Raw genomic sequence first — 56,814 nt, 5'->3', positions numbered from 1 at the left:
ACCTCTTCATCTACCTCGTTCCTTTGTAACTCCGTACAGAGTGTCCTACAACCCCAAGAGGCAAGCCTCTTGGTTTGGGCTGATCCCGTTTCGCTCGCCGCTACTCAGGGAATCGCATTTGCTTTCTCTTCCTCCGGGTACTTAGATGTTTCAGTTCCCCGGGTCTGCCTTCTCATATCCTATGTATTCAGATATGGATACCACTCCATTACGAGTGGTGGGTTTCCCCATTCGGAAATCTCCGGATCAAAGCTTGCTTACAGCTCCCCGAAGCATATCGGTGTTCGTCCCGTCCTTCATCGGCTCCTAGTGCCAAGGCATCCACCGTGCGCCCTTTCTAACTTAACCGTTAAAAAGAATCACTACGTGATATCTTGCATTACTAATTGAATGTGAATTACTTCTGTTATCTAGTTTTCAAAGAACAACGCATAGGACATGCTAACACATGCGTTGCCACAGGAAGTGGCGCATTTAGCAGGTGTTCCTATGTTTTGAAGGAATGATCCTTCAAAACTAAACAAGACAGGGAACGTTCTGTTTATAAGACCCAAGGTCTTATATTCCGTTAAAATCCTTAGAAAGGAGGTGATCCAGCCGCACCTTCCGATACGGCTACCTTGTTACGACTTCACCCCAATCATCTGTCCCACCTTCGGCGGCTGGCTCCATAAAGGTTACCTCACCGACTTCGGGTGTTACAAACTCTCGTGGTGTGACGGGCGGTGTGTACAAGGCCCGGGAACGTATTCACCGCGGCATGCTGATCCGCGATTACTAGCGATTCCAGCTTCACGCAGTCGAGTTGCAGACTGCGATCCGAACTGAGAACAGATTTGTGGGATTGGCTTAACCTCGCGGTTTCGCTGCCCTTTGTTCTGTCCATTGTAGCACGTGTGTAGCCCAGGTCATAAGGGGCATGATGATTTGACGTCATCCCCACCTTCCTCCGGTTTGTCACCGGCAGTCACCTTAGAGTGCCCAACTGAATGCTGGCAACTAAGATCAAGGGTTGCGCTCGTTGCGGGACTTAACCCAACATCTCACGACACGAGCTGACGACAACCATGCACCACCTGTCACTCTGCCCCCGAAGGGGACGTCCTATCTCTAGGATTGTCAGAGGATGTCAAGACCTGGTAAGGTTCTTCGCGTTGCTTCGAATTAAACCACATGCTCCACCGCTTGTGCGGGCCCCCGTCAATTCCTTTGAGTTTCAGTCTTGCGACCGTACTCCCCAGGCGGAGTGCTTAATGCGTTAGCTGCAGCACTAAGGGGCGGAAACCCCCTAACACTTAGCACTCATCGTTTACGGCGTGGACTACCAGGGTATCTAATCCTGTTCGCTCCCCACGCTTTCGCTCCTCAGCGTCAGTTACAGACCAGAGAGTCGCCTTCGCCACTGGTGTTCCTCCACATCTCTACGCATTTCACCGCTACACGTGGAATTCCACTCTCCTCTTCTGCACTCAAGTTCCCCAGTTTCCAATGACCCTCCCCGGTTGAGCCGGGGGCTTTCACATCAGACTTAAGAAACCGCCTGCGAGCCCTTTACGCCCAATAATTCCGGACAACGCTTGCCACCTACGTATTACCGCGGCTGCTGGCACGTAGTTAGCCGTGGCTTTCTGGTTAGGTACCGTCAAGGTGCCGCCCTATTTGAACGGCACTTGTTCTTCCCTAACAACAGAGCTTTACGATCCGAAAACCTTCATCACTCACGCGGCGTTGCTCCGTCAGACTTTCGTCCATTGCGGAAGATTCCCTACTGCTGCCTCCCGTAGGAGTCTGGGCCGTGTCTCAGTCCCAGTGTGGCCGATCACCCTCTCAGGTCGGCTACGCATCGTCGCCTTGGTGAGCCGTTACCTCACCAACTAGCTAATGCGCCGCGGGTCCATCTGTAAGTGGTAGCCGAAGCCACCTTTTATGTCTGAACCATGCGGTTCAGACAACCATCCGGTATTAGCCCCGGTTTCCCGGAGTTATCCCAGTCTTACAGGCAGGTTACCCACGTGTTACTCACCCGTCCGCCGCTAACATCAGGGAGCAAGCTCCCATCTGTCCGCTCGACTTGCATGTATTAGGCACGCCGCCAGCGTTCGTCCTGAGCCAGGATCAAACTCTCCGATAAAGTAGTTTGACTGACTACGCACATCACTGTGCGATTTATTTAAAACTTTGAATTAACAGGTACGTTTTGTCTTGTTTAGTTTTCAAAGATCATTTCAACCTCATCTCGAGGCGACTTTTTCAGTATAACATTTCAGCGAGTTGCTGTCAAATGTTTTTTTGTTTTTATTTCTCCGCCGCTGTGAGCTTTTTGTTGAAGCGCATCAGCGACGTTTAATAATATACCATGCCTATGATTCAGCGTCAACACTTTTTTTGAAAGAATATCCTCGATGATATACTTCCTGCCCTTTGGTCTCTATTTGAGATACTTCAACAAAGCCTTTTTCCGTCAGATAATCAAGCATGACACCGAGATCTTGGGTGAAGTGCAGCAGTTCAGGGTGCTGAAGCAATTCTCCAAACTGCCACATTTCTTTTTCTTTCATCACTTGAAAAAGGTGGGCAGAACCGATTTCAGCTTTTGAATGGATGAGAAAATCATTTGCTAAGAATAATAATTCGAGCCTTTTCTCCAAACTTTCGTGACTCTCGACAAGTTCGGAGTATAGCTTATATACCTGCGGCTCAATGTGACGGACCTGGTTCCAGACTGTCGTTTCGGGATAAAATCCCCGGTCAATCACTTCTATGCGGGCCAAGTGGTGAAGAGCATGCACTACCGCATAATATGCATCCAGAAAATGATCAGCTTCAAAAAACGCTTTTCCTTCTACAAATCTTCTGATCAGCTTGCCGTATTCCATTCCGATCTTTAATTTCCGCTCGGCGAAAGGAAAAGTGCTGAGCCGGTCATTGAGTTCAGATATATATTCATTGCGGTCAAACAGTACTTTGCCGTTGATGATCCAATCTATGACTCTTCTATTGGTCCCAAGCAGAATCCATTCCTGAAGCAGAGCATCCGTTACAATATGTAAAGAAGCGGTTTTTTGTTCGAATTCATAATGCTTTATAAAAAGAGGTTCATCAGCCTGTTTGACAATGACAAGCATGACCGCATCAAAGTTATCCGTGATGGATGATGCTTTACTCCTTCTCTCAATCATAAGGACGGCCAGCGTATCGGGATGACTTGCTCTTTCTTGGTAAATTGGACGGAGAAGATTGTCCATTACGATTCCTCCAATGCGATTGTTTCACTAGCTATTGTTTCTACATTTCTATGATAAAACATGAAAGTCCTTTTTTCTAAACACATTGCACTATTATAACAAATTTCCTTTCAGGTGCCATATTTATTCTTCCCTTTTCTTACGAAAACATGAAGAATATGCCATCTGTTTTGTGCTATAGTTAAACGGGAGGGGGATGGACATGGCGAAATACTCAAGCAAAATTAATAAGATCAGAACGTTTGCGTTAAGTTTGGTTTTCGTTGGGTTTATCATTATGTACATCGGGCTGTTCTTTAAGCAGTCTGTTTTGCTTGCCAGCTTGTTTATGATTCTCGGCCTGCTGTCGATCGGGCTCAGCACCGCCGTTTATTTTTGGATCGGCATGCTGTCCACAAAAGCGGTCCGGGTGATGTGCCCCGCTTGCGAGAAAGAAACGAAGATTCTGGGCAGAGTGGATATGTGCATGCATTGCAGAGAGCCGCTTACATTGGATAAAGGATTGGAAGGCAAAGCGTTCGATGAGTCTTATAACAGAAAAAACAGTGTAAAATAAACGAAGCTGACCGTATCAAAGCGGTCAGCTTCGTTTAGTGGTTTTCTTTTTTGGAACATTCTTGGCAGACGCCGTAAATCTCCAAACGGTGGTGGCTTACCTTAAACCCCGTGACGTGAGCCGCAAGCTGTTCCACTTCGTCAAGCCCGGGATAGTGGAAGTCTACGATTTTTCCGCAGCTTTCACAAATGGCGTGATAATGGTCAGAGGTGACAAAGTCAAATCTGCTGGACGCATCTCCGTACGTCAGTTCCTTTACAAGCCCCGCTTCCCGGAATACACGCAAATTGTTATACACTGTCGCAACACTCATATTAGGGAATTTCCCTTCCAAGGCTTTATATATATCGTCCGCTGTCGGATGTGCCATAGAATCCACGAGATATTCCAGAATGGCATGACGTTGAGGAGTAATCCGGACTCCCGTATCCTTCAACGTGTCTAAGGCTTCTTTTAATTCATGTGCAGCCATCCGTCATGCACCTCTCTTCTAAAAAAGATTCTTACTTTATAATGTTTATAATTAGTGTACATCTTTTTCCGGTCTCCTGTCAAATGTAATCTGAAGAAAACCCCGTGAGTTCAGCATTTGTCCATTAATTAGACGCAATTTGTTCCAATTCGCGAAGCGCCTCGGCAACGTGATCTTTCACTTTTACCTTTCTCCACTCCTTCACAAGACGGCCTTCTTTGTCTAACAAAAAAGTGGATCGCTCGATACCCATATATTCTTTCCCAAAATTCTTCTTCAGCTTCCACACATCAAAAGCTTCCGCCAATTTGTGCTCATCATCAACGAGGAGCTGGAAAGGAAGATCGTGTTTTTGCTTAAATTTTTCATGTTTATCACGGCTGTCAGGGCTTACTCCGATGATAACGGCATCAAGTCCCGCGAAACTTTCGTGCTGATCACGGAAATCACATGCTTCCGTCGTGCATCCGGGTGTCATGTCTTTCGGATAAAAATAGAGAACGACGTACTTCCCTTTAAAATCCGTCAATGCTACTTCTTCACCGCTGTCATTCACTAATTTCATATCCGGTGCTGTTTGTCCGATTTCAATCGTCATTTCTTATACCTCCGGGTTTTTTATTAAGCGTATCCAATTCACGTTAAGATTACAACCGTTATCCCCCCGCTCTTTTCTGGAAGCATGAACCGTTGTGCTCGCAATGAAGCATGCTACAATAGAACATGATGTAAGGAGATATTAGGAGGGTCATTTTTTGTATACAAAATCAGTTGAACTTCATAAGGAAGCGTTAGAGCATATCGTCGGAGGCGTGAACAGCCCGTCCAGATCCTATAAAGCGGTAGGCGGCGGTTCACCCGTTGCGATGGAAAAAGCGAACGGCGCTTATTTCTGGGATGTAGACGGGAATCAGTATATCGATTATTTAGCGGCTTACGGCCCGATTATTACCGGACATGCCCATCCGCATATTACTGAAGCGATTAAAACAGCGGCTGAAAACGGCGTGCTGTACGGGACGCCGACCAAACATGAGGTCACTTTCGCCAAAATGCTGAAGGAGGCCATTCCTTCACTTGATAAAGTACGATTCGTAAACTCAGGCACTGAAGCGGTAATGACAACGATCCGAGTTGCACGCGCTTATACAGGCCGGACAAAAATCATTAAATTCGCCGGCTGCTATCACGGCCATTCTGATCTCGTACTTGTCGCTGCGGGTTCCGGCCCGTCTACGCTCGGCACTCCTGATTCCGCCGGCGTGCCGAAAAGCATCGCCAATGAGGTGATTACCGTTCCTTTCAATGACATTGAAAGCTACAAAGCCGCGCTGGATAAATGGGGTTCAGAAATTGCAGCGGTTCTCGTCGAGCCGATCGTCGGCAACTTCGGCATCGTTGAACCTGAAGAAGGATTTTTAGAACAGGTAAATGAATTGACCCATAAAGCGGGCGCGCTCGTCATTTATGATGAAGTGATCACGGCGTTCCGTTTTATGTACGGAGGCGCGCAGGATCTTCTTCAAGTGAAGCCTGATTTAACGGCGCTCGGTAAAATTATCGGGGGCGGCCTGCCGATCGGCGCTTACGGAGGCAAAAAAGAGATCATGGAGCAGGTTGCTCCGCTCGGCCCGGCATATCAAGCCGGCACGATGGCCGGAAACCCGGCATCTATCCTATCAGGCATCGCCTGTCTGGAAGTGCTGAAGGAAGAAGGCGTTTATGAGCGGCTTGATGAGCTCGGCGCCAGACTTGAGCACGGCATTCTCGCCCATGCGGAGACACACGGCATTACCATCACCGTCAACCGTTTAAAAGGCGCGCTCACGGTTTACTTCACTGATGAAAAGATCGTCAATTACGAGCAGGCGGAAAATACGGACGGAGAAGCATTCGCCAAGTTCTTCAAGCTGATGCTTGAGCGCGGCATCAATCTCGCTCCATCGAAGTATGAAGCTTGGTTTATCACAACCGCACATACTGAAGAGGATATCGACGCCACTTTACAAGCCGTTGAAGATGCGTTCAGACATATGAAAAAATAACTGCTGAAACAAGCGGGAGCCCGGGGCTTCCGCTTTTTCTTTTTGTCCGATTTGTGAGATAATGGTTTTTTCAAAAAAAGACCTTGAATAATCGGTATGATCCCTGTATATTACTTTATTGTTTAGCAAATCAGCCGACAGGGAAATGTAAGTGTCAGCCGTTCGTTCGGCACATAATTTATTAGAGAAAGGAATGCACGCACAAACCAATGAAACTTGGTGCCCGCATTTTTAAAACAGGGATTGCGATTACGCTCGCGCTCTACTTAGCATCATGGATCGGACTTCCGTCGCCGATCTTTGCCGGGATTGCAGCTATATTTGCCATACAGCCCTCTATTTACAGGTCTTTTCTTATCATTATTGATCAGGTTCAGGCAAATATCATCGGCGCTGTCATCGCTACGGCATTCGGACTGATTTTCGGACCGAGTCCGATTATGATCGGATTGACCGCAGTGATTGTCATCACGATCATGTTAAAACTGAAAATTGAACACACCATTTCGATTGCGCTCGTGACGGTTATCGCAATTTTAGAAACACCGGGAAACAGCTTCCTGACGTTCGCTCTGATACGAACAAGCACCGTTATTTTAGGCGTGCTGTCTTCTTTTATTGTGAACCTTGTGTTTCTTCCGCCGAAATACGAAACGAAGCTGACTCATCATACGGTTGAATATACCGATGAGATCATGAAATGGATCAGGCTGACGATGCGTCAGTCCACGGAACACTCGATATTGAAAGAGGATATTGAGAAGCTGAAGGAAAAGATGATGAAGCTTGATCATACGTACCTTCTTTATAAAGAGGAGAGAAGCTACTTTAAGAAAACGACGTATGTAAAGTCGCGCAAGCTTGTATTGTTCAGACAGGCGATTATTACGGCGAATCGGGCGCTTGATACGCTGAAAAAGCTGCACCGCTATGAAAACGAGATTTATCATATGCCGGAGGAATTTCAGGAGACGCTGACAGAAGAAATTGATTATCTGCTTCATTGGCACGAAAGGATTCTGATGCGGACGGTCGGCAAGATCAAACCGCATGATGACGACGCTGAAGAAAGCATAAGATATAAACAGCTTTTGACGAAGTCTTTCTTGAAAAATCAGCAGAACTGCGAGGATGAACTGCTTGATTACAATATGCTCAGCATTATGGCTGCGGTTGCGGAATACCGCGAGCAGCTGGAGCATCTCGATACATTAATTACGAGTTTTCAGACATACCACCCGAAAGACAGCGAATTAGAAACAGACGATGATGAGTAACCCGGTGCTTCCGTAAAACCGGGTTTTTTTGCATTCAAAAAAACGTATGCCGCCCATTCGGACGGCATACGTTTTTGTATCAGTTCAAATTCTGAATCGTAAATAAGTGTCTGTACTGGCCGCCTTGGGCCATTAATTCCTCGTGCGTACCGGTTTCGACGACGGCGCCGTTTTCCATGACGACAATTTTATCCGCGTGCGTAATCGTGGACAGCCTGTGGGCGACGATAAATGTCGTCCTGTTTTTCGCAAGCTTTTCCATCGCTTCCTGAATGTAGTGTTCACTTTCCAGATCAAGAGCCGATGTCGCTTCATCCAAGATTAACAGCGGCGGATTTTTTAAGAATACACGCGCGATGGAAATCCGCTGTTTCTGCCCGCCTGACAATTTGACGCCCCGTTCGCCGACTTTGGTTTCATAGCCTTCGGGGAAATTCATAATAAATTCATGGGCATTTGCCGCTTTCGCAGCCGCAACCACCTCATCCAGAGACGCTCCCGGTTTACCGATGGCGATATTTTCACGAATCGTCTCACTGAACAGAAACGTATCCTGAAGCACCATTCCGACTTGATTGCGGAGGCTTCTCGCTTCATAATCGCGAATATCTGTGCCGTCAATCAGCAGGCTGCCGCCGGATACATCATAAAAACGCGGTATGAGGCTGACAAGCGTCGATTTACCGCCGCCGCTCATCCCGACGAGCGCGACGGTTTCCCCTTTTGTCACCTTTAAGGAAACGTCCTGCAAAATCGTTTCTTTTCCTTCCTCATAACGGAACGAGACATTTCGGAATTCAACTTCGCCCTTAATGCCGTCAGCTTTTACTGCATTCGGTTTATCAGTCAGTTCATACGGCTCGTCGATAAATTCAAATATGCGGTCCATTGAAGCGATCGACTGGGTCAGGGTCGTCGATGAGTTGATCAATCTTCTGACCGGATTGTACATTCTGTCAATATAGCCGACGAACGCAACCATCGTCCCTACCGTCAGCGGACCGTTTATGACAAAATAACCCGCAAACGCGATAACGAGCAGCGGCGCCAAATCCGTAATGGTATTCACGACTGCAAACGTTTTTGCGTTCCAATTCGTATGACGGATCGCTCTGTCCAGAAAATGTCCGTTTTTTTCATCAAAATTGGCTTGTTCATAATCTTCAATGGCAAAACTTCTGATGACGGGCATCCCCTGAACTCGTTCGTGCAAATGTCCCTGAACTTGGGCGAGTGCCTGAGAACGCTCACGTGTCAGTTTTCGGAGACGGCCGTAAAAGTATTTCACTGAAATTCCGTATAACGGAAACAAAATGACAGATATCAATGTCAGCTTGACATCGAGTGTAAACATAATGCAGATGACGATCAGCACCGTCATCATATCAAGCCAGATATTCATCAGTCCGGTTATGACAAAGTCTTTTGTCTGTTCGACATCATTTATCACCCGGGAAATGACTTCGCCCGTTCTCGTGTTGGCATAAAACCTCAGGCTCAATTTTTGAATATGATCAAACAATACTCCCCTGATATCATAGAGCACCCGGCTGCCCGTCCATTGCGCGAAGTATTGCCGATAGTACTCTACCGGGGGACGCAGAATTAAAAACAGCACAAACATGATGCCCATGATCGTGAATAGCGATGATGTTTTAGCGCTTGCCGTTCCGCTCCCTTGAATAATGTCATCGACCACGTATTTTAACAGCAGCGGGAGAGCCAGCGGGATGGAGAATTTTATGATGCCGATTAACACTGTGATAAAAATTTGTTTTTTATAAGGTTTTACAAATTGCATATAGCGTCTGATTACGCCCACACTTTATCCCCCTCTCTCTTTAAGGCGTGTGAGCCCATGTGAAAAACCTGTTGACACCCCAACAGGTTTTTTATTGTATTCTTTATTTTGTATAGCGCAGATACCGTTCATACCACATATCAACAAATTCCGGAGCAAACGGTCCTTTCCGCTGATGAATCCAGTGCAGCAGCGTATTCAGATACTCCTTCAGAATGCTGTCGATCTCTTTAGGGTAATTCATTGATTTGCGGTGGTCATCGTATTCATCCTCGTCAAGAATGTTATACGTCATATCCGGAAACACCTTGACATCCAAATCGTAATCAATATATTTGATGGCCTCTCCGTCATAAGCGAACGGCGAGCTGATGTTGCAATAATAGTGTACTCCGTCATCTCTCAGCATTCCGATGACGTTAAACCACTGACGGGCATGAAAGTAGCAGATCGCCGGTTCTCTCGTCACCCACGTCCGTCCGTCGGATTCCGTCACCATTGTCCGGTCGTTGGCTCCGATGATACACAATTCCGTACTTTTTAAAATCGTCGTTTCATTCCAAATTCGATGAAGCAGCCCGTTATGCTTATAGCTGTGAATTTGAATGGTTTCTCCTTCCTTGGGATATCCCATATTTCTCCCCTACTTTCTGTAAAGCCCTGCAGTCAATGCAGCCGCAATTGCTTTCCGACAAGTCTTTTCACTATTATAACGTTACGAATTAAAAAATGAAAATAAAAGAACCACTCCGCTTCCGGAATGGCACATTCATTTCTGCACATAGGAAGACGGCTTTTCCGTGCTGCGATAAGACTGGATGACTTGCTCTGTCTGCCTTTGGAATAACTCCTGTATGCCGGCCAGGTCTTTTCGCTTTGTCGCAATTTCGTCCTGTACATTGTCCAGCTTTGCATCTCTTTCCAGACTGATGAGTTCCGCTTCCACCTGCCGGCAGCGGTCAAGTTCTGACTGCAGCTCGAGAAGCTGATCCATGATTTTCATCTGTTCACTTACAAGCTTTTCAAACTCTGACATCGGGTTCCTCCTTAGGCTTTTAGGTTGATACTCCTTACCATTTCGATTTTACGCCGGAAAACCCTTTGACTCATTCTGTAGAGGAATCACAAGTTTTGTCGTTTTGGCAACAGAAAAAAGCACTTCCATCCGAAGATGAAGTGCTTTTTCGTTTCAGTGATTAGCTGTTTTGCTGTTTGTTTTGTTCAGCAGATTGGTTTTGCTTTCTAACCTGCTGCGCATCAGTTTCACTGCCGAATTCAGTGCCGTATTGACCCTGACCGGAAGCTGATTGCTGGTTTTGTCTTTTCACCTGCTGAACGTCTGTTTTGCTGTATTTTGAGTTTGCCATTGTTATCACCTCCACGCACTTTAGAATGCGCAGGAGATGATAAGGCTATTCATCTTTTTTTAAAACTTATACGAGCAGAGAACGTCCGCCGTCAATAATGATGGTCTGGCCGCGGATCATGTCCGCTTTTGAAGAAACTAAAAACTCCACCGTATCGATCATATCTTTAATTTCGACCATTCTGCCGGCCGGCGTATTTTGGCGGGCATCTTCCAGCAGTTCATCTCTGTTAGGGAAATGCTTCAGCGCGTCCGTATCAATCGCTCCGCCTGACACCGCGTTTACGATGATATTTTTCGGAGACAGCTCAACCGCCAGATAACGGGTTAACGATTCTAAAGCGGCTTTTGAGACTCCGACCGTCGTATAGTTTTCAAGATAGCGGATGCTGCCGAGCGAGCTGATGCTGACGATGTGGCCGCCTCCGTTTTTCTCCATCATCTTTGCCGCTTCCTGGGCGCAGAAAAGCAATGCTTTCGCATTGATATTCATTGTCCAGTCCCAGTGTGTTTCTTCGAGTTCCATGACCGGTCTCAGCACGCCTGAAGCCGCATTATTGACGAACACGTCCAGTCTGCCGAATGTTTCGTCAATCTGGCGGAACATGTCTTTGATTTTTGCCGGCTGGCCGACATTGGCTTTAATGACGAGCGTTTTAACGCCGAGTTTTTCAATTTCTTCGGCGGTTTCTAATGCCGCTTTTTTACTGCGGGCGTAATTGATGACGATGTTGTATCCTTTTTCCGCGAGTCTGATGGCGGCTGCTTTCCCGACGCCGCGGCTGCTTCCCGTGATCAGTGCGCATTTATTTTGTTCCATTTTTCCTCAGCTCCTTGCTGTGTATAGTTCTTTTCATTCAACAAACAATAAAAGCAATATGTGTTGAAAGGGGTCTTTTATATGTATGTCGGACGTGATATGGGCGAATTGGCCATGATGCCCAAAAAAGATTGGAGAGATTCAGAGCTCGCCTATTTCCATCATGCCTTCCAGCAAATTATGCCGTATTTAAACGAAGAAGGCCAGTCCAAATACCGGGAACTGATTCAGGAAATCGAAGCCCGCGGCGGACTGAAACGGAATGAAGCGGATTACGGCCACGGCACTCGCGTCAGCTATGACTGACGTTTTTTACAGGCGGCCGCTTTCTTCCGCCATTTTCCATATCTTTTGATGGGAAACGGGAAATGCGTATTCCTCGAGCTCCTCTTTTGTGACCCGTATGAATTCCGTTGTATCCGACACTTGTTTTACTTTACCGAAAAAGACCGAAATATTCCAGACGAGATGGGTGAAAACATGTTCTACGATGCCTTCCAGCTCCCCGATTTCAGCGGTTGTTCCCATCTCTTTTTCTAAATAGGCTTCAAGCTGCTCTCTTTCGGTTTTGATTCCTTTCTGGGTTTCGGTATTCGGAAACTCCCACAAGTTGGCGAGCAAGCCTTTTGGCGGCCGTTTATGAATATAGACATCGCCTTGATCGTCTGTCAGCACAACGGCTGCCATTGTTTTTATTCCGGGCTTTTTCTTTTTGCTTTTAACGGGCAGCTCCCGCTCTGTCCCTTCCGCAAATGCCGAACAGTGCTTTTGTACGGGGCAAAGCAGGCAGGACGGCGATTTCGGGGTGCAGATGATCGCGCCGAGCTCCATTAAACCCTGATTGAATTCAGATGGTTTTTCATGAGAAATGAAAGCGGATACCGCCTGTTCGAAAATGGTTCTGGTTTTAGGTTTTGCGATATCGTCCCATATGGAAAGAATTCTCGACATGACACGCATCACATTGCCGTCTACGGCGGGAATCGGTTTGTTGTATGCGATGCTGAGCACGGCGCCTTTTGTATAAGGGCCGACGCCTTTCAGTCCGCCAAATTCCTTTTCCTCGGCAGGGACGACTCCCCCGTACCGCTCATGCACTTCTTTTACGGCGCTTTGCAGATTTCTTACACGGGAGTAATAACCTAGCCCTTCCCAGGCTTTGAGCACTTTTTCCTCATCGGCTTCAGCGAGCGCCGAAACGGTCGGAAATTGCTCAACAAACCGCCGGAAATAAGGGATAACGGTTTCTACGCGCGTCTGCTGCAGCATCACCTCTGACACCCACACCCGATACGGGTCCTGATTTTCTCTCCACGGCAGAATTCTCTGTTCTCTTTCGAACCATGTAATTAAGTCCTCGCGAAATTTGTCTATATCTTTTTGTTTCATTTTTTCTTCAAGTGCGTTCATATCTTCTCCTCAGATGTTTCGGGTTCCGCTTTTCTTGACACCGTATTTTGGTGTAAACTTAGGGCACGTTACGATAATATGTTACATTAAATAGTGATAAAGAAAAAGCGGAAACATATGAGAACGGCGGATAAACGCCATGATTGGGCAAACAGAAAATGGGGAATATCTTATAATGCGAAATATGCGGGCGACTGATTGTTAACGCCTGCTAGGAGGTCAACAATGGATACTGGCACTCACGTTGTCATGGGTATCGCGCTTGGCGGAATCGCAACTCTTGATCCTGCCGTCGGCATGCACACCCCCATGTCTCAGGCAGTTATGATCGCCGCTCTTGCCGGCTCTCAGGCACCTGATATTGATACCATATTGAAGCTGAAAAATAATGCCGTTTATATTCGAAATCATAGAGGGTTCACGCACTCCATTCCCGCCGTTTTATTTTGGTCCGTTCTGATTCCGGGTATTTTGTTTATGTTTTATCCGGAAGCGAACTTTTTGCACTTGTGGCTGTGGACGCTTCTCGCTGTCGTTTTGCATGTGTTTGTTGACATTTTTAACGCGTACGGCACGCAGGCCATCCGCCCGTTTTCGAGAAAATGGATCGCTCTCGGTTTAATCAATACCTTTGATCCGTTTATTTTCGTCAGCCATTTGGCCGCGATTGCCATGTGGTATATCGGAGGTCATCCGGGCGTGACATTTCTGATGCTTTATATCATCCTCGCAGGATATTACGCCGTCCGGTTTTTGATGCAGCTGCGGATAAAGCGAAGGCTGCGCGAAATGATTGAAGAGGAGATTGAAACCATCATTATTTCGCCGACGATGAAATTCAGGCAGTGGCGTATCGCCGTGACGACGGCGCATGCCTTTTATGTCGGCAGAAGCCTTGACGGCCATGTCGTGATATTGGATACATTCAACCGCGTGCCCGTTCCGGAAACCGATGTGATGAAGGCCGCAAAACAGGACGAAAATATTGCAGCCTTTCTTTCATTTTCCCCCGTTTACAGGTGGGAGGTCGATACCTTTAAAGATCATTATGAGGTGCGTTTTATTGATTTACGCTACCGGAGCAAAGGCCACTATCCTTTTGTCGCCATCGTCCACCTCAGTCATGATTTAGAGCTTCTCTCTTCTTACACGGGCTGGATTTTCAGCGAGGAAAAATTGCAGAAAAAATTAAAGCTCGGCTCTGTTTAAGAGCCGGGCTTTTTTTGTCTTCTCACATATATAACCGCAAACACGAGGCTGATCACCGATAGAGCGGCCGCGGGTTTAAAAAACGGCGGGTAATACGTTAATTGAATATCGTTTTTTCCTTTTTGCGCTTTAAATCCGATAAAGGAATAATCCGCTTTTTCAATCTGCTCTTTTCTGCCGTTTATCTTCAGCTCCCAGCCTTTTTCATATGGAATCGGAAGCATGATATACGGCGCGCGGGTTTTGTTATCATACGAGATATGAAGCGTATTTCCGCGCCAGCTGAGATCGGCCCGCGGTTCTTTTTCCGCTTTTCGGTATGCGCTTTTCAGCGTATCGTACCGTTCTTCATAAAGCGCCAGTCCGTCAAGCTGATAAGATCCTTTCGGCAGACGGATTTGGATGTTTTTTGTTTTCGGCACTCTGACAGTAAGATCGTTGATACCTGTTTTGTAAATGGATTGATTCGATTTTCTCGTTGTCGTGTAATCGTTCACTTTTAATGTAAAGCCCTGGTCCTTCGCTTTATTCTTCAAATAAAAGCTGACGTAATAATCGCCGCCGTCCATCTTAGCGGCTTGCGGCGTAATGATCAGGCCGCCGCCGTCTTCGTTTACCGTCAGGATGCCGTTATGATAATCGCCATGTTCGGCCGCTACCTCTGCATGGCGGATCATATTATTCGCCTCAGGCGCTTTTTTCGTGTTGGTTGTGCTTGATTCCGTGACGATCCCGTCAAGCATTGCCCGTTCCCTGGCAAGGGCGGGCGCTTTTTTCAGGCCGCCCTCGTTATATACGCGATCGGCTGTCCGTACGAACGGAAGCATATATTGATTTTGATAAACCGCATAATGGGTTGATTCCATGATTTTTTTGAACCCGTACGGCACGCCGGCCTCGTTTGTTTTTTCCGTCATATAATATTTTCCGTAAAGCAGGCTGTATAAATTAGCCCTGTTTCCTAATGTGGCATAACGGCTGACGCTTTCTCTGCCCATGTCAATCCGGAGGTCGTTCCAGTAAAAGGACAGCAGATTGCGGTTCAGTATGCTTGAGTATACGCTGAATCCGTTGAATCCGTATATGATCGGGGTGTTATTGAAAACACCGTTCATCCAATCTAAACGGGCAAACGGATCAGGGTCTTTTTCTTTCAGACGCTGAATGAGCTCTGATTGTTCTTTGCCTTTATAGTCAGCACCCGTCATAAAGGTATGCGATACCGTATAAATCTTCCCGCCTTCTGATAAAGCATATTTTTCATATGTATTAGCCGTAAGCACAGCCGTAAGCAAAATGACGGCATAGACGGCGGGCACCGCGCCTTTCAGTCTTGTCTTTGCTGCAAAGAAAGCGGCTATGCTCAGCACCAGAAGAAGGATGACGGGCAGGTTGGCGTGATCAGAAATATCCAGACTGTACCGCCTCACCTGGCTCCAATAGAGCAGAACGACGAGTACGGCGGACATCAGCATACTCTTCATGCTGATGTCTGAAAGCTTAGAAAGCCCGGCTGAAACCGTTCCGGCAATCGTGAAGCACAGGACGTATTCAAACCTGTTCTGCGGAGCTGAAAAACCGTTAAAGGCACTTGCCGCGAACGGACTGAAGTGAAACAGAATATACAGCAGACTGATTCCCGCAAACAGCCGGAACAAGCGGTTTTTGTATAAAGTAAATGTAAATAGAAAAAGCAAAAAAGCCGCCGGCAGGATAATAATCCGGCTTGAAAATAAAATGTTGTCGGAAAAATCAAGCCATGCAATATGCTCTGAATACGGCGGCCGCAGATTATGAAGGTATCCGTATACGACAGGAATAAAGGAAACTGCGCTTATGCCGAACCCGAGAAGGCCCGACAGAATAAATATCCTGCATTGAGTGAGCTTTTTCGCCTCATTGCCTTCAAGGGGGATCACCCACCTGAATAAGATATAAATGCCGATGAAAATCAGATTAATATACGCAAAATAAAAGTTGTTGATCAATGTCAGCGCACAGGCGAAGATAAACCACGCCGGCTTTTTTTCCCGGATGATTTTTTCCGCGCCCAACACAAGCAACGGCAGCCACACCATACTGTCAGTGAAAAAGTCCCAATATACCTCATGCCGGAAGTAAATAATCGAGACCCCGTACAACACGGCGCCGGCAAAAGCAGGCACCGTCCGTTTGACGAAATAACGGAACACACACGCCGCCGTGAATATGATAAAACTCTGCTTGGCAATGCTGATAAAAACGGAGGCCTGCGCCCAAAACAGCGCATCAGCCTCACCCGTCAGCTGAATAAGCTGCAAAAAGCGGACAGCGGCGGAGATAAACAGGAATAGAAAAGAAGTAGAGAAATAATAGCCGAGCTGACTGTACACGCCCCCGCCCAGTCCGAACGAATAGCTGTAAAACAGCCTGCCGTTCATATATTGATCAAACAGCAGCTTTTTGAAGACCGCCATTTGGGCGATCCCGTCTCCAGACCCCGTCATATAGCGGCCTGCCGACCACTCTTTTAAGAAAAAAATATGAGCGGCTGCCGCAGCCAGCACACAGGCTGCCGGCAAGATCCATTTATTTTTTTTCATACAACGTCCCCAGACCCTGCGCACAGCGGCGGCTGTTTAATGGTTCCACTTGCGCTTTTTTGTATAATTCGATTCATTTTGTTCTCCGTACGTTATATTCGCTTCTTTAATTAAATAGTGCGGGCGTTTTTTTGTTTCATAGTAAATCCGGCCGATGTATTCTCCGATGATGCCGAGACTCAAAAGCTGGATGCCCCCTAAAAACAGCACGGCGGAAATAATGGTGAAGTATCCGGGTACAGACACGCCGTGTGTCAGAATATGAACAAAGGTCGTTACAATATAAACCATCGACAGAAGCAATATCAGAATACCGGTGAAAAAGCATACCCTAAGGGGCTTGTTGTTGAAGGAGACGACACCGTCCATTCCGTAGTTGAACAGATTGCTGAATGACCATTTGGACGTGCCGTTCTTCCTTTCGACATTTTCATAAAATACGATTTTCTGGTCAAACCCGATCCAGCAGAACAGCCCTTTCGAGAAACGGTTCCCTTCACTCAGCTTCAAAAGGGCATCAACGGCCTGCCGGCTCAGCAGGCGGAAATCTCCGACCCCGTCACGCAGGTCCACTTCGACGGCTTTGTTGATAAATTTATAATACAGGGAAGAAAGCACGGAACGCACGGGGCTGTCCCCTTTTCGGTTGCGCTGCGCGATGACTTGGTCATACCCTTCTTCATAGCCTTGAATGAAGTCTTTCAGCAGATGGGTCGGATGCTGCAGATCGGCGTCCATCACGATTACCGCTTCGCCCTGCACGTGTTCAAATCCTGCCAAAATAGCCGCTTCTTTCCCGAAGTTACGGGAAAAAGATATGTATTTGACGCGATGGTTTCTGGCGGCCAGTTCTTTAATCTGCTGAAGGGTGTCATCCGCGCTTCCGTCATTGATGTAGAAAATTTCATAGTCATAATGAATCGTCTGAAACTCTTTTTTTAAAGATTCATGGATGAGCTTGACGTTGTTCCCTTCATTGTAAGACGGAATAATAATTGAGATTAACCTTTGTTTCATGAAGGCACCTTCTTTGTATTATTCTTTTTTTTAGGACGGCCTTAAAGGAATTGTCCGCAAAACTTCAGTAAGGCTTTTCCTTTTTTTAATGACGTTTAAACCCTTTTTTTGTTACAGGGAAAGAAAATTTTTTCTGCATATGGTTTATATTTTGTCATGTTTTTCGGCAGATATGAGAAAAAAAAGAAAAAGTCTGTACGCGGGACAGACTTTATTGCTGAAGGTATTCATGAATCAAATGGCTGACGATGCGCGGTTTTTCGTGAATGACCCAATGTGAGGCATCATCTATGAAGATTAAGTCGCCGTTTGGAATCATCCGTTTTGTTTCCTTGGCGAGCTTTTTGCTCAGCGCTTGGTCATTGACGCCCCATATTAATCGGTACGGAACGGGCATTTTAAGCGGAACGGCAGGGCCTAAACCGCCGGCTCTGATCGCCCGGTACCAGTTCAGCATCGCCGTGAGCGCTCCTTTTCTGCCCCAAGCTTCTTTGTAGCTGTCGACATCTTCCCGTGAAAAAAGCGCCGGTCGTTCGGATAAGCCGATCGCGTGATCCAATACGCGGTAATTGTCTTCAGACAATCTCCGTTCCGGCTTTTCCGGCAGCTGAAAGAAAGCGATATAAGAGCTTTTCTTCCACTGCGGCGGGTAGAACGGTGTGACCTTCCGCATAACCGCCGGGTGCGGGATATTGACCGTGATCAATTTTTCAACGTATTGCGGCCGCGTGGATGCTAAATGCCAGGCCACGGCTCCTCCCCAATCGTGGCCGATGACGACGGCTTTGTCATCTGTAAAATGCGTGATCAGCCCGATAATGTCGTCTCTGAGCGTATCAATGGTATAGTTTTCAATGCCCTCCGGTTTGTCACTGAGATTATAGCCGCGCTGATCAGGCACGACAACATGGTATCCGGCATCCGCCAGCGGTTTGATCTGACTCTTCCAGCCGTACCAGAATTCCGGAAACCCGTGCAGCAGCACCGCCAAAGGACCGTCTTTCGGACCGGCTGAAGCCGTGTGCAGCGTCACTCCGTTTGTTTCGATCATGTGAAACGTAATGTCATTCATCGATTCTCCTCCCCGTTTGATTCAATCTTCTTTCTGTTAAGACGATGATCAGTACGCTGATCACAATCAACAATACGGCCTGAACGATCAGGGCGAACGGCTGAGTCAGCCGGATAAGCAGGCTGCCCGCAAATCCAGCTGCCGCCGAAATAAGGCCGAACAAAATCATGAGGAGCGCACTGAATCGATTGCCTTCTTTCCACTGCGACTCATCCGCCATAGAGCGCTTCGTCCGATATCCGTACAGGCTGTTGATCGACTTCGGCGGAAAAAATGTGACTAAAATGCCGGCCGCAGCCATCAGAAGGCCGCCGATTACCATTATCATATCCCTCACTCTCCTTTTCATCTTTTACGAAAGGAAAGGCGGAAGGTTTCAGAAAAAAAGCAGGCTCATTCGCCTGCCTGAATCTTTATTTTTGAGTTAAGTCGGCCGTTTTCACATAACCTGCTTTCCCGCCGTATGTGACGTACGCCCATTTACGGTCAAATCCTCCGTCATGGCTGAACCCCCAGCCGAGCACATTGACGGTTTCACCCGCTTTAACGGACCCTTTTTTGCCGGTTTCCAAAGTCGGCGTATAAAAGGCGGTTTGTTTCGCGGTCACCGCCTTCACCGGCTGCTTCATCAGAAAATGCGTGGAAATATAGGCTTTGTGCCCTTTGTAGTCAATCTCAGCCCAATCTGTTCCTTGAAGCCGTTTAACCTTTACGGAATCCTCTGAACGAAGCGTGCCGATAATCGCCCCCTGTTTATTTGGTTCTTTGCGGACGTTAAGTTCTCCTGCTTTCACGATATATGTATCTGCTGCGGTGTCTATTTTTGTCTGGTGAACTGCTGCGGCATTCGCTGCCGGATCGAAAAAAACGGTGCCTGCGGCTAAAAATAAGCAAAGTCCTGCGGCCGGAATAAATGCGGTTAACCCCTTTTTCATGTTCATTGTGGTTCCTCCCCGCTATTTTATAAGTTATTACACATTTCCACATTCCGCCGGTCGCCAAACATGATTTTCCTATTTCTTTTATAAAAAAAACCGCCGGACGATATCCGGCGGGCGCACTGCTATGTTAATGCAGGAGACCCCTGCTTTGATCCAAATAATGAGAAACGTCTTCCCGAACGCTCTGGAACATATGGAGCTTGCTGCCGTATGATTCGATCCATTCCTTGACGACGCGTTCCGTCATTTGCTCTCCTTGATACGGGCGGCCGGCTTTTGCGTAAGTCGCTTCGAAATCTCCCCATAAAAGCTCAACCCAAGTTCGCGCTTGCAAATAGCTGAGCATGTCATTTTTCTCAAGCAGCAAATTCGTCAGTTTGTCGATATATGTATTCATGTCTCTGTCTCCTTTCCTTGGGAAAACCTGCTACTTTTACGCAGCTTGTCACAGGCATATACTAACTTTACGTCTTCAGTCCAGAAGGCGCAACCTTTTGATATTGGCCGAGGGGGAAAACAAATGGTCCGGAACAAGGCAAAAGGATTTCCTAATCAGAACAATAATAAGTTTGAAGGCGAACCGCGGGCAAAGGATGACTACGCTTCTAAACGGGCGGACGGTTCAATTAATTCGCACCCGCAAGAACGCATGAGAGCTTCAGGCAGACGATAACACACACCGTAAGAGACCGGGAATGACCCGGTCTTTTTTTTGCGGAGAAAAACATTCTTTTGCGGTCATAACGCTAAATAAATTCCATAATATGTTAAATGTTCAACCGAAAGCCGGTAGACAAAAAAGGAGGGGTTTTATAAAATGAAGACAGTTTCAAAACGATTGCTGAGCCTTACCGCATTCTTACTGTCAGTTTCATTATTTGCTGTTTCAGCTGAAGCAGCGGGCAGCCCGCAGACATCTGTATCAAACAGCGGTGAGGAGTTTGACGCACATCTGAATCAGCCTGTACAAACAACACAGACATCCCCCGCTTATGAAGGAACGGGTCTCACCAAAAGACAGCTTGCACAAAACAGCAAAGCTGACATCAAGTCATTAAAGCCTTCCAGTATTATTGGGACAGACGAACGAATCAGAATTTCTCCTACAACATCATTTCCATATCGCGCGACAGCACAGCTGACCGTCACATACAGCGGCAGCACAAGCACCTACGGATGCACCGGTTTTTTTGTCAATGCCGACACGATCGTTACGGCGGGACATTGCGTGTATGACCAGAAAAACGGCTGGGCATCGAAAATTACGGCAGCTCCCGGCCGCAACGGGTCATCGTACCCGTACGGCTCTTATTCAGGAAAGACATTCTACAGTGTCAAAGGGTGGACAGAAAACGGTGACACAAACTATGACTACGGCGCAATCAAAGTAAACGGGTCGCCCGGGAATACTGTCGGCTGGTACGGCTACCGGACGACCAACAGTTCCAGTCCGGCCGGGCTTTCCTCAACCGTGACAGGATATCCGTGCGACAAAGTGTCCGGTTCCATGTGGTCGGACAGCAAGCCGATACGTTCTGCCGAGACATATAAACTTACTTACACGACAGATACGTTCGGCTGCCAGAGCGGATCGCCCGTTTACCGCAATTACAGCGACACCGGCCAGACCGCCATTGCCATTCATACAAACGGCGGGTCGTCTTACAATTTGGGAACAAGGGTGACAAACAGTGTATTCGACAACATTCAATATTGGTCAAATCAATAAAGCTTTTGTTTTCTTTCTCGCGGCGGCCGTTTTATGCGGATGCGGCAAAGCGGATGATTCCGCCGCCAAAAAAGCACTGCCTGTTACGCTCCATGTTGAGGATGCAGACGGCTCACCGGCGGCCGGTGTGACGGTCACCGTGATGAAAGCGGCGGAGTCAGATCATCAGCCGAATATAGACCGCGGAGAGATAATAGGCAAGACTGATCACCACGGCGAGATTGCATGGAAAAGCGGCGCGAAAGGAACCTATGCCGTCGTTTTTGAAAAAGACGGAGTACCGGAAACCCGGAATATTTCCTTAGCTGAGAATGATAAACATACGGTGATCAGCATTACATTGAAACACTGAAAAAAGCTTGCAGGCGGAATATCCCCTGCAAGCTTTTTGTTATCCTTTATGCACTTGGTATTCATAGATATCTTTCTTCTCAGACAGATGAGCGAACGTGGAAAGCACAAGGCCGAGAGCCGTCATCAGCGCACCGCCGGCAAACAGCCATGAGTAAGATCCCGTTCCCCCGAGAATCAATCCGCCGATCCAGGCGCCGAGCGCGTTTGCCAGGTTAAAGGCAGAAACGCTCACCGCAGCGGCGATTGTCGTGCCGTTTTCAGAGGAAGAAATAACCTTGGTCTGCAAAAGCGGCGGCGTGCCGAACGCACATGCGCCGAACAAAAATGTCGCTGAAACGGCGGCGGCGGGAAAAACAGCGATATAAGGGAAAATCGCCAAGACGCCGATCAAGCCGATCATCACACCGATCATCGTGCGTGTCAGCAGTTTGAGCGGCACTTTCCCCGCGAAGAAATTCCCCGCCACTCCGCCGAGACCGTAGGCAAATAATGCGCCTGTAATGCCGACTGTGCCGAACCCCGCTGAATCTCTTAAAATCGGCTCAATAAACGTGTAAGCGATAAATACGCCTGAGTAGCCGAGAATGGTGATCGCAAAGGAAAAAATCACTTGTTTATGCTTAAAGACACTCCATTCATTCATCAGCATCGGAATCACTTTCGGTTTTCGGTTCGGTACGACCAGCATCAGTCCGATCAGCCCGATCATGCCTAAAACGGAAATAATGAAAAAGACGGCCCGCCAGTTAAGGGCATCCCCTAAATAAGAGCCGAACGGGACACCGAGCATCAGCGCCACGGTTAATCCGCCGTTCATGGAAGCGGCGGCGGCGGAACGTTTTTCAGGCGGCACCATTTCACTCGCAAACACCATGGCGATCGCAAAAAAAGCTCCGTGGATGGATGCGGATAAAATTCTGGAAATCGCCAGCACGGCGAAGTTTGGCGCAAAGACGCTCATCAGGTTGGCAAGGACGAAGATGCCCATCAATCCTAGCAGCACCGGCTTTCTCGGCAGCTTAACCGCGATAATGGTTACGATCGGGCCCGTCAGGCAGACGCTTGCCGCGTACGCCGTAACAAGCATGCCCGCTGAAGATACATGTATATGAAAGTCATCGGCAATCGACGTCAGAATACCCATGACAGCATATTCCGTATACCCGATGGAAAATGTGCAAATCATTAAAACAAAAATCATTAATTTCACAGATGGCTGTTTCATTTTGATATTCAACGCAAATCGCCTCCTTTTTATTTAAAAAACAACGAATTCCATCTTAAAAGATATCAAAAATGAATTCAATCATTTTTTACTGAAAGTATGAAACGAATGTGCCCGAAAAGAAAAAGAGGCCGGAACCGGCCTCTTTTGTTATTTTTTTTCTTTTAAAACGGAAATCGGCAGTGCTTCTTCCCCGTCAGACGGGGAAGATCTGTGTCCCCAGGCGAATACGCCGTTGATGTAATCAATGCGGAAAGTGTCATCAGAACCTTCTATCTGATACACCCCGCCGGGCCGAAAGTCTTCCGGGTTCAGCATGTAAGCTTTGGCCATCGTAATTTTCCGTTCAAGCACGGCCAGTTCATTTACAATGCCCATCTGTTCCGCTTTTCGCGCTTTTTCCGTCAGTCCCGCAATTTCTGTCTGTAGTTCATGAGGCGTCATTTGACTGTATCGTTTGTCCATTTCAGTTTACTCCTCTTCCTGCAAAAATTGATCAATATCGTCAATCGAGAATCCTTTTCTGAATAAGTACTGTTTAACCTTCATTCCGCTTTCATAGCTGCCGTCATAGCGGTATTTCCTGATCGCTTTTTCCGCATGAGCCTTCAGAGCTTCCATCTCGGCTTCATCATCATTTTCATACTCCGTCTGCTCCAGAGCGGCATTGATGACGTCGAAAGGGAAACCTTTTCGCTGAAGCTGCATCTGCGCCCGCTGTCTGATCTCTTTTGTGGACAGCTTTTTGTCTTTTTTGAGGATTTTGCCGATATGTTTCAGCGCTTCTTGTATCTGCTCATCAAATGTAAACGCACTGAGCGTCTCCTTGATGGTATCGTCGTCTATTCCTTTCGCTTTCAGCTCGCGGAACAGGACGTCAGGGCCTTTGCCGTTTGTTTTTTTGTGGGTGCTCGCATAGGCTTCGGCAAATTCTTTGTCATTTAAGTAGCGGTAATCGTACAGTTTATGGATGACTTCAGAAATGACGATGTCCGGTGTTTCTTTTTTCTTCAGATGATCCCGGACTTCTTTTTCAGAGCGCATCCGGTATGATAAAAATTCTACGGCGCGGTTAAAGGCTTTTTTCACGTCATCGCCGTACTGGATTTCAAGAATGTCAAGCTCGTCCAGTTCTTTCCCTTTTTTCAGGTCAAAACGCACAAGCACGTCGGCGTCGACGCTGAATGCATATTTCTCATCAAGAAAGATGTTGAAGCGCTCGGTATTTTTCTTTTGGGTCGATATTTTTGTAATAAACGGCATCCCGGTCTCCTTTCCCGCCCCGATGTTCAGGCGTTTTTCTTTTTGGCAAATGAGGTACAGTATATGTATCAACGTGTAAGGAGAGATGGATATGAATATCGCGATGACAGGCGGCACTGGTTTTCTGGGCCGGCATCTGACAGGTGTGTTTACCCGCCGGGGACATCATGTCTATATTTTATCAAGAAAACAGAGAGAAACCGAACAAAAAAATGTGACATATGTTCAATGGCTGGCCGAAAACGCGGCGCCTGAGCGCGAGCTTCCCCCTATTGATGTATGGGTGAACCTCGCCGGCAAATCCATCTTTGACCGCTGGACGGACACAACGAAGGAACAAATCATCTCAAGCCGGGTAGAAGCGACGAGAGAAGTCAGACGGATTATGAAGCAGCAGCCGAAAAAACCCCGGGCTTTAATTCAGGCAAGCGCCGTCGGCATTTACGGCACAAGTACAGAGAAAACGTTCACCGAACAGTCCGATACGTCAAATGAAGACTTTCTCAGTCATACGGCTCATATATGGGAACGTGAAGGCCAGAAAATTGAAGCGCTCGGCATCCGGACGGTATATGCCAGATTCGGGGTGATGCTCGGTGAAAAAGGCGCCCTGCCGCTCATGGTTCTCCCTTATAAGCTGTTAGCCGGCGGCACCATCGGCTCTGGACGGCAGTGGCTGTCATGGGTTCATGTCGATGATGCCGCGGAACTTATCGCTTATGCGGCGGAGCATGATGACTTGTCCGGTCCCATGAATGTAACATCGCCGAACCCCGTGGAAATGAAGCAATTCGGAAAAACGATCGCAGGCGTCCTGCACCGCCCCCATTGGATTCCCGTACCGGAACTTTTTCTGGAGAAGGTCTTGGGAGAAATGAGCCTGCTGATCGTAAAAGGCCAGCGCGCCCTGCCTAAGCAGGCGCTGACATCCGGTTTTCAATTTGCGTATGAAGAACTTGATTTGGCTTTAAAGGATCTCTTATCTGCATAAAAACGGAAATAAAAGCCAATCCTATTGGTATTCTGTTTTGAAGGAGGGTCTTCTTTTATGGAAAAGAAGCGCGAAAAACATCAGCAGGGAGCCAATCTGAAAAAAATGCAGGAAGTCCTTTATTCCGGTGAATTCAAAAAAGCGGAAAGAGCAGCCAAACGGAAATAAACTGAATAAAGATCGGGATTGGACAGATACTATGTTTGTTTGATATCACTTTTTTCAGGGGGCGATTGATATGGGCAGAAATCATACTCACAAAAACCGTGATAAAAACAAACAAAAACTTCCTCAAGTTCCGGATGCTTTGAAACGCGAAACAGACGGCACATATGAGGAATATTCAAGCGAGCTTGCTGATTCCGCTGACCGTGAAGCGCAGGCGCGGATGAAAGCCGCTGACAACAGAGCTAAAAGCAAAACCCGCTAATACGAAATCCCCGCCTCTGTATAGAGACGGGGATTTTTTTTACAGTTCGGTAAACAGGCTTTTTGCCGGCGTCCGTTCTTTCGCCTTAGGCTGTTCATCAGGATAGCCCGTTTGAATGATGGCGGCAAAGCGCTCATTGTCAGCAAGGCCGAAGTCTTGGTGCACCTGTTTGTCATACATAATGCGGCCGCTTTTCCAGACCATGCCGATGCCGTTTTCATGTGCGAGAAGCTGAAGGTTTTGAATCATGCCGCTCAGCGCCGCGAAATCATCGTTTCTCGTAAATTCATTTTCATCTTCTTTTAAGACGACCAGCAAAAATCCCGGAACGGCGCTGAGGTTTTTTCTCATGTTCCGCTCTTTTTCCTCGTTGAAATCATCTTTTATCTTTTTGAAAAATGAGACGTAGCTGTCCGCAAGCTTTGCTTTTCCCGCTTCGCTTGCTGCGTAGATAAAACGCCATGGCTCCGTCAGTCTGTGGTTCGGTGCGTAAACGGCCGTTTCAAGCATATCTAATATGACTTCAGAAGGTACGGTTTCCGGTTTAAACGACCGGATGGATCTTCTGTTTCTGATTGTATGTGCAAGACTTTCGTTTTGCTGTAATTGTTCGGTTTTCGGCATGCCGATTCACCTTCCTATCCAAATGAAAATGATTATCATTTATAATATAACGGATACGACCGGCTTTTGTAAACCGTTACGGAAGCTGAAAATTGATTGTTTCGGCATACACGGCCGTTCCCGTCATCTTGATGTTCATCTCTCCGTTTTCCTCCGTGATCCTGATTTCCACTTTTCCGTCTTTCCCGATTTCCTGGCCTTGTTCAATCGTGAGGCATTCGGCTTCGGAGCCTCCGTATTGCCGCATATAGGCTGCCATGACGCCTGAAGCGGTTCCCGTGACGGGATCTTCGGTCGTTCCGGAGAAAGGGGAAGAAAAATGGCGTCCGTGCAGATCACTTTCCGGATGAACGGTTTCCAGAGAAAACGGATGAACGCTCGCTTTCGGAAGATCGCGCAAAATAGCGGGGAATTGTGCGTTGTCCGGCACCATATTCCGTGATGCTTTAAGTGATCTCAGCGGAACAATCAGTGTCCAGATCCCCGTTGATCCGTAAACAATCGGCAGCCCGCTGTGAAAATCCTCAGCCGTAATCCCGAGCGAGGCCGCAAGCTTTTCTTTGTCGCCCGTAAACGGCAGAAATTGCGGGGGAGCCTGTTCGAGTGTGATGTATACCCGGCCGTTTCGTTCAGCGGCTTTTGCGGGAAGAATGCCGGCTTTTGTTTCAATTTGATATGCCTGATCAGCCTGAAGCCTTCCCTTTTCAATTAATGCGTAAAGAGAGGCGACGGTAGCATGTCCGCATAAATTCATTTCGTGGCCGGGTGTAAAATAGCGGATGCGCAGATCGGCTTCCCCGCTTTTACAGAGAAATGAGGTTTCATTGTACCCTGCCATTTCGGCGATCATCTGCATCTCTTCATCTGAATAATCATCTCCGTTAAAGACGATTCCCGCGGGATTTCCCAAATCCGGAATATCGGAAAACGCTTCATATTTAAACACGGTTGCCTGTTTCATTCATCAGCCTTCCTTTCACCTTATGATCATGTTATTCAGTATAACAGAGTAAAATTAGAATTTTTAGTTAATTATTCAAAACCAAAAAAAGACGCCTTTTAACGGCGTCTTTTTTTGGTTTTTCCGATCAGGCGGGTGACGAGGATCATCGTGACGGACAGCGATCTGTTTTTGCGGTACGCCAAGTATTTCCCGCGCCACTCCGGTTTGTATTTTTCTTTAAAGGCCCGCAGCCCGCTGAAGCTGTACATATACCGGACGTTGTTGAAGATGACGGCCGCGGCTCTTTCCGACCAGAAAGATGTAAAAGCCGTACCTACGTTTGACAAAGGCGCCATGCCCATATTGAAGGTGGTATAGCCTTTTTCCTGCGCCCAGAGAAACAGACGGATGAAAAGCGCGTCCATAATACCGTTCGGCGCGCTTTTCCGATAACGCATCAAGTCGACGGATATCTCGCCTTCCTGATACATCGGCATCAGGTTGGCAAAAGCGATGATCTCCCCTTCCTCGTCTTTCACGTAAGCAATCGGCGCCTGTTCCAAATAATCCCGGTCGAAGAAACCGAGAGAAAAACCTTTCTCTTTTTTCGGTCCGAGCCATTCGTCCGAAATGTCTTTCAGTTTGGCGATAAACTCGGAGGAAAACGGCGGTTCCCCGACATGAAATGTGTAGCCTTCGCGGTCAAATTTGTTGTTAATCGCCCGCAGCCCCGCTTTTTTCTTACCTGAGAGCGTAAAGGCCTCCATATCCACGAACGCTTCTTCTCCAAGCTTGAAGAAGTTATAGCCGAAGTCATGGTACAGCGCCAGATCTTCACGTTCGATCTGATAAAACATGACACTCAGCCCCTGCTTATGCGCTTCATTCAGAAATTCCTCAATCACAAGCGGAAAAGAGTCTCTCTGTCCTGACGGATCACCGAGCACGACAAGCCTTCTGGAAATCTGGCTGAACAATAAAAGCGCTTTGCCGTCGCTTGAGAAATAAAACCGCTTATCCCCGAGAAAACCGAGATGGCTGAGCGCATTTCCGCCTTCTTCCGCCAAAAAGGACTTCAGCCGTTTAGGATCGGCCTCTTCTCCGATCGGCTTCGATCTTTTATGATAAAAGAACGTAAACAAAAGGAAAAACAGCGGCACAACAATAATGGCCGTCATCGTGGCATATGTAATGTGCGAATTGTTATGAACGAAATAATCGTGGCGCAAGAGCCGATTCATTTTATCCCAGATAAAGCCGGCAATGAGATTGTAGTTAAACAAAGCGATAATAAACAGAGCGGCCGCAAAAATCATCTGGCCGAGCGTATACGAAGCCTGCTCTCTGATAAACTGCCGCTTTAACAGCACAAGCAATACGATGACGACAGGCAGAATAAAGATCGCGCTGATGTTCAATCCTTTTAAGAAACTGAACACAAAACCGCCGACCAGCGCGGCAACCGCCATTGAATAAGAACGTTTCGTCCGTTTGTATAATTCAATCGGCAGGATTAAAAGAATCAAAGCCGCGCTTAACGATAACGCGTTAAACGCAAGGAGCGCCGGGCGCGGAATATGCGGGATGACCGTCTCCCTGTCAATCGGCAGGGCGACGGACGCCAGCACGACGACTCCCGCCATGAAAACCAAAAGCGACAGCGATCCGTAAAGCACCCTGATTAAGATAGCGCGCTGGAATACGAGAAGCACGTTCGTCGTTTCCACGGCGGGCGCCATCTTCGGATTTGATTCCAGCCGTTTAAGCGTATTTTCCGTTAAATCGCCAGCCGCAAAGAACAGCCCGAACACAAACGGAATAAATGAATACACAATCCGGTAGATGACGATGGATGTCACAACCGCCTCCTGCGGAAAGCCCATATTCTGCATGCCGAGCAGAAACAGAAGGTCAAACGAACCGAATCCTCCCGGCACAAGACTGATGATTCCCCCGATAGCGGCAATGGCAAATACACCGAATACATGGCGGACATCCGCGTGAATTCCCATGACATACAAGGAATAATACATGACGACAGCCGCCGCAAACCATTCAGCAAACGATGCCCCGATGTAAGAAAAAACCGGATGCCTCGGTTTTGCTTCACCGTCTTCTGCGCCAGCTTTTTTATTGTTGATCCCAGCGGCGATTAAGGCTGCCGGCACAATAAGCGCCACTCCGGCGATAACAGCCCACAGCCACGGTTTCTCACCTGTAATCTCTCCAACCGGCAGAACCCGGGCGATGGTCAACATACTGAAGACGGACAGCCCGAGCAGCGCTGAGGACGTAAGCCAGGCGATGCCTGCGACAAGGCGTTTTACGTCATTCGTATGCTCTTTGTAAAGCATCGTCCGCAGCCCGACGCCCGCCAGACCGCCGAATCCAAGGACATTGTTAAAGGAATTGGCGATAAAAGAGACCCTGAATACTTTCCAATTCGGAATGTTGAGGCGAAGCGTCCGTTTCAGCACAAAGTCATAAAAGGACATTGCGCTGACGGCAAGAAGGCCGAGCAGAACGAGAATAAATAAATCGTAACGCTCAATCCCGTTAATAATGTACAGCGTTCGTTTAAAAGAAAGGTCTGTCAATTCCTTTTTGGACTGATAAATGACTAAAAGCAAAACTGCAATAGGAAATAATACTTTTAATATCGATAAGGCATTCTTTTTAGTCAGCAATGTTCTCTCCAATCATCATAAAATAGCTTATTTATTATAATTCCCCCAATAATCTCCAACATATTATACACTACCACCTCACATTCAAACAAAACTCGTCTGCAACTTTCTTTCTCTGATTAAAATCAGTAATATGATATGCAGGAGTATAAATGAGGAAGTGAGACGATGGATTATAATCTGCATGATACAACAGTATTAAGCGGCGATATTTTTTCTCCTGAGGAACGGGATATTTGGGTGCTGTACATGAAAGTGATGACATCGGCGGGGCTCGGCGATGTATCGGAGTGGATGAAGCTTGATATGAGCATGCCGCAAATGAAAGTGCTGATGCTTCTGAACAACCACGGGACGCTTAAGGTGAGTGACATAGCGGAGAAAATGGGCGCTTCCCTTTCAAATACGACGGGGCTGCTTGACCGTTTAGAAAAATCATGTTTCATTACACGCGCTCCGTCAGAAGAAGACCGCCGTTCAGTCGTCGTTCAATTAACGGAAAACGCGAAAGATATTTTCCGCAGCCTTTATCAAAAAGGACATGTAAAATTGAAGCGTTCATTGGAAACGCTGACCGCTGAAGAAAAACAAACGGTCAATCAAGGGCTTGCCATTTTGGCAAGAGCGCTTGATTCTTCCAAACAGGGATAGAGGTGAAAAAGGCCTGCCGGTATCGGCGGCCTTTTTTTGTTTGACATTTAATTCACTTGAAGTGAATAATATATTCGAAGTGAATTAAAAACAGGAGGATTGATCAGTATGCCGGAGCCATTGCAAACAGAAAAAAACCAGAGCCGGGCCATCACTCTCTTTACGATCGGTGTGTTCATGGCGGCGCTGGACAACGGAATTATTTCCGCTGCTCTGACGACGATTAACAGCTCTTTTGATGTTTCTCCTTCATGGGGATCGTGGGGAGTGACCCTTTACACATTGGGACTCAGTGTCAGTGTGCCGATTGTCGGCAAGCTGTCGGACCGATACGGGCGGAAAAAGCTGTTTATGATGGAAGTCGGGCTGTTCGGACTCGGCTCTTTGCTTGTCGCACTCAGTCAGAGCTTCCCGATGTTTTTGGCGGCACGGCTCATTCAGGCGCTTGGCGGCGGCGGAATTTTTATTATCGGGAGTTCGCATGTGCTGGCCGTGCTTCCGAAGGAGAAACAGGGGAAAGCTCTCGGGCTTTTAGGGGCGATGAACGGTATGGCGGCCGTCCTCGGACCGAATATCGGGAGCTTTTTGCTTGATGTAACCGGATCGTGGCATTGGCTGTTCTTGATTAATCTGCCGATTGCCGCCGCTTTGGTTGTGTGCGGCGGTTTGTTTATCGCTGAAACGAAAGAGCCTGAGGCGAAACGGCTTGACCTCGCCGGCACAATGCTGCTGTCTCTTGCGATCTTATCTTGCATGATCGGTATCACGAATCTCGATGGGGCGAAGCTGTCAGAAAGCATAATGAACGTAAAGGTGTACGGTTATCTTTTGGGAGCTGCACTTCTCTTTCTGGTGCAGCTTAAGGTCGAAAAGCGGGTTGAAAACCGAGGGGGCGATCCGATTCTCGCCTACTCGCTGCTGCAAAATAAAGTGTTTCAATGGACGCTCGTCATCGGATTTTTATCGGGAGGGCTGCTCGCTGCGGTCATTTTTATTCCTTCTTATGCGGAGCAATATTTGCACGTATCGGCGGAGAAAGCGGGTTATTGGATGACGCCGCTCGCGTTGGCGTCAGGAATCGGAGCGTGGCTCGGCGGGGCGATCACGGATAAAAAAGGTCCGGTCTTTTCCGCGGTTGTATCAGGCGCCATCGCATTTGCAGGCTTCATCCTGTTTCCGTTATGGGTGACGGATAAATGGGAATTTGTCACAGCGAGTGTCATTGCGGGGATCGGTTTCGGATTTCTGCTCGGGGCTCCGCTGAATGTGCTTGTATCAGAAACGGCGGGCCAAAACAAAGGAACAGCGCTCGGCACGCTGTCACTCGTAAGGCAGGTCGGGCTGACCCTCGCTCCGGCTTTATATGCCGGCTTCATTACAGCGGGCTTTGACCGGATCGGAGATGACATCAAAAACCGTTTAGCGAAAAGCGGCATTCCCGCTGGTCAGGCGCAAACGCCGGATATCGGCGGCGGACTTTCTTCGTTGCAGGAGCAGGTAAGCCGAATCCCCGTTCCCGCTGTCAAAAAAGCGGTTTCTGATGCGATTGAAGCGGGCATTGCCAGCGGCTACCACCATCTTTATACGGCAGCCGCCGTCATTTCATTATGCACGATTGTATCTGCGGCTGTTTTGGCGTTTTTCCGAAAGCCGGCATCCTCTAAGACAGATGCCAGCCCATCCGCCGGGAAAGCTCAGTAATATGGGCGATGTGATGTTCAGAGTGCCAGACATATAGTCCTAGCGCTTGTTCCAGCGTAATCGTCTCTTTAGATACAGGATGGAAGTATGTCCGTTTGAATTGGGCTTCCGTCATGGAGCGCAAAAGAGCGGCCCATCTTCTGTGCAGGATCGCTAACAGCTCAAGCGCATTCCCGCAAGCGGCGGTTTTGGAATCATGAAGATCGGCCCAGCCTTTTTCATCATAAGGACGGATTTCCGGTTCATTCTCCGTTAAGCTCAATTTAAACCGGGTATAGCCGTTCATGTGGCTGTCCGCCAGATGGTGAACCACTTGGCGGACAGTCCATCCCCCTTCGCGGTACGGCGTATCAAGCTGACTGTCCGACATCGCTCTGACAGCTTGTTTCAGTTTGGCCGGAGCGTGTTCGAGCGCATTGATCCATTCTTGTTTCTGTCCGGCCGAAATCGATTCAGCCGGCTGATATTCTCCAATCGGATAGCTGAGAGTTTGTTTTTCCATTTTTGTCTCTCTCCCGTTGCTCGTATTATGAAAGTATAATGGTGATGTCACAGCCTTCCGCTTTCGCTTCACGAAAGACCTGAAGCACACTCTCGGCGCCATTTTCTGTAAGCTGCTTGCTTTGTTCAAACTGTCTCCATTCTAAAACGAGGGGGTATTCCACCCAGCCGGTCAGACAATCCCATAAAGCGTCAAGGTTTTCACCGTAGTATTCAGGAAGGGCAAGTTCCTTTTTCAATGTCTGGTGCAGGTCGCTCATACTTCTGATTTGCTCCCCGTTAATAACTGCTTTATTCATACGCGGCTCCTTTCCCATGTTTTTATTCTATCAGTTTACCATTTTCCTCTTCAGAAGTGACCGGAGTCTGCCGCGGTTCCAGCTGGACAATGCCTTGCCCGCCGTCAACGGCCACCCTGTCCCCCGTTTTCAGTTTTGACGTTGCATTTCCGCACCCGACAACGGCAGGAATCCCCAGTTCCCGGGCAACGATCGCCGCGTGGGACAAAGGGGCGCCGACGTCCGTTATGATAGCGGCCGCTCTTGGAAAAAGCGGGGTCCAGCCTACATTGGTTGTCGACGTCACTAAAATTTCCCCCGCCGCAAAAGAATCCCCGTCTTCCGGGACATCAAGGACACGGACAATGCCCTCCACTCTCCCGGCCGCTCCCGCGAAACCTTTTAAAGTGTGCGCATCATCAGTTTCCGCAGGCATAAAAGCATCGTAATAATCCGCTCTTCTGTCAGGATCCTCAGCCCATTTAAACGGATTGAATCTTCCGTTAATAACGGATGGGAACGGCGGCAGTTTTTTATAGGTTTCATAGTTTTGCTTTCTCGCTTGAATCGACGCAACCGCCGGCTCTTTCCCCGCGAGCAGATCGGTTATTTCATGCAGATACAAGAAGAAAATATCGTCCTTCATGCCGGTCATTTCCGCCGCTCTGAGCGCGAATGCTCTGGCTGTCCGGTACACCCTGACAAATTCGGATCTGGTTGTTTCTCTCATATTCGCGTATCCTGACGCTTTTTCCATTTTGGCTTTGAGCCATTTGACCTTATGAGGAAACTTTTCTTCAAATCTTCGGAAGGCCTGTTCATGCGCCCGCTGCTGTTTCAAAAGCAGTTGTTCGGCATCAATACCCGACTCCTTGTGTTCTTTGATCTGCTTCGTCAGCCAATCCCGGTTTTCTCCCGGATGAGGTATGGAAAGTTCGTATTCATGCGGGCCTCGGTGGCCTTGGTTCCTGAGATATTCTTCCTCGCTCATACGGCCTTTCATGACTTGATCAATGCCGATAATCGGCTCCAGGCTTGCCAGTCCGCCTTTTCCCCTTAGATTGGACAGCAGGAGATTCGCATCTTCTATCCCTGCGAGTTTTGTTAATTGAGAGGTTAACGACGAAGAGGATTGCGCAGAATCACGCCCGCCGGATATTAACGCAAACCACGCGTTGCATAAATACGGATAGACCTCATCATTCCATATCGCTAATAATGCCTGCTCCGTTTCGGCACGTTTCAGCTTTTCCTCAATATTCCGGCACCAGTCGGGCGATTCGTCCAAGTAGGAGGCCATGTTTTTTTTCGCTTGCTTCATTTTCGACAGATACGGTTTCAGTTTTTTCGGGATGATCTTCAAAAGTTCATACTTTGAGAACGGATATAAAGGTATCTTCATTTCCGCCGGGATTTCTCCCAATGTATCGCTCATCATTTTTCCTATTTTTCCGCCTTTCGGATTCAGACCGAAAGCGGCGAGCACGGAAAGAGGCTGGCTCATATTGTTATAGGCTCTTCCGCAAATATTGCCGGACCAGACATAATAACCCGGAATGATGCCCGACTCTTCATCCAGATTCCGGAGGAGCGACCATGTCAGCGGCGTCATCACATCGGGAATCGCTTCTCCTATATTTGTGTTTGTCCATAAAAAATCACCGCTGAAAGAATCATTCCATTCATAGGTTTCCAGATTTCCGGCCTGTAAGGTCGTAATCGGGCGGGATTGAAGAATATACAATGTCCCGCCCGCGGCGGCCCATTCAATATCCTGCGGCCCTCCAAGATCTTTTTCCAGCTTTTTCGCCAGTTTATAGAGCTTTGACGCATATTTGCGAAATTCCCCGGGGCCGTCATATTTTTTCTTAGGCCGTGCCAGTTTAAAAGAATAGGCATCGGCTTCCCCGGAAACGAGCTGCTCCCCGAGACCGTAGACGTAATTGCCTGTCATCTCCCGCCTGCTCCCCGTAATCGGATCTGCGGTAAACAGCACTCCGGATATCTCAGACGGTATCATCAGCTGGATGACGATTGCGATTTCATGCTCATCTTCCATTCCCTGAACGGCGCTGTACGCTTTTACCCTTTCTGACTGTGCCGATCGGCGGACTTCATCAATCGCCCTGGACATGTCTTGATCTGTTTTGACATTCAACACCGTATCGAATTCTCCGGCAAAGGAAGCCTGAGCTGAATCCTCGCTCAGCGCGGATGAGCGTACGGCAAACAACGCAGATGCATGGCGGCTGCGGATGGAATTCACATATTGATCAATAGCCTCTCTCGCCTGATGGCGCAGCTGTCCGTCCTGAAAGGCAGGCGGCAAAATCACAAACCCTTCAGGCACAGGATACCCGCTTTGATACATTTTAGAGAGAATGCTCCCTTTTCCTCCCGCAAAGGAATAAAGTTCGGCCGGAAGTTCTCCGAATGTTTTGACACAGTCATTCATAATGTCCCCGCTCCTTTTTAGTCGTTCATCCAAGCTCACAGTTTTTCTCTTTTTCACTTTTTTTGAAAGTATTTCCTATAAGTATACAATATATCGGTCTTCACAAGGGAGAAAATCGATGGCGTTATGTTGTCATAAATGCATCCGTCAAAACGGCCGCAGCGGGGTCTTCAGCCTTACAGTGAAAGCGCTATTAAAATTAGAGATAGGCGGCCCGATACTGCTTGCCTGGCATTCGCTTCCGGCTTGCCGCGGGGGGTTTCGTTTGCAGGTTATGTACAACTTCCGTATCAAAAAAGGCGGCTGAAACGCCGCCTTTTTTTCAGACTGTGCGGCCTTGATGCGCCGCCGTATTTCTTTTGGTCTGCTTCGGCTGATACACTTTCCCGACAAACAGGTATCCGTATCTGAAATGGTTGCACCCCCACGATACGAAAATGGGACCTAGCGTGCAGATCAAAAATAAAAGAAGGATGGCAGCCGCTAAAGGCATTGACCGCAAATAGCCTTCCAGAAGATATCCGCTGATTAAAAAGTAGGAGTGCAGCAGATAGATTGAAAACGAATAGTTGCTGATCATCATCACAATCGCGGGCACTTTTTTGAGCTTTGAAAACAGATGAAAACACAGAAAGATCATACTGACCGCGTAAATCATAATATCCGGACGCTTAGAGGAAATGGAGCCGCCGCTGATATATGAAACGGCCACAATCAATATTGCCGATACGGCCGCACTGAAGTAAACCGCATAACGGTACTGATTGACGAGCGATAAAAAACGCGGATATTCCTTTCCGCAATAAAATGCCAGACAGAAATAAAACACCCAGCCCGGAAACGGAACCCAAAAGAACGGAAAAATAGAATCAAGCCCCGATGATGCCGGCGGATGAAAGATGGAAAAGTAAGCCAGATAGACGGCGTTGATGATAAACGAAACAGACAGCACCCACATGGGAGATTTGTTGTTCAGCCAGCGGTGCAGCAGCATATGGAGAATGTAAAATTGAAAGATCACAAGAATGAAGTAGCCGATGAAGTTTCCTAAAAACACATTTTCTAAAAATTTACCGATCACTGAAACGAATCCGGCTCCTTCTTCCGCCACGCTTTTCATTAAAATGGCATCCACCGCGGCAATAAACAGAAACGGCACGAAAATGACTTTGCCCCTTTTCTTTAAAAAACCCGCGGGAACGCCTCCCGGGTATGACCTGGCAAGCAGAAATTCCGAAATAAAGATAAACGCCGGCGTGCTGAACATCAACAGGGTCCGAAAAGCATCAACCGTATGGGCGGCACTGGCTAAGGACTCTTCCTGAATCATCAGCACCATTGAAACTGCGTGAAGCAGAACCACACTTAAACAGGACAGGCAGCGAATCACGAAAATTTCTTTTATCTGCATGCGGCCGCTCCTTTTTCACAAGCGCGCCGGACTTTAGCGTATGCTTGGCGCAGCCATTTTTCCCGCAGCTCGGGTGTGCTCGTTTTGACGACAGAAAAAAGGTTCCGCTCGGCTTTTTGAATGCCGCAAAATTGCAGAATGCCTTTTTTCAGCGTAATCCAGTCCGAGTTTTTCCGGAACCACTTTAAGTACCAGCCCGGGGAATCCGCCGTATAAAAGACCTGTGCCGTCTCTGCCCGGAGCAGTCCTTTTACGCGGCCGTTTTCATATGTGTAGGCTTCTCCGGAGACAAGCACTCTGTCAAAAAAGCCTTTCATAATCGCCGGAACGCCTCCCCACCACAGCGGGTAGATGAAAATGAGATGATCCGCTTCTCTCATCAGTTTCCGGTATTTCTTCGTTTCAACGTCCCTGTTCATGTCAGAGCGCTTTTTTTCGCCGCCGTACTTCAGCACGGGATCAAATTGGTCGGCGTATAAGTCAATGACCGTATAGCTTTGGCCGCTGTCCTTTAAAGCCATGACGACGTATTTTACGAGAGCCGCATTGAAACTGTTCTCATCCGGGTTTGCATACACAATCACCGTCTTCATATGTCCCTCCTATTATTTCTTAATTTTTACAATGATTATATCATGATGTCATATGAATGAGGCAAAGACACGAGAAAGGCTTTTTCCGTTCTGCTGCCGTTTCGATAACCTCTTTCTGCATATTTTTGCTGATTTTGCCGCCGCGGATTCAATGACAAGCATCCGGCACTTCTGCGTTTTTGAGCGGCCGTATGGTATACTAGCTGTCAAATGAATGGCTTGGAGGACAACATGAGAATTTTAAAGTACGCGATTTTAGGGCTTTTGCGAAAAGGCGAATTGAGCGGATATGATATATCGAGCTATTTTAAGGAAGAGCTCGGCCAGTTTTGGAGCGCAAAGCACAGCCAGATTTATCCGGAATTAAAAAAACTGACGGCTGAGGGATTTATTACGTTTCGCACTGCGATTCAAGGAACAAAGCTTGAGAAAAAAATGTACACGCTGACTGACAAAGGAGAGCTGGAGCTTGCTGCCTGGCTGACGAAAAAAGACCCGATTCCGGAAACGGTGAAGGATGAATTTATGCTGAAGGCTTATTTCATCTCAGCGTTGACACAGGAAGAAGCGGATGAGCTATTCACCGACCAGCTCGTAAAGCGGAAGGAGAAATTGTCCGATCTGGAAAACAGTTATCAAGAACTGATGACATCGTCCGCGGAGGCGGATTCATTTTCTTCTCCTGATTTCGGCCATTATCTCGTACTGACAAAAGCGCTTGAGCGGGAACGGAATTATATTTCCTGGCTTGAAGATATTTTGGCTCTCATCAAAAAAGCATAAACAAAACGGGGCGGCTCTGTATCTGCAAGCCGCCTGTTTACGTTCTGAGAACCGCATTGATAAATGAATCAGCCATTAAAATAAGAAAAAGCAGACTGAAATACACAATCGAATAAAAAAACATCCCCTTCGACCATTGCGTGTCATCCGCCGCCTGAAAGCCTTTGACGCTCCGGTACAGCCAGATGGCTCCGAGCAGGAGAGCGGACGCGGTATAAAACGGGCTGACGTCTATATAAAGAGGAACGAGCAGCGAAACCGCAGTCAGAACGGCAATATAGCGCAGCATTTTTATTTTTGTGGCGCGGTTGCCTTTTATGATCGGCAAAAGCGGAATGCCGGCGGCACGATACTCTTCCTTTCGCCTGATTCCGATCGCCCAGAAATGCGGCGGCTGCCACAAAAACATAATCGCGTATAACAAAATCGCGGGCATATCAATGTACCCGGTGAGCGCGCAATAACCGATTAAAGGCGGAGCCGCCCCGGGAAAGCTGCCGACAAATGTGCTCCAGACGGATTGTCTTTTAAACCAAAGCGTATAAACGACGGCATACAGCAAAAAGGCAAGCAGGCCAAGAACGGCGGTCAGTACATTAAGCGAAACAAGCATGATGAATCCGCATGCGCCGAGACATGTGCCGTACAGGATCATGACCGGCGGCGGTATTCTCCCCGTGACGCTGGCGCGGGTGCGGGTTCGCGCCATCTTTGAGTCCATGCCGCGGTCAAAAAAGTTATTAAAAACAGTGCTTGATGCCATGACTAACGCCGTTCCGATCATGGCAACCGCCATGGCGGCAAATATACCGGGCTCTCCGCCCGTCCTTTCTGACTGAATCCATGCGATCCAAAATCCGCCCAATGCGGCGAGTGAATTTGAGATGATAATCCCCGGTTTGGCAAGAATGATAAAGTCCTTGACCGTCATCCGGTTTCCGTTATGCTTCATCGGCTGTTCCGTCTGTGCTGCATTTGAGTTCATTTGTTCAGGTTCTCCTTTTTCGGCTTATCATATCAGGAAGAATCAGGAAGCACAATTTATTTTGGGCATTTTTCACACAATTGTAAATTGTGTATGAAAAGCCGCATCTTGTGACCGGATGCGGCTTTTGCCTTTTTCTATTCAAATCCTGCCCATACAGCTTTTTCAATCCGGCGGATGCCCTGAGCTCGGGCCGGCGATGGCGGCTCCACGCGTCATTTTTGCGCCTCACTGAGATGTTCGCTCTCTTCAGTCACTCAAAAGCCGTGTGTATATTGCAAATCGACGTTCTTCTTTCCCGAACCTTCCCAAGAAAACTTCAGAAAAATAAAAAACCTTGCCGGTTAGACGGCAAGGGTTGTTTCTTACAGTGTAAATGCGATATCCGCCCCTGATACAGGGTCTTTGACGAATACGCCCTCTTCTTTTTCTTCGATCTCAAAGCCGGCATCGGTCAGCGCTTTTGTCACACGTGACAGCTCTTTTTGATGCGGCAGCGCGATGGTGTAATAATCCAGCCCGCTTGCATTTTCCGGTTTCGGCGGCGCATGTTTTCCGGCCCATATATTCAGACCGATGTGATGGTGATACCCTCCCGCTGAAACAAACAGAGCGGACATGCCCGCGTAATTGCCGACAATGTCAAAACCGAGGATATCGGTGTAAAACGCTTTGGCTTCCTGTAAATCCGTCACATGAAGATGGATGTGACCGATTACGGTTCCTTCTGGGAGACGGCTTTTCCGTTCAGCTCCGGCTTCTTCCAAAAGCCCGTCCACATCGACGGGCGCCGTTTGCATGACATAATTGCCCTCTGCATCCCGGCGCCACGTGCTGCGGGGACGATCGGCGTATATTTCAATACCGTTGCCGTCCGGATCAGACAGGTAAAGAGCCTCACTGACCGCGTGATCCCCCTGACCGAGCGCGATGCCGTTTTCAATCAGCCTGGCCAATGCGATGCCGAGTTCTTTCCGGTCAGGCAGAAGTATCGCGAAATGGTAAAGGCCGGTGACAGACCGCTCCGGCAGAACGACGGCGCTTGGATTTTCTTCAAGCACCAGCAGGACGCGTTTTCCGTCTGCTGACAGTCTTGCTGAACGATCTGTCTGCGAGATGACTTGAAGGCCGATTACATTCCGGTAAAAGCCGAGCGAGCGTTCCATATTTTTAATGGTCAATTTGACATAACCGATTGCCGTATCTTGATGAATGCCGGTCATTTGAACGCCTTCTTTCTTATGCTGAAAAAGTTTCTCCCTTTTTTGATTTGAAAAGGAGCTGATCCAATGAAAGCAGACGGCTTCCTGAAAGCGCTAAGTGAATTGACGCAACCAGTAAGATGAAATCAAATTCCGATCCGCCCATAAATGGTGAGGAAAGCTTCGCCGTGAAGATGGCGCCGACTAATGTGACGGCAAACAGAACGCCGATAATGCGCGTTGCCAAACCGAAAAAGATCAGAACCCCGCCGACAAGCTCAATCGTCGCGATGACATAGACCATAAAGGCCGGAATCCCGATGCTCTGGAAAAATTGCGTAGTTCCTTCCAACCCTTGAAACTTGGATAAACCGTGAACAAAAAAGATAATACCTGTTACAACCCTTAAAAGCAGTGTTCCTGTTTCGAATGATTTATTCATAAAATCCTCCTTGAAAATTATTATCACTTACTTTATGTAAGCTAGTATATATACATAACTTATTTACGTCAAGTAATTTTGTTACATTTAACGAAAATAACTTAAAAGTACTATTTGCCTTCGCGAAAAAAAGACCTCCGCACTCTGTCGGAGGTCTTTTTCCCTATCTATGATTCCCGGAACTGGCTTTCATATAATTCCCGGTAAAACCCGTTCTGGCTGAGAAGTTCGGCATGGGTTCCTTTTTCAGCCATTTCGCCGTCTTTCAGCACAAGAATCTGATCAGCTTTTTGAATCGTGTTCAGCCTGTGAGCGATGATGACGCTTGTTCTGCCCGCCATTAAACGGCCGAGCGCTTCTTGTATTTTCACTTCGGTCACTGTGTCAATGTTGCTCGTCGCTTCATCCAAAATGAGCAGCACCGGGTCTGCCAGCACAGCTCTCGCGATGGAAATGAGCTGTTTTTGTCCTTGGCTGATGCCCGCGCCGTTTTGGGTAAGAACAGTATCATAGCCTTTCGGGAGCCGTTCGATGAACCCGTGGGCATTGGCGGCTTTTGCGGCTTCCTCCACCTCTTTGTCAGAAGCATCCAGACGGCCGTAGCGAATATTTTCCCTGATGGTGCCCTGAAAGAGAAAGGAATCCTGCAGGACAAACCCCATGTTTTTTCTCAGACTGGATCTCGTCAGTTTTTTGATGTCCGTTCCGTCAATGAGGATTTTTCCATTATTCGGCTCGTAAAAACGGGCGATCAGGCTCGTAATGGTTGTTTTACCCGCTCCGGTCGGTCCGACGAAGGCGATGGACTGTCCTTTCGGAACGCTGAAGGACAGGTGTTTTAAGATCGGGCTGTCTTCATGATAGCCGAAGGAGACATCTCGGAATTCAATCTCTCCCGTTTTGATCGGCTGGTACAGCGCATGCTCTTCATCTTCCCGCTCCTCTTTTTCATCAAGCACGTCAAACACCCGTTCAGCCCCGGCGATGGCCGATAACATCGTATTGAACTGATTGGCTAAATCATTTAAAGGGCGCGTGAACTGCCGCGAATATTCGGCGAATACGACGATGGAACCGATTGAAATCCATCCCTTCAGCGCAAACAGCCCGCCGACCGCCGCTATAATCGTAAAGCTTAAATTGTTTAAAGAGTTCATGACTTTCGGAATGAATCCCGAAATTGTCTGCGCCCAAAACCCCGATGATTGTAACGCCGCGTTTTTTTCTAAAAATTGTTCCATGACGCGGTCTTCCCTCGAATAGGCTTTAATGACCTTCGCCCCTGATATCGACTCTTCAATAAAACCGTTCAGCTCGCCGAGGTTTTTCTGCTGCTGCTTAAAAAGCAATCCCGTCCGGTTGGTGATCCATTTAATGCTCAAAAGCATGATCGGAATAATCAAAAGCGTGATCAATGTTAAAAGCGGACTCATGTACAGCATGACGGCGATTGTGCCGACGAATGTAATGACGCTCGACAGCACTTGAATGACGGATGTATTTAAAGTGGAGCTGACATTTTCGATATCATTGGTGACCCGGCTCATTAAGTCCCCGAGCCGCTGTTTATCAAAAAACGGAATCGGCAGCTCATGCAGATGGGTAAACAGCTCGCTCCGCATTTTAAACACGGTGCTTTGCGAGATATTGATCATCCAATAGTTTTGAAACCATAAGGACAATGATTGCACGAGGTAAATCCCAAACAGGATGAACAGCACCCCCGCCAATCCGTCTGTCGTCTGTCCGACGATAAAATGATCAATCGCTTTCCCGATGACGAACGGTCCGAGCAGGCCGAATATGGCGCTTATGACTACCATGATGATCACAAGGGTTAAAAGCCCTTTTTTCTCGGCTACATAAGACCAGATTCTGCGCAGCGTGCCTTTTGTATCTTTTGCTTTCGCGCGTTTTCTGCCGCCTTCATTTGATTTGAGCGGTATTTTCGGATATCGGAAAGGTTTACGAATGTCTTTTTGCATTGTCAGCTCCCTCCTTTCCGAATTGTGATTCATAAATCTGCCGGTACAGATGAGACTGTGCCATCAGCTCTTTGTGCGTGCCTTTGGCCAGCAGTTCGCCGTCTTCAAGCAATAAGATGGTGTCAGCCTTCATCGCAGTCGTTATTTTCTGCGTAATAATCAGTGTCGTGCATTCATAGGATCTGATCGCTTGTAAAAGCTTCGCTTCCGTTTGAAGATCAAGCGCGCTCGTACTGTCATCTAACAGCAGGAGGGACGGCTTTCTGATAAAAGCGCGCGCGATGGAAATCCGCTGCTTCTGCCCGCCTGACAAATTGACGCCCCGCTGTCCCAGCACCGTGTCGTATCCGTTTGACAGCTTCATAATCGTGTCATGGATTTGCGCGTCTTTGGCCGCCTCCATTACTTCATCTAGTGAAGCATCCTCCCGCCCCCAGGCGATATTTTCACGGATGGTGCCCGAAAACAGAAGCACTTCCTGCGGAACATAGCCGATTTCCCTGCGCAGCCCGCAAGCGGAGAATTCACCGATCGGTTTGCCGTCTATGAAAATACTGCCCGAATCAGCCGTGTACAGGCGCGGAATCAGCTGAAAAAGCGTTGATTTTCCTGAACCTGTCGCGCCCATAATGGCAACCGTTTCTTTCGGGCTGGCAGAAAAGGACACGTGATGCAGCGCGTCTTTTTCCATGCCCGGATAGCGGAAGGACACTTCGCGAAACTCAATCCCGCCTGCAAGCGCCCGTGCCGGGTCCTGCCCCGTTCCCTCGCCGCCTTCTGTTTCCAGCACCTCGCCGATTCTTTCTCCGGAAGCCTTCGCCCGGGAAAATACCATGATAAGAAAAGGAAGGACGGACAGCGCGCCTGTAATCCGCGTCGCATAGTTAATGACGGAAACGACATCGCCGACCTGCGCTCCGCCCTGAGCAATGCTTTTGGCGCCGAACCATAAGATAAACAAAATACAAATGTTCATCAGCAGCATTAAAATCGGCATCGCCGCTTCCACGAGACGAAAAGCGGAGACCGTTTTTTCCATCAGCTTCGTATTCGATTTCAAAAAACGTTTCACTTCGTGGTTTGCACGGAGGAGCGCTTTAATCAGTTTGATCGCCGTCAGGTTTTCCTGCATGATCGTGTTGACCTGATCAAGCCGCTTTTGCACAGACCGAAACAGCGCGCCGCCTCTTTTCAGCACCCACAGCAAAAACAAAAGCAAAATCGGCACCGTGATCAGCAGAAAAAACCCGAGTTTCGCATTGACGGTCAGCGAGAGAATAATGCCCCCCGCAATCATTAACGGCGCCCGGAGCATAAACCGGAGACTCATGAAAAGCATATTCTGAACCTGTGTCACATCGTTTGTCAGCCGGGTAATAAACGATGTGGATGAGAATTGCGCAAACGTCGAATAGGAGAAGGATTGAATCTTTTGAAAAAGCCCTTTTCGCGTATCATACGCATAGCTCTGGCTGATGTGGGCGGAGTAGAATGAATTTAAAATGCCCGATGCGAATGAAACAGCGGTCAGTCCGATCATCACGCCGCCCCACAGCCAAACCGTACCGAGATCCTGCTTTAAAATTCCTTCGTCAATGATTTTCCCGATCAGCAGGGGCTGTATCAGCTCTACCGCAAGCTCGATGAGCATGAAAAACAGAGCGATTCCCGCCAAAAGAGAATACGGTTTTACATATGATAAAGCCTTTGACATGTGTAAGCCTCCAAATCCTTTGTTCAATATGTATGTATATTTATTTTATTTGTTTGTCTTAAATGAATAAAGGATTAACCCTTGGACTCGCACTTTTATTATGTACTTTGTGTAAAAAAACGGAAATCATTGAGGATAAAAATTGAAGGAATGAGGCGGTGCAGATATATGGAGGCTGTCTTATCTTTTCTTTTTACCAGCTTCTGAATCGGAGCCTTGATTTTAAAATGAATTAGCGGAGCCTTTAAAAAGGCGTCCGCTATTCAGGATGGTCATTTGTGCTTTGTCATTTCATTTAACGAATGAAAACGAGAGCGACCCCGAATCCTTTATCAGCATCAAACTCATTGATCACTTTCATGACCTGCCAGCGCTGGTTTGAAGCATCAGATTTTGTTGCAATCCCGTTATGAGCGTGAATAAAATCTCCCGGTTTCACAGTCTCATCGCATCTGACATATACCTGGCCGATGAGTCCGACAATGTTCCACTCGTCTCTCTCTTCTCTTGAAGCGTAGTCTTCTTCAGGCCGAAAGTCCGGATTTTCCTTTGGCGCCATGACCGTATGGCCATTCGCATCTTTCTGTTCTTCATAAACATAGCCGCCAAATTCATTCTTTACGTATCGTCCCGACCAGTGAAAACTCGACTCACCAAGAATCACTCCGGCGGTCTCGGAAATGACCCCAAGCATGAGGTCACCTTTTTCAGCCGGTCTGATCTTATCACCTTCAAGTGTGACAAGTGTTCCCGTCTGAATCTTTTCCCCTCTCAGGCTTTCAAAATACTCGGCGTAGTCAGAGAATGTCGAGGAACCTGTTACGCCTCCCGTAGCCTTAATTGTTCCTTCTTTTGCGTGAAGCTCAATCTTTCTGTTGGCTGATGACGGAGTGCTGCCGGCACCCCAGCCCCATACAGTTGAGTTCGCATTTGGGTTAATCGTATTATATGAACCGATTACTCCAGATTGAGAACCTCCTGCAGCCTGTCCCCGGACAGAACCGACGACAAAGCCATTAGTTCCTGTAACATGGGAATCTTTAGATGCCATAACAGAAGATCCTTTATGTTTAAACAACTCATACGGTGTTTTTTTACCGCCTACATGAAATGTTGTTTCATATCCTTGAAAATCAATATTTGATATATTCAGATCCGGACCCGAAGAATAGAGTCCGACCGTTCCGCTGCCGGCTCCCAATCTATGCCCGTATACATTGCTCACTGTACAATTATCAACGCCTCCGCCAAAAGCAAGCCCCGTCGTGCCGCCGTCAACTAGAAAAACGCCGTCAATCATGCACTTACCTACCGCATTTTCTCCGCCAAGAACATACAGATCATGAGCAGCGGAGCGGAACCCGCGGATCGTAATATTCTTCAGATTGACATACCGCCCTTTGTAATAAATCATAATGATCGTGTCATTGCTGTAATCGTATGAACGATCTTCACAAATAGCTTGGAAATTCACTATATTAACTGAATCATAGCCCGAAACAACCAACGCACTCGCTCCGACGCCTTTATATATAGAATTTTGTTTAGGATTTGTTGCCTGACAATTTACTAATTGGACATCATGGGCAGTTTTTGATGTCGGCTCAGCCGATAAATGATGGCCAATATGTCTAATGCAAAAACCGATCGCATTTTCGTAAGCACGGCAATTAGCCAGTTGAACTCGTTTAGCCGCCGGTGCATAGTCATGCGCCTTAATTTCAAAACCGCGTGCACCGCCAATTGCAACACAGCTATCTACAAATACATCTTGAGAACCGTCATCGATCTCAAAGCAATTTGAATTTGACGTGCCATTCCCATTGCCCATCGGGTGATAGGAAACACAGTGGCTGAAAGTAGTGTGGAATCCAAAATGACAAGTAAAGTTATCATCCCCGGACCCTGTTGCTTCACAATGTGAAAACGTTACAAAGTTACAGCCGTTGGGCTGATAATAAGTTGGATCATCTTTTTCTCCATGTCTGTTATAGTTCGGGCTTGTAGAATCAAAGCCGTGCAGGCCGGCGTTCTTCGCAAACACATGCTCGACAAAAGAATAGTCAACATTCGCAAAAAGCAAACAGCTTGAAGTGGGACCTTTCGGAATCTTCCAGCCGGAAGGACGCGTATCCTTGTTCCAATCCAAAGTGAGATGGCCGACATAAATATTTTCATTACCGTTCGTATAATCACTGTTGGTCAGAACAGAATGGCCGACCGGTGTTTCGTCTAATAATTTAATGACCGTTCTTTTCTTGCCTGCTCCGACAAGCATTGTATTTGAAGGAACAAACAATCCCGATGTTCTGAATACACCCGCGGGAACTGTTACGACATAACCTCCGTCGGCCATGGCATCATGAAATGCCTGCGTATCATCCGTTACGCCGTCACCTTTAGCTCCAAAATCCATAACGTTCCGCTCTGTCACATGTTCAAATCTGTTTTCATACATTTTAAGTCTTTCGTTTAAATTTTCATAAGTTGACGTGCCATTGCTAAGCGCAGCACCGATTTTGCTGTCAATCGCTTCAAAGTTTTGAGCAATGCTTTCAACCTCAATCCCCTCCGTTTTATCGGGTTTGTAAAGTCCTAAGAAAGTCGTATAGTTTGTCATTGCCTTGCCTCCTATTTGTTAATTGCTATTTAAAATACCGCAGAAGTCATTTCGTTTTTTGCACCCCCTCATTTTCACTCCTGCATGTACAGGTGGCAAAGGTATGACAAATTCATACATTTCTTCAAAACATAAAAAGAGCGCCGGATTAACAAGCGCTCTGCACATAATCTGCTGCTGCAGTATTTTAACCGTTCAATATTTTCTCGACACGCTCCCGCATTTGCGGAACGCCTAATCCGACAATGACCTGAAGCGCCCTGCCTTTTCTGACGACGCCGTGGGCTCCCAGCTCTCTGAAATCGGCGTCACTTTTGACCTTTGATTCATCAGCGACAGTGACGCGGAGACGGGTGGCGCAATTGGTGACCTCCGTAATATTGTCCTTTCCGCCCAGCGCTTCAATATACAAAGCGGCTGTATCCCGCTGTGTTTCGTCTGCCGCCGCTGTTTCTTTTGAAGCCTGCTTCCGTTCTCTGTACTCCTTTTTTGAATAGAGCTTTGTTTCCTGCCCTTCCTCTTTTTCTCTGCCCGGTGTGGCGATGTTGAATTTGAGAATGAGGAAACGGAAGACGAAAAAGTAAACAGCGGTAAAACACAATCCGATAATGATCTGGTATACATACGTCAAGCCGTGGCTTGACGCCAGCGGAATCCAGTTCAAGGTCGCAGCTTCGATCAAACCGCCTCCCATATTTCCGACGACGCCGGCCATATACATGACGGTTGCCATGGAAGCGGCAAGCAAAGCATGAACCGCAAATAAAAACGGCGAGATAAAAAGGAATGTAAATTCAATCGGCTCTGTAATTCCCGCGACAATGGACGTCAAGGTGACCGGGATCAATAGGCCAGCGACGATTTTTTTCTTTTCCTTTGAAGCCGTGGCGTAAAAAGCGAGCGCGATTCCCGGAATGCCGAAGATTTTCGAGTTGCCGTGAAGCGCGAAGCCCCCCTGCGGGAACAATTCTTTCAGCGGTTTGACGCTTTGAGAGTATTCCCCGAGATGCTGGGCCCAATAGGTGACGATACCGCCTTCAGCCACAGCCGGACCGTAAACAAACGGCGAGTAAATAAAATGATGCAGGCCGGTCGGAATTAAAATCCGCTCCAAGAATGTGTAAATCCACACGCCGATCGCCCCGGAAGAAACGAGAAAACTTTGCAGCGAGCCGATTCCGGACTGAACCATCGGCCATACGTATGCCACCGCAAGTGAAATCGGTATCATAATGAAGAAAGAAATGATAACGATGTAGGAAGATCCTTGAAAAATCCCCAGAAAATCCGGCAGTTTTTTATCAAAATAACGATTGTGCAAATACACGACAATAGATGAAATAAAGATGGCGCCGATAATATTCGTATCAAGCGTTTTGATGCCGGCGATCATCGTCAGCCCGCTCGCTCCGCCGGCTTCCTGAGTCATATCGACGTGAAAAGCCCCGCCCCAAACCGTCAGAATCGCATTGATAAAGTAATTGAATGTCAGATAAACTGTAAGCGCTTCCAAACAAGCCCGCGCCTGCGCTTTTTTCGCTAAGGCGACAGGTATGCCGATCGCAAACAGGAGCGGCATTTGATTAAAGACGGTCCAGCCGCCTTGTTCAATGACATACCAGCATTGATACCAAAGCCCGTCAGGATCAGCCAGCGGCCCCATCAGCGTTTTATTTTTAAACAGCGTACTCAGACCGACAATAATACCGGAAAATGCAAATAACAAAACAGGCACAAACATCGCGCTGCCGAAGCGCTGGACTTTTTGCATCATTTCACGTGACCTCCCGCTATTTATCAAAATTTTCGAGCTCTTTATAATCAACATATGCGCGGAATAACGCTTCGCCCACCAGAAAAAACGGGGCAAATGCGACGATTTCCGTTTTATCGCTTAACGTCACCGGCTTGCTGGTCGCATAAAGATTATACGGCGTCGTTTGCGCCAGTACGTTGTTTTTCAGATTGGTGATTGAAATAAACGGAACTCCCTTTGCGGACAGGGTCCTTACCTGCGGAATTAATTCGGGTGTTTCGCCTGATAAAGAAATAATGATGAATACGTCATCAACCGTAAAATCATCACACATGATATCAAACTCTGTGATGTCCTGAATTAAAATCAGATACTTCCGCCGGGATACAAACATCCGCTGCAGCTCACGGGCGCACACCCTCTGAGCCGTCCCCGATCCGTAAACGAAAATCCGTTTTGCTTCATCTATCAGCCGGCACATCTCCGTCATATCTTTTGACTTCACGTATTTTACATTGGCTTCAATATCATCCAGCAGCTTTTCAAACGTCATATTCTCGCCCTCTTCAGGCTGATCCTCCCATTTCAGAAAAACACGGAATTCACTGTAGCCGCTGAAGCCCAGTTTTTGGGCGAGCCGCAGGATGGAAGACCGAGAGACATTGCAGGCTTTCGCCATGTCATTGATACCGAGATGGTAGCACGTATGCTTATGATTCAATATATATTTTAAAATATAAAAATCGTTGTCATTTAATTTCGCGTAATGCTGGTTAACCAGTTCTTCAAGACTCATCCCAAAAATCCCCCCGTTTTCTTTCTATTATATAGAATAACAGATAAAGAAAACGGGGAAGATTGTCATCAGGAAATAGGAGACGGACTTACATCAAGCTCAGGCCAGTAGTCCTTGTTAGCCTCCATCAGATCTTCAAGAATCAGTCTTGCCACACGGGCGTTCGGCACTGTTTTTGACAGGATCAGCGCCTGCCACAGCTTTTGAAATGACCGCTCTTCCCACGCTTCAGCCGTCAGTTTTTCGACAGACACCTGCTGTTCCATCAGGCCTTTTTGAAATTGCGGTATGTTCCCGACTGAGAGCGGTTCCGGTCCGTTTGAGCCTACGAGACAAGGAATCTCAACCATGGCTGACGGATCAAAGTTTGCGATCGCGCCGTTATTTTCAACGATTAACAGCATCCTCTCCCCTGTGTTGTAAGCGATGGCCCGGGCAAGGTCGACGATATAGGAAGCATGATCATCAATTTTAATTTCACTGTTCTCCGATGATTGTTCGCGCGTAATCATATCGCATTGGCTGAAAATGAAAGCTTCCCGCCCTTCCATGACTTCGTTGGCTCTCGTATGGTTCGGATTTGATTTTTTCACCATATCATCCGGGAATAAGTAATATTGCAGATATGTGTTCGGAAGCGTATCCGGATCAGCCGCCTGTACGTCGCGCGCTTTTTTGAATGTGTCATTCCAGCTTGCTTCAGTCTGTTCGGCCTCCGTCTTCGGAACGTAGCCGTATTCACGGACATGCTCTTTCAGCTTCGGCATTAAATCATTGCCATGCCGGTCTGTGATGGACGTCCACCAGCCAAAGTGGTTCAAGCCGTAGTAACGGACGTTCATTTCTTTTCGTGAAGATAATCCGAGGATGTTCGCCATACGATCCTCAATTCCGACCGGCATGTCGCAGATGTTCAATATTTTCGAATTCGGTCTGAGGCGCCGTGTAGCTTCGGCCACAATCGCCGCCGGATTGGAGTAATTCAGCATCCATGCGTCGGGCGAGTACGTTTCCATATAATCAAGAATCTCCAAAACACCGCCGATAGAGCGCATGCCGTATGCGATTCCGCCCGGCCCGCATGTTTCCTGGCCGACCACGCCGTACTTCAGCGGGATTTGTTCATCGAGCGCGCGCATCGCATATTTTCCGACGCGGATATGCGCCATGACGAAGTCAACATCCGTAAAAGCCGTCTCTGGGTCATCAGTCGCCAGAAATTCAATGTCCGGCGCTTTTTCTTTTATAAATACCTCACACGCACCCGCAATCCGCTCCTGCCTTTCTTTATCATTGTCATAAAGTTTCAGCTTTCTGATCGGAAACTCTTCCAGGTGATTCAAAAGCATTAATACAATTCCGGGGGTAAATGTGCTGCCGCCGCCTGCAATAACGATTGAGAATGATTTGTCTGTCATGTGAAGCCCTCCTCTGATAACGTTTACATTTTATTTATATCATGAGAAGGTCCGATCTGTACCGGGTTTGGAGGAGTTAGATCATTTAATCATTTTTAGTTATTTTTCTCAAAAAGCGGGAAAGTTCCCACAGGTACGAAAAAGGCCTGCTGTCATCAGCAGACCCATTCTCAAAAATGCTCTTGTAAATCAGAAAGCAGCACTTCCTGCTCAAATTGCGGATTTCCGATCGGGAAAATTCTGGCTGTTTCCTTGTCTTCGTTGACATGCTGAATATAAATCGGAACTCCTTCGTACGTCACATACGCCATGGCGGCGGATTCTGAAATGTCTTTCGCACGCTGTGTATTCACGTCTCAAACCTCCTTTAGGCCTCACACATAACGTGTCCGGCAGCCAAGAGAAGTATGCTTGTTTCTTACAATTGTCCGGTGGTGAGTTTGAATTTTTTGAGGCGTTTGTAAAACGTGCTCCGCGGGATTCCGGCCATTTTGGCGGCCAGCGTGACATTCCCCTTCGCTGATTCAAGCGCGTTTACGATGATGTTTTTCTGAATGTGCTCCCGGATGGAGACAGGGGACGCTTCTTCCTGTTCATAAGACTCGGCCGCCTCTTTAAGACCTGACGCTTCAAGCAGGGCTGCGATGGGGTGTTCTGACAGCCGTCCGTCCGGGAACATGACGGAAAGACGTTCAAATACATTAAACAATTCCCTGATATTCCCCTGCCATTTCCGGCTCTTTAATAGGTCTAAAAAGTCATCAGGAAGTTCCCCCCGCCAGCCGCGATTTCGCTGAAATTCAAGGAAGAGGCCTGGAATGTCTTCGGTGCGTTCTCTTAATGGAGGGAGGTGGATCGGACAGACGTGAAGCCGGTAAAATAAATCTTCTCTCAGCTTTTTGCATTGGACAAGCTGTCTCAGATCAGTGTGGGTGGCAGTGATGATTCTGATGTCAACGGGAATCTCTTTTGTCCCGCCGACCGGGGTGACTTTCCGTTCCTGCAGCACCCGTAACAGAGCGACCTGCATGGAGTGTGATATTTCTCCGATTTCATCGAGGAAAAGCGTGCCTTTATCGGCTTTTTGCAAAGCGCCGTTATGTCCTTTCCGTTTGGCCCCGGTGAAGGCGCCTTCCGAGTAGCCGAACAGTTCGCTTTCAATCAGCTTTTCGGGGACCGCTCCGCAATTGACGGCGATAAACGGGCCGTTTTTCCTGGAGCTGTTGTTATGAATCGCCCGGGCGGCAACCTCCTTTCCCGTCCCGGTTTCTCCCGTAAGACAAACGGTTGCGTCCGTTCGGGCGACAAGCTCCAGCTGCTGAAGCATATGTCGGGATGACGGGCTTTTGCCTGCCGCACCATGGAATATAAAAGACGGCTTTTCTTCTCGTTTGAATAAATAAACGCATGTGTAGCCGTTCTCCTCCCGCTTCGCCTGCTTGATGTGATAGCCCTGTTCCTCAAGCTCGCGCAGCATATGTCCGGTAAAATGCTGAACGGGACGGCTTGCGGCGATAACCCGGCTCATTTCATTGCAAAGCACGATCGGATCGTGTGACCGGGTCAGCCCGGCGAATTGGCTGATCATATCAAGTTCTGTCATTTTGATCTTTAGGGCAAGCTCCCGTTCCGCCGTATAAGCGATGGAGGAGGCAATTCCGAGCATAAACGGCTGAGCGCGGGCGGCGGGGCAGGAAATATCAATGACACCCGCCAGCCGCCCGTCTTCATAACGGATCGGCGCGGCGGAACAGCTCCATTGATGAGAAGCGAGCGAATAATGTTCAGAGCCGTGTATCATGACCGGCTCATTTGTATAAAGAGCCGTCCCGATCGCATTCGTGCCGACGGCCGTTTCCGTCCAGCGGGCGCCTTTTAAGAAATTGATGCGGTTCGCTTCATGAATGGTGCGCGGGTGGCCTTCAACTGAATGGACAACGCCGTCAGAATCAATCAGGAGAACCATCATTTCCATTTCCCGCATCGCCGTTTTCATTCTTTCTGCATACGGCGTTGAGGCCGCTAAAAATAACGCATGCTTTTCGGCCTGTCTTTCTAAATGATCTGCCGGCATCACATTCGGCCCCTTTTCGAGATAAGGGTTGACGTCGGCTTTTTTGCAGCGGTGCCATGAGGCGGCCACCCGCTTCTGAATACGGGATTCATCGAGAACGCCTTCTTTCACAAAACGCTTCCAGGTTTTAAAATCATTCCGAATGACATTCATTGTATTCGCTCCCCCCTGTTCAGACCATCTTTTCATATATTGTAGGGGAAAAATAAAGCGCTTTCAACGAAAAATACCCCTTCTCATCTGAGAAAGGGTATTCCGGTTATACGGAATGCACCGCAAGTCCGGTGACATTCAGCAGGGCTTCCTGAAGCGTTTCTGACAGAGTCGGATGCGCCGCGATAAAGTGCTCCGACATATCCGCCGTCATTTCACCGTTCATCATCATGACCGCCTGACCGATCAATTCCGTCACGTCCGGCCCGATCATTGACACGCCGACGATTTCTCCGAATTCCGGTTCGGCAATGATTTTCATTTTGCCGCCATGCTGATGTTTAATTAACGCTTTTCCGTTAGCAGAAAATGAGCATTCTCCGATTTTCACATCTCCGTATGTCTCTCTCGCCTGTGTTTCCGTCAGCCCGACAGCGGCCATTTCCGGCGATGTATAAATACAGCGGGGCACCGCCCGCATATTGACTTTGCTGTCCTTTCCCGAGGCATGCGCGGCGGCTGTGATTCCTTCATGAATGGCGGCATGCGCGAGCTGCATTCCTCCGGCCGCATCGCCGCATGCGTATATATGAGGCACATTGGTCTGCATATGGTCATTGACTTCAATACCGCGCGGAGAATACCGGATGCCGGCCTGCTCCAGATTCAGGCCTTGCAAACGCGGTTTTCTCCCGATTGCAACCAAAATGTGATCAGCCTGCGCCTCAATTTCTTTGCCGTCTTTTGTCCACACGGCGGTTTTCCTTTCTTTGTCAATCCGCTGAAGGGCGGCTTTCGTCTGAATATCAGCCCCGCTGTCTCTTAAAGAGTCTTCGAAAACGGCGGCGATTTCTCCGTCTTCTGCCGGGAGCAGCCGGTCAGCCGATTCAATCACCGTCACTTTCGTTTTAAACCGGCTGAATAAAGAGGCAAATTCACAGCCGATCACACCTCCCCCGACAATAAGCAGAGAAGAAGGAATTTGCTGTAAAGAAAGCGCGTCTTTGCTGTCGATCACCCAATCGCCGTCAAATGGGGCAAACGGCAGCTCCGCCGGTTCAGATCCGGATGCAATCAATATCCGATCCGCTTCCAGAATGTCTTTTGCGCCTCCTTCTCCTTCAACTAGCAATGTCTGCTCTGTGAGAAATGAAGCTGTCCCGCTGATGACTTTAATCTGATTTGCTTTCATTAAGTATTGAATTCCCTGCACGAGCTGGCTGACGATTTGCCGTTTGCGCCCCTGCATGCGGGCCCAATTGAGTGTAATGTTTTGCGGCAGTTCGATGCCGAATGTATCTGCGTGCCTGATTTTATCGAGCACATTCGCGCTTTCCAAAAGCGACTTTGTCGGGATGCACCCCTCATTGAGACAAGTGCCTCCGAGCGGCCCTTTGTCGATCAGAACGACTTCTTCTCCCCTCCGCGCGGCAGTCACGGCAGCTGCATATCCGGCAGGCCCGCCGCCGATAATGGCTAGTGTCAATCTCTTCACCCTCTCTATAAAATCAATCCGGCCGGCTCTTCAAGCAGCGCTTTGACCGTTTTCAGGAAGTCCGCAGCCGGTGCGCCGTCACATACTCTGTGATCAAAGGTAAGGCTCAGCGGCAGCATGATGCTTTTGACAAGCTCATCTCCTTTAAACGCAGGCGTTTCATAGCTTGCGCCCACTCCGAGAATACCGGCTTCAGGCGGATTAAGAATCGGGGTGAAATGCTCAATTCCGTAACCCCCGAGATTTGTAATAGAAAATGTCGATCCGTGCAGATCATCTCCGGAAGCATTGCCTTCCCGCGCCCGGCGTGCCGATGTGCTGATGTGATCCGCAAGCTCAAGGAATGAAAGCTTTTCCGCATCCCGAATCACCGGCACGACGAGACCGTTTTCAAGAGAAACCGCCATCCCGAGGTGGACATATGGATAGGTGATGATCCGCTCCTCTTGATAAGAGCTGTTCAGCTCAGGATGCTGTTTCAGCGCAAGCACTGCGGCCCGGGATACGAAATGTGTGACCGTCAGTTTAACACCGCTCCGCTTTTTCACGCTGTCGGCGAGCTGCTGCTGCCATTTTACAAGCTCCGTAATGTCCGCTTTCATCGTCAGCGTCAGCTGGGCGCTGTTTTGCAGGCTTTTGTGCATTCGGTCTGCAATTACTTTTCTCATCGCTGAAGCCGGTTTTTCCTCCGGCTGTGCCGTCTGAACCGAAGACTGCGGTTCAGATTCCGTCTTCATGGCCTTGATGACGTCAGCTTTTACGATTCTGCCTCCGGGCCCCGTCCCGTTCAGCGTATCAACTTTCAACCCGGCTTTCTCCGCCATTTTTCGGGCAACGGGAGATATTTTCACGCGGTGTTTACGCTTTTGCACGGCTTTGGGAGCGGGAATATGTTCAGGTTCAGATTGCGGTTTCCCTGCATTTTCAGGAGCCGGCGCCTCCTTCTCCCGCACTTCTTCGCCGTTTTCCCCGATATAACAGATGGGCGTTCCCGGCGGGACTCCTTCTCCCTCTTTGACTTTAATATGGAGAAGCGTGCCGCTTTCAGGCGCTTCTATTTCCATTTCTATTTTTTCCGAGTTGATGCTGGCGATGCTTTCTCCCTTTTCAACCGGGTCGCCGACTTTTTTATTCCAGACGGATACTTCACCTTTCTTCATCGCCATTCCCAGCTTCGGCATTACTACTTTTACAGCCATTCTATATCCCTCCTTTAATTCATTGCCGGCTCGCCAAGCAATTCAAGCGTGACGCTGACAATTTGGTCTGGTGTCGGCAAATATTGATCTTCAAGCACCGGCGAAAACGGCACTGGTGTATGCGGCGCTGTAATCCGTTTAATCGGCGCATCAAGCAAATCAAAGCCCTTATCGGCGACAATCGCAGCAATATCCGTGGCGATGCTGCAGCGCGGATTGGCTTCGTCAATGATGATCAGCCGGTTTGTTTTTTCTAACGATGTGAAAATCGCTTCCTCATCTAAAGGAGACAGACTCCGGGGATCAAGCACCTCGGCGTCGATGCCTTTCTCAGAAAGCTGCGCAGCCGCTTCAAGCGCAGTATTGACCTGCTTGCCGACTGCAAAGAGCGTGACATCATTGCCTTCGCGTTTGATATCCGCCTTTCCGAGCGGAATTGTATAATAATCTTCCGGCACCTCGCCCTTCATGTTGTAGGACGTTTTATCTTCAAAAAAGAATACCGGATCATTGTCTTCTATTGCCGAAAGCAGCAAACCTTTG

At 48.0% G+C, this 56,814-nt stretch carries 55 protein-coding genes and 2 rRNA genes (2 of these 57 cut by a window edge); 15 read left to right on the top strand and 42 right to left on the bottom strand.

Annotated features, from left to right (window positions below; all coding sequences use genetic code 11):
• The 3 genes from NYE36_RS04465 to NYE36_RS04455 all read right to left on the bottom strand — a co-directional run.
• Nucleotides 1-348, bottom strand: a 23S ribosomal RNA gene (locus tag NYE36_RS04465); it reaches 2,582 nt to the left of the window's first position.
• A gap of 233 nt (nucleotides 349-581) precedes the next feature.
• Nucleotides 582-2,131, bottom strand: a 16S ribosomal RNA gene (locus NYE36_RS04460).
• Together the 16S and 23S rRNA genes form the textbook arrangement of a ribosomal RNA operon.
• Nucleotides 2,132-2,360: 229 nt before the next feature.
• A complete protein-coding gene (locus NYE36_RS04455; RefSeq protein WP_014417244.1) occupies nucleotides 2,361-3,245 on the bottom strand; it encodes a nucleotidyltransferase-like protein in 885 nt (294 codons plus the stop codon).
• A gap of 202 nt (nucleotides 3,246-3,447) precedes the next feature.
• Here NYE36_RS04455 and NYE36_RS04450 point away from each other — a divergent pair, with 202 nt between their 5' ends.
• Nucleotides 3,448-3,801, top strand: a complete 354-nt coding sequence (locus NYE36_RS04450) for a YgzB family protein (RefSeq protein WP_007408568.1) — start codon at nucleotides 3,448-3,450, stop codon at nucleotides 3,799-3,801.
• Between the two features lie 34 nt (nucleotides 3,802-3,835).
• Here the strand turns inward: NYE36_RS04450 and perR are convergent, their stop codons facing one another.
• Nucleotides 3,836-4,273: a peroxide-responsive transcriptional repressor PerR gene (gene perR / locus NYE36_RS04445; RefSeq protein WP_003155465.1), complete on the bottom strand. Its 438-nt coding sequence runs from the start codon at nucleotides 4,271-4,273 to the stop codon at nucleotides 3,836-3,838.
• Between the two features lie 124 nt (nucleotides 4,274-4,397).
• Nucleotides 4,398-4,871 carry a thioredoxin-dependent thiol peroxidase gene (bcp, locus tag NYE36_RS04440; protein WP_003155466.1) on the bottom strand — a complete coding sequence of 158 codons (474 nt, stop codon included), beginning with the start codon at nucleotides 4,869-4,871 and terminating at the stop codon, nucleotides 4,398-4,400.
• Between the two features lie 157 nt (nucleotides 4,872-5,028).
• On the opposite strand from bcp, the gene NYE36_RS04435 reads away from it, so the two are divergent.
• Both NYE36_RS04435 and NYE36_RS04430 read left to right on the top strand, forming a co-directional pair.
• Nucleotides 5,029-6,318, top strand: a complete 1,290-nt coding sequence (locus NYE36_RS04435; protein ID WP_053104685.1) for a glutamate-1-semialdehyde 2,1-aminomutase — start codon at nucleotides 5,029-5,031, stop codon at nucleotides 6,316-6,318.
• Between the two features lie 209 nt (nucleotides 6,319-6,527).
• Nucleotides 6,528-7,595: an aromatic acid exporter family protein gene (locus NYE36_RS04430; RefSeq protein WP_007408566.1), complete on the top strand. Its 1,068-nt coding sequence runs from the start codon at nucleotides 6,528-6,530 to the stop codon at nucleotides 7,593-7,595.
• 79 nt (nucleotides 7,596-7,674) lie between these two features.
• On the opposite strand, the gene NYE36_RS04425 is transcribed toward NYE36_RS04430, so the two are convergent.
• The 5 genes from NYE36_RS04425 to fabL form a co-directional block, all read right to left on the bottom strand.
• Nucleotides 7,675-9,417: an ABC transporter ATP-binding protein gene (locus NYE36_RS04425; protein ID WP_014417243.1), complete on the bottom strand. Its 1,743-nt coding sequence runs from the start codon at nucleotides 9,415-9,417 to the stop codon at nucleotides 7,675-7,677.
• 82 nt (nucleotides 9,418-9,499) lie between these two features.
• Nucleotides 9,500-10,030, bottom strand: a complete 531-nt coding sequence (locus tag NYE36_RS04420; protein ID WP_003155475.1) for a DUF402 domain-containing protein — start codon at nucleotides 10,028-10,030, stop codon at nucleotides 9,500-9,502.
• Nucleotides 10,031-10,165: 135 nt separating this feature from the next.
• Complete coding sequence (locus NYE36_RS04415) at nucleotides 10,166-10,432, bottom strand: YgaB family protein (protein ID WP_003155476.1); 267 nt, start codon at nucleotides 10,430-10,432, stop codon at nucleotides 10,166-10,168.
• Between the two features lie 160 nt (nucleotides 10,433-10,592).
• The gene (locus tag NYE36_RS04410; RefSeq protein ID WP_003155477.1) at nucleotides 10,593-10,763 is read right to left on the bottom strand and encodes a gamma-type small acid-soluble spore protein; all 171 of its coding nucleotides are present in this window, start codon (nucleotides 10,761-10,763) and stop codon (nucleotides 10,593-10,595) included.
• 66 nt (nucleotides 10,764-10,829) lie between these two features.
• Nucleotides 10,830-11,582, bottom strand: coding sequence for an enoyl-[acyl-carrier-protein] reductase FabL (gene fabL, locus NYE36_RS04405; protein WP_003155478.1), 753 nt, complete (start codon nucleotides 11,580-11,582; stop codon nucleotides 10,830-10,832).
• Between the two features lie 81 nt (nucleotides 11,583-11,663).
• Here fabL and NYE36_RS04400 point away from each other — a divergent pair, with 81 nt between their 5' ends.
• On the top strand, nucleotides 11,664-11,888 hold the full coding sequence (locus tag NYE36_RS04400) for a hypothetical protein (protein ID WP_007408563.1): 225 nt from the start codon (nucleotides 11,664-11,666) through the stop codon (nucleotides 11,886-11,888).
• Nucleotides 11,889-11,894: 6 nt separating this feature from the next.
• Here NYE36_RS04400 and mutY read toward each other — a convergent pair whose 3' ends face one another.
• Entirely contained in the window at nucleotides 11,895-12,992 is a 1,098-nt protein-coding gene (gene mutY / locus NYE36_RS04395) for an A/G-specific adenine glycosylase (protein WP_012117124.1), read from the bottom strand.
• Nucleotides 12,993-13,217: 225 nt separating this feature from the next.
• Between mutY and NYE36_RS04390 the strand changes: the two genes are divergently transcribed.
• On the top strand, nucleotides 13,218-14,201 hold the full coding sequence (locus NYE36_RS04390; RefSeq protein WP_015239434.1) for a metal-dependent hydrolase: 984 nt from the start codon (nucleotides 13,218-13,220) through the stop codon (nucleotides 14,199-14,201).
• Here NYE36_RS04390 and NYE36_RS04385 read toward each other — a convergent pair.
• The 6 genes from NYE36_RS04385 to NYE36_RS04360 form a co-directional block, all read right to left on the bottom strand.
• Nucleotides 14,198-16,783 (bottom strand): YfhO family protein, encoded by a 2,586-nt coding sequence (locus tag NYE36_RS04385; protein WP_265451326.1) that lies wholly within the window; start codon nucleotides 16,781-16,783, stop codon nucleotides 14,198-14,200. The two genes, NYE36_RS04390 and NYE36_RS04385, sit on opposite strands and share 4 nt — an antisense overlap.
• A 36-nt stretch (nucleotides 16,784-16,819) precedes the next feature.
• Entirely contained in the window at nucleotides 16,820-17,800 is a 981-nt protein-coding gene (locus NYE36_RS04380) for a glycosyltransferase family 2 protein (protein WP_015239432.1), read from the bottom strand.
• Between the two features lie 211 nt (nucleotides 17,801-18,011).
• The gene (locus tag NYE36_RS04375) at nucleotides 18,012-18,872 is read right to left on the bottom strand and encodes an alpha/beta hydrolase (protein ID WP_015417065.1); all 861 of its coding nucleotides are present in this window, start codon (nucleotides 18,870-18,872) and stop codon (nucleotides 18,012-18,014) included.
• Nucleotides 18,865-19,200, bottom strand: coding sequence for an SdpI family protein (locus NYE36_RS04370; RefSeq protein WP_062623301.1), 336 nt, complete (start codon nucleotides 19,198-19,200; stop codon nucleotides 18,865-18,867). The genes NYE36_RS04375 and NYE36_RS04370 overlap by 8 nt, the downstream gene beginning before the upstream one ends.
• 85 nt (nucleotides 19,201-19,285) lie before the next feature.
• Entirely contained in the window at nucleotides 19,286-19,813 is a 528-nt protein-coding gene (locus NYE36_RS04365; RefSeq protein WP_062623300.1) for an SH3 domain-containing protein, read from the bottom strand.
• A gap of 127 nt (nucleotides 19,814-19,940) precedes the next feature.
• Nucleotides 19,941-20,210: a YfhJ family protein gene (locus NYE36_RS04360; RefSeq protein ID WP_003155492.1), complete on the bottom strand. Its 270-nt coding sequence runs from the start codon at nucleotides 20,208-20,210 to the stop codon at nucleotides 19,941-19,943.
• Nucleotides 20,211-20,333: 123 nt separating this feature from the next.
• Here NYE36_RS04360 and NYE36_RS04355 point away from each other — a divergent pair, with 123 nt between their 5' ends.
• The 3 genes from NYE36_RS04355 to NYE36_RS04345 all read left to right on the top strand — a co-directional run bounded on the left by NYE36_RS04355 (nucleotide 20,334) and on the right by NYE36_RS04345 (nucleotide 21,894).
• On the top strand, nucleotides 20,334-20,486 hold the full coding sequence (locus NYE36_RS04355) for a small, acid-soluble spore protein K (protein WP_003155495.1): 153 nt from the start codon (nucleotides 20,334-20,336) through the stop codon (nucleotides 20,484-20,486).
• 144 nt (nucleotides 20,487-20,630) lie between these two features.
• Nucleotides 20,631-21,542, top strand: coding sequence for a serine protease (locus NYE36_RS04350; protein ID WP_014417237.1), 912 nt, complete (start codon nucleotides 20,631-20,633; stop codon nucleotides 21,540-21,542).
• Nucleotides 21,505-21,894, top strand: a complete 390-nt coding sequence (locus tag NYE36_RS04345; RefSeq protein ID WP_265451327.1) for a DUF2606 family protein — start codon at nucleotides 21,505-21,507, stop codon at nucleotides 21,892-21,894. The genes NYE36_RS04350 and NYE36_RS04345 overlap by 38 nt, the downstream gene beginning before the upstream one ends.
• A gap of 39 nt (nucleotides 21,895-21,933) precedes the next feature.
• On the opposite strand, the gene NYE36_RS04340 is transcribed toward NYE36_RS04345, so the two are convergent.
• From NYE36_RS04340 to recX, 3 genes are all read right to left on the bottom strand, one after another.
• Complete coding sequence (locus NYE36_RS04340; protein WP_031378905.1) at nucleotides 21,934-23,127, bottom strand: MFS transporter; 1,194 nt, start codon at nucleotides 23,125-23,127, stop codon at nucleotides 21,934-21,936.
• A 144-nt stretch (nucleotides 23,128-23,271) separates the two neighbouring features.
• Entirely contained in the window at nucleotides 23,272-23,586 is a 315-nt protein-coding gene (locus NYE36_RS04335) for a YfhH family protein (RefSeq protein ID WP_007408553.1), read from the bottom strand.
• A 6-nt stretch (nucleotides 23,587-23,592) separates the two neighbouring features.
• Entirely contained in the window at nucleotides 23,593-24,384 is a 792-nt protein-coding gene (gene recX / locus NYE36_RS04330; protein WP_094032655.1) for a recombination regulator RecX, read from the bottom strand.
• A 91-nt stretch (nucleotides 24,385-24,475) separates the two neighbouring features.
• Between recX and NYE36_RS04325 the strand changes: the two genes are divergently transcribed.
• From NYE36_RS04325 to NYE36_RS04315, 3 genes are all read left to right on the top strand, one after another.
• The gene (locus NYE36_RS04325; RefSeq protein ID WP_342496879.1) at nucleotides 24,476-25,375 is read left to right on the top strand and encodes a TIGR01777 family oxidoreductase; all 900 of its coding nucleotides are present in this window, start codon (nucleotides 24,476-24,478) and stop codon (nucleotides 25,373-25,375) included.
• Nucleotides 25,376-25,432: 57 nt separating this feature from the next.
• Entirely contained in the window at nucleotides 25,433-25,543 is a 111-nt protein-coding gene (locus NYE36_RS04320; protein ID WP_003155504.1) for a YfhE family protein, read from the top strand.
• 70 nt (nucleotides 25,544-25,613) lie between these two features.
• Nucleotides 25,614-25,805, top strand: a complete 192-nt coding sequence (locus tag NYE36_RS04315) for a YfhD family protein (protein ID WP_003155508.1) — start codon at nucleotides 25,614-25,616, stop codon at nucleotides 25,803-25,805.
• A gap of 39 nt (nucleotides 25,806-25,844) precedes the next feature.
• Here NYE36_RS04315 and NYE36_RS04310 read toward each other — a convergent pair whose 3' ends face one another.
• The 3 genes from NYE36_RS04310 to mprF all read right to left on the bottom strand — a co-directional run bounded on the left by NYE36_RS04310 (nucleotide 25,845) and on the right by mprF (nucleotide 30,059).
• Entirely contained in the window at nucleotides 25,845-26,429 is a 585-nt protein-coding gene (locus tag NYE36_RS04310) for a nitroreductase (protein ID WP_007408549.1), read from the bottom strand.
• 76 nt (nucleotides 26,430-26,505) lie between these two features.
• Entirely contained in the window at nucleotides 26,506-27,390 is an 885-nt protein-coding gene (locus NYE36_RS04305; protein WP_265451328.1) for a PhzF family phenazine biosynthesis isomerase, read from the bottom strand.
• 98 nt (nucleotides 27,391-27,488) lie between these two features.
• A complete protein-coding gene (gene mprF / locus NYE36_RS04300; RefSeq protein ID WP_251257658.1) occupies nucleotides 27,489-30,059 on the bottom strand; it encodes a bifunctional lysylphosphatidylglycerol flippase/synthetase MprF in 2,571 nt (856 codons plus the stop codon).
• 168 nt (nucleotides 30,060-30,227) lie between these two features.
• Here mprF and NYE36_RS04295 point away from each other — a divergent pair, with 168 nt between their 5' ends.
• Nucleotides 30,228-30,710 (top strand): MarR family transcriptional regulator, encoded by a 483-nt coding sequence (locus NYE36_RS04295; RefSeq protein WP_012117110.1) that lies wholly within the window; start codon nucleotides 30,228-30,230, stop codon nucleotides 30,708-30,710.
• 108 nt (nucleotides 30,711-30,818) lie between these two features.
• Complete coding sequence (locus NYE36_RS04290; RefSeq protein WP_265451329.1) at nucleotides 30,819-32,411, top strand: MFS transporter; 1,593 nt, start codon at nucleotides 30,819-30,821, stop codon at nucleotides 32,409-32,411.
• Here the strand turns inward: NYE36_RS04290 and bstA are convergent.
• The 3 genes from bstA to NYE36_RS04275 are packed head-to-tail and all read right to left on the bottom strand — an operon-like array spanning nucleotide 32,371 to nucleotide 35,645.
• Entirely contained in the window at nucleotides 32,371-32,913 is a 543-nt protein-coding gene (bstA, locus tag NYE36_RS04285; protein ID WP_265451330.1) for a bacillithiol transferase BstA, read from the bottom strand. The genes NYE36_RS04290 and bstA overlap by 41 nt on opposite strands.
• 25 nt (nucleotides 32,914-32,938) lie before the next feature.
• Entirely contained in the window at nucleotides 32,939-33,211 is a 273-nt protein-coding gene (locus NYE36_RS04280) for a ribonuclease inhibitor Barstar (protein ID WP_007408543.1), read from the bottom strand.
• A 22-nt stretch (nucleotides 33,212-33,233) separates the two neighbouring features.
• Nucleotides 33,234-35,645 (bottom strand): PEP/pyruvate-binding domain-containing protein, encoded by a 2,412-nt coding sequence (locus NYE36_RS04275; protein ID WP_265451331.1) that lies wholly within the window; start codon nucleotides 35,643-35,645, stop codon nucleotides 33,234-33,236.
• Between the two features lie 118 nt (nucleotides 35,646-35,763).
• Here NYE36_RS04275 and NYE36_RS04270 point away from each other — a divergent pair, with 118 nt between their 5' ends.
• Complete coding sequence (locus NYE36_RS04270) at nucleotides 35,764-35,952, top strand: hypothetical protein (protein WP_031378897.1); 189 nt, start codon at nucleotides 35,764-35,766, stop codon at nucleotides 35,950-35,952.
• A gap of 15 nt (nucleotides 35,953-35,967) precedes the next feature.
• Here NYE36_RS04270 and NYE36_RS04265 read toward each other — a convergent pair whose 3' ends face one another.
• Complete coding sequence (locus NYE36_RS04265; protein WP_265451332.1) at nucleotides 35,968-37,056, bottom strand: acyltransferase family protein; 1,089 nt, start codon at nucleotides 37,054-37,056, stop codon at nucleotides 35,968-35,970.
• Nucleotides 37,047-37,649: an NAD(P)H-dependent oxidoreductase gene (locus NYE36_RS04260; protein WP_265451333.1), complete on the bottom strand. Its 603-nt coding sequence runs from the start codon at nucleotides 37,647-37,649 to the stop codon at nucleotides 37,047-37,049. Before NYE36_RS04260 ends, NYE36_RS04265 begins: the two co-directional genes overlap by 10 nt.
• Nucleotides 37,650-37,880: 231 nt before the next feature.
• On the opposite strand from NYE36_RS04260, the gene NYE36_RS04255 reads away from it, so the two are divergent.
• Nucleotides 37,881-38,432 carry a PadR family transcriptional regulator gene (locus tag NYE36_RS04255; protein WP_012117104.1) on the top strand — a complete coding sequence of 184 codons (552 nt, stop codon included), beginning with the start codon at nucleotides 37,881-37,883 and terminating at the stop codon, nucleotides 38,430-38,432.
• Between the two features lie 37 nt (nucleotides 38,433-38,469).
• On the opposite strand, the gene cyoE is transcribed toward NYE36_RS04255, so the two are convergent.
• The 14 genes from cyoE to acoB all read right to left on the bottom strand — a co-directional run.
• Nucleotides 38,470-39,417, bottom strand: a complete 948-nt coding sequence (gene cyoE / locus NYE36_RS04250; protein WP_265451334.1) for a heme o synthase — start codon at nucleotides 39,415-39,417, stop codon at nucleotides 38,470-38,472.
• Nucleotides 39,418-39,782: 365 nt separating this feature from the next.
• Nucleotides 39,783-40,640 carry a VOC family protein gene (locus NYE36_RS04245; RefSeq protein ID WP_265451335.1) on the bottom strand — a complete coding sequence of 286 codons (858 nt, stop codon included), beginning with the start codon at nucleotides 40,638-40,640 and terminating at the stop codon, nucleotides 39,783-39,785.
• 16 nt (nucleotides 40,641-40,656) lie between these two features.
• Entirely contained in the window at nucleotides 40,657-41,061 is a 405-nt protein-coding gene (locus tag NYE36_RS04240) for a DoxX family protein (protein WP_007408534.1), read from the bottom strand.
• A 167-nt stretch (nucleotides 41,062-41,228) separates the two neighbouring features.
• A complete protein-coding gene (locus tag NYE36_RS04235) occupies nucleotides 41,229-43,046 on the bottom strand; it encodes an ABC transporter ATP-binding protein (RefSeq protein WP_265451336.1) in 1,818 nt (605 codons plus the stop codon).
• Nucleotides 43,027-44,760, bottom strand: coding sequence for an ABC transporter ATP-binding protein (locus NYE36_RS04230; RefSeq protein ID WP_015239413.1), 1,734 nt, complete (start codon nucleotides 44,758-44,760; stop codon nucleotides 43,027-43,029). Before NYE36_RS04230 ends, NYE36_RS04235 begins: the two co-directional genes overlap by 20 nt.
• Before the next feature lie 295 nt (nucleotides 44,761-45,055).
• Entirely contained in the window at nucleotides 45,056-47,380 is a 2,325-nt protein-coding gene (locus NYE36_RS04225; protein ID WP_094032639.1) for a peptidase G2 autoproteolytic cleavage domain-containing protein, read from the bottom strand.
• A 187-nt stretch (nucleotides 47,381-47,567) separates the two neighbouring features.
• Nucleotides 47,568-49,154, bottom strand: coding sequence for an alpha-glucoside-specific PTS transporter subunit IIBC (locus tag NYE36_RS04220; RefSeq protein WP_015239411.1), 1,587 nt, complete (start codon nucleotides 49,152-49,154; stop codon nucleotides 47,568-47,570).
• A gap of 16 nt (nucleotides 49,155-49,170) precedes the next feature.
• A complete protein-coding gene (locus tag NYE36_RS04215; RefSeq protein ID WP_033574995.1) occupies nucleotides 49,171-49,932 on the bottom strand; it encodes a MurR/RpiR family transcriptional regulator in 762 nt (253 codons plus the stop codon).
• Between the two features lie 68 nt (nucleotides 49,933-50,000).
• Nucleotides 50,001-51,350 carry a maltose-6'-phosphate glucosidase gene (gene glvA, locus NYE36_RS04210; protein WP_007610111.1) on the bottom strand — a complete coding sequence of 450 codons (1,350 nt, stop codon included), beginning with the start codon at nucleotides 51,348-51,350 and terminating at the stop codon, nucleotides 50,001-50,003.
• Nucleotides 51,351-51,520: 170 nt separating this feature from the next.
• A complete protein-coding gene (locus tag NYE36_RS04205; protein ID WP_003155535.1) occupies nucleotides 51,521-51,703 on the bottom strand; it encodes an H-type small acid-soluble spore protein in 183 nt (60 codons plus the stop codon).
• A gap of 65 nt (nucleotides 51,704-51,768) precedes the next feature.
• Nucleotides 51,769-53,577, bottom strand: a complete 1,809-nt coding sequence (locus tag NYE36_RS04200) for a sigma-54-dependent Fis family transcriptional regulator (RefSeq protein ID WP_199022424.1) — start codon at nucleotides 53,575-53,577, stop codon at nucleotides 51,769-51,771.
• 106 nt (nucleotides 53,578-53,683) lie between these two features.
• The gene (gene lpdA, locus NYE36_RS04195) at nucleotides 53,684-55,063 is read right to left on the bottom strand and encodes a dihydrolipoyl dehydrogenase (RefSeq protein WP_007408527.1); all 1,380 of its coding nucleotides are present in this window, start codon (nucleotides 55,061-55,063) and stop codon (nucleotides 53,684-53,686) included.
• A 14-nt stretch (nucleotides 55,064-55,077) separates the two neighbouring features.
• Entirely contained in the window at nucleotides 55,078-56,271 is a 1,194-nt protein-coding gene (locus NYE36_RS04190) for a dihydrolipoamide acetyltransferase family protein (protein WP_025284431.1), read from the bottom strand.
• A gap of 14 nt (nucleotides 56,272-56,285) precedes the next feature.
• Nucleotides 56,286-56,814 carry the 3' portion of an acetoin:2,6-dichlorophenolindophenol oxidoreductase subunit beta gene (gene acoB, locus NYE36_RS04185; protein WP_094032635.1) on the bottom strand. 500 nt of this gene lie beyond the right edge of the window, so the window shows 529 of its 1,029 coding nt (coding positions 501-1,029); the start codon falls outside the window, past its right edge — the gene reads right to left on this strand; its stop codon occupies nucleotides 56,286-56,288.

The organism is Bacillus sp. FSL R5-0593 (assembly GCF_038603755.1).
Lineage (GTDB): Bacteria > Bacillota > Bacilli > Bacillales > Bacillaceae > Bacillus > Bacillus velezensis.
Note: the sequence above shows the minus strand (reverse complement) of the source record. Positions and strands in the feature narration are given on the sequence as shown.

Excerpts from the sequence above, each read along its gene's own strand:
- NYE36_RS04420 (WP_003155475.1), bottom strand. The coding sequence starts at position 10,030 with ATGGGATATCCCAAGGAAGGAGAAACCATTCAAATTCACAGCTATAAG.
- NYE36_RS04375 (WP_015417065.1), bottom strand. The coding sequence starts at position 18,872 with ATGAATGACATTACGTTTCACATGATCGAAACAAACGGAGTGACGCTG.
- NYE36_RS04280 (WP_007408543.1), bottom strand. The coding sequence starts at position 33,211 with ATGAATAAAGCAGTTATTAACGGGGAGCAAATCAGAAGTATGAGCGAC.
- NYE36_RS04380 (WP_015239432.1), bottom strand. The coding sequence starts at position 17,800 with ATGAAACAAAGGTTAATCTCAATTATTATTCCGTCTTACAATGAAGGG.
- NYE36_RS04320 (WP_003155504.1), top strand. The coding sequence starts at position 25,433 with ATGGAAAAGAAGCGCGAAAAACATCAGCAGGGAGCCAATCTGAAAAAA.
- NYE36_RS04220 (WP_015239411.1), bottom strand. The coding sequence starts at position 49,154 with ATGATGCAAAAAGTCCAGCGCTTCGGCAGCGCGATGTTTGTGCCTGTT.
- perR (WP_003155465.1), bottom strand. The coding sequence starts at position 4,273 with ATGGCTGCACATGAATTAAAAGAAGCCTTAGACACGTTGAAGGATACG.
- NYE36_RS04385 (WP_265451326.1), bottom strand. The coding sequence starts at position 16,783 with ATGAAAAAAAATAAATGGATCTTGCCGGCAGCCTGTGTGCTGGCTGCG.
- NYE36_RS04270 (WP_031378897.1), top strand. The coding sequence starts at position 35,764 with ATGGCGTTATGTTGTCATAAATGCATCCGTCAAAACGGCCGCAGCGGG.
- NYE36_RS04225 (WP_094032639.1), bottom strand. The coding sequence starts at position 47,380 with ATGACAAACTATACGACTTTCTTAGGACTTTACAAACCCGATAAAACG.
- bcp (WP_003155466.1), bottom strand. The coding sequence starts at position 4,871 with ATGACGATTGAAATCGGACAAACAGCACCGGATATGAAATTAGTGAAT.
- NYE36_RS04255 (WP_012117104.1), top strand. The coding sequence starts at position 37,881 with ATGAGAATTTTAAAGTACGCGATTTTAGGGCTTTTGCGAAAAGGCGAA.
- NYE36_RS04315 (WP_003155508.1), top strand. The coding sequence starts at position 25,614 with ATGGGCAGAAATCATACTCACAAAAACCGTGATAAAAACAAACAAAAA.
- bstA (WP_265451330.1), bottom strand. The coding sequence starts at position 32,913 with ATGGAAAAACAAACTCTCAGCTATCCGATTGGAGAATATCAGCCGGCT.
- NYE36_RS04350 (WP_014417237.1), top strand. The coding sequence starts at position 20,631 with ATGAAGACAGTTTCAAAACGATTGCTGAGCCTTACCGCATTCTTACTG.
- recX (WP_094032655.1), bottom strand. The coding sequence starts at position 24,384 with ATGCCGTTTATTACAAAAATATCGACCCAAAAGAAAAATACCGAGCGC.
- NYE36_RS04430 (WP_007408566.1), top strand. The coding sequence starts at position 6,528 with ATGAAACTTGGTGCCCGCATTTTTAAAACAGGGATTGCGATTACGCTC.
- NYE36_RS04230 (WP_015239413.1), bottom strand. The coding sequence starts at position 44,760 with ATGTCAAAGGCTTTATCATATGTAAAACCGTATTCTCTTTTGGCGGGA.
- cyoE (WP_265451334.1), bottom strand. The coding sequence starts at position 39,417 with ATGAACTCAAATGCAGCACAGACGGAACAGCCGATGAAGCATAACGGA.
- NYE36_RS04455 (WP_014417244.1), bottom strand. The coding sequence starts at position 3,245 with ATGGACAATCTTCTCCGTCCAATTTACCAAGAAAGAGCAAGTCATCCC.
- NYE36_RS04365 (WP_062623300.1), bottom strand. The coding sequence starts at position 19,813 with ATGAACATGAAAAAGGGGTTAACCGCATTTATTCCGGCCGCAGGACTT.
- NYE36_RS04240 (WP_007408534.1), bottom strand. The coding sequence starts at position 41,061 with ATGAATAAATCATTCGAAACAGGAACACTGCTTTTAAGGGTTGTAACA.
- NYE36_RS04360 (WP_003155492.1), bottom strand. The coding sequence starts at position 20,210 with ATGAATACATATATCGACAAACTGACGAATTTGCTGCTTGAGAAAAAT.
- NYE36_RS04215 (WP_033574995.1), bottom strand. The coding sequence starts at position 49,932 with ATGAGTCTTGAAGAACTGGTTAACCAGCATTACGCGAAATTAAATGAC.
- NYE36_RS04235 (WP_265451336.1), bottom strand. The coding sequence starts at position 43,046 with ATGCAAAAAGACATTCGTAAACCTTTCCGATATCCGAAAATACCGCTC.
- NYE36_RS04325 (WP_342496879.1), top strand. The coding sequence starts at position 24,476 with ATGAATATCGCGATGACAGGCGGCACTGGTTTTCTGGGCCGGCATCTG.
- NYE36_RS04450 (WP_007408568.1), top strand. The coding sequence starts at position 3,448 with ATGGCGAAATACTCAAGCAAAATTAATAAGATCAGAACGTTTGCGTTA.
- NYE36_RS04290 (WP_265451329.1), top strand. The coding sequence starts at position 30,819 with ATGCCGGAGCCATTGCAAACAGAAAAAAACCAGAGCCGGGCCATCACT.
- fabL (WP_003155478.1), bottom strand. The coding sequence starts at position 11,582 with ATGGAACAAAATAAATGCGCACTGATCACGGGAAGCAGCCGCGGCGTC.
- NYE36_RS04415 (WP_003155476.1), bottom strand. The coding sequence starts at position 10,432 with ATGTCAGAGTTTGAAAAGCTTGTAAGTGAACAGATGAAAATCATGGAT.
- NYE36_RS04295 (WP_012117110.1), top strand. The coding sequence starts at position 30,228 with ATGGATTATAATCTGCATGATACAACAGTATTAAGCGGCGATATTTTT.
- mutY (WP_012117124.1), bottom strand. The coding sequence starts at position 12,992 with ATGAACGCACTTGAAGAAAAAATGAAACAAAAAGATATAGACAAATTT.
- NYE36_RS04190 (WP_025284431.1), bottom strand. The coding sequence starts at position 56,271 with ATGGCTGTAAAAGTAGTAATGCCGAAGCTGGGAATGGCGATGAAGAAA.
- NYE36_RS04275 (WP_265451331.1), bottom strand. The coding sequence starts at position 35,645 with ATGAATGACTGTGTCAAAACATTCGGAGAACTTCCGGCCGAACTTTAT.
- NYE36_RS04200 (WP_199022424.1), bottom strand. The coding sequence starts at position 53,577 with ATGAATGTCATTCGGAATGATTTTAAAACCTGGAAGCGTTTTGTGAAA.
- NYE36_RS04390 (WP_015239434.1), top strand. The coding sequence starts at position 13,218 with ATGGATACTGGCACTCACGTTGTCATGGGTATCGCGCTTGGCGGAATC.
- NYE36_RS04305 (WP_265451328.1), bottom strand. The coding sequence starts at position 27,390 with ATGAAACAGGCAACCGTGTTTAAATATGAAGCGTTTTCCGATATTCCG.
- NYE36_RS04410 (WP_003155477.1), bottom strand. The coding sequence starts at position 10,763 with ATGGCAAACTCAAAATACAGCAAAACAGACGTTCAGCAGGTGAAAAGA.
- NYE36_RS04310 (WP_007408549.1), bottom strand. The coding sequence starts at position 26,429 with ATGCCGAAAACCGAACAATTACAGCAAAACGAAAGTCTTGCACATACA.
- NYE36_RS04245 (WP_265451335.1), bottom strand. The coding sequence starts at position 40,640 with ATGACCGGCATTCATCAAGATACGGCAATCGGTTATGTCAAATTGACC.
- glvA (WP_007610111.1), bottom strand. The coding sequence starts at position 51,350 with ATGACAGACAAATCATTCTCAATCGTTATTGCAGGCGGCGGCAGCACA.
- NYE36_RS04355 (WP_003155495.1), top strand. The coding sequence starts at position 20,334 with ATGGTCCGGAACAAGGCAAAAGGATTTCCTAATCAGAACAATAATAAG.
- NYE36_RS04335 (WP_007408553.1), bottom strand. The coding sequence starts at position 23,586 with ATGGACAAACGATACAGTCAAATGACGCCTCATGAACTACAGACAGAA.
- NYE36_RS04260 (WP_265451333.1), bottom strand. The coding sequence starts at position 37,649 with ATGAAGACGGTGATTGTGTATGCAAACCCGGATGAGAACAGTTTCAAT.
- NYE36_RS04400 (WP_007408563.1), top strand. The coding sequence starts at position 11,664 with ATGTATGTCGGACGTGATATGGGCGAATTGGCCATGATGCCCAAAAAA.
- NYE36_RS04265 (WP_265451332.1), bottom strand. The coding sequence starts at position 37,056 with ATGCAGATAAAAGAAATTTTCGTGATTCGCTGCCTGTCCTGTTTAAGT.
- NYE36_RS04370 (WP_062623301.1), bottom strand. The coding sequence starts at position 19,200 with ATGATAATGGTAATCGGCGGCCTTCTGATGGCTGCGGCCGGCATTTTA.